The sequence below is a fragment of the Pseudomonas sp. NCIMB 10586 genome, assembly GCF_023127895.1.
GTDB classification, from domain to species: Bacteria; Pseudomonadota; Gammaproteobacteria; order Pseudomonadales; family Pseudomonadaceae; genus Aquipseudomonas; species Aquipseudomonas synxantha_A.
In genome coordinates this window covers 516,370-572,600 of the sequence record NZ_SPKQ01000018.1, presented here as the reverse complement: position 1 = coordinate 572,600, position 56,231 = coordinate 516,370, and the positions used below count along the sequence as shown (strand labels likewise).

Annotated in this window: 57 protein-coding genes and 2 tRNA genes (2 of these 59 only partly in view); 24 read left to right on the top strand and 35 right to left on the bottom strand. The window is 58.7% G+C overall.

Annotation, left to right across the window (positions count from 1 at the left end; all coding sequences use genetic code 11):
- Nucleotides 1-268: the 5' portion of a hypothetical protein gene (locus E4P01_RS10620; protein WP_032878051.1), read on the bottom strand. Its footprint begins 137 nt before the window's first position; 268 of the gene's 405 nt are visible here — the first part of the coding sequence; its start codon is at nt 266-268; its stop codon lies off the left edge, out of view.
- A 139-nt stretch (nt 269-407) separates the two neighbouring features.
- Between E4P01_RS10620 and can the strand changes: the two genes are divergently transcribed.
- A complete protein-coding gene (gene can, locus E4P01_RS10615; protein WP_005784518.1) occupies nt 408-1,052 on the top strand; it encodes a carbonate dehydratase in 645 nt (214 codons plus the stop codon).
- Here the strand turns inward: can and E4P01_RS10610 are convergent.
- The 3 genes from E4P01_RS10610 to acpA all read right to left on the bottom strand — a co-directional run bounded on the left by E4P01_RS10610 (nt 1,049) and on the right by acpA (nt 4,691).
- Entirely contained in the window at nt 1,049-1,564 is a 516-nt protein-coding gene (locus tag E4P01_RS10610; protein ID WP_216090701.1) for an SET domain-containing protein-lysine N-methyltransferase, read from the bottom strand. The genes can and E4P01_RS10610 overlap by 4 nt on opposite strands.
- A gap of 137 nt (nt 1,565-1,701) precedes the next feature.
- Nucleotides 1,702-2,871, bottom strand: a complete 1,170-nt coding sequence (locus E4P01_RS10605) for a hypothetical protein (protein WP_078820212.1) — start codon at nt 2,869-2,871, stop codon at nt 1,702-1,704.
- Between the two features lie 119 nt (nt 2,872-2,990).
- Nucleotides 2,991-4,691, bottom strand: a complete 1,701-nt coding sequence (gene acpA / locus E4P01_RS10600) for an acid phosphatase (RefSeq protein WP_216090702.1) — start codon at nt 4,689-4,691, stop codon at nt 2,991-2,993.
- 157 nt (nt 4,692-4,848) lie between these two features.
- Here acpA and E4P01_RS10595 point away from each other — a divergent pair, with 157 nt between their 5' ends.
- Complete coding sequence (locus tag E4P01_RS10595) at nt 4,849-5,139, top strand: nucleotidyltransferase family protein (RefSeq protein WP_078820214.1); 291 nt, start codon at nt 4,849-4,851, stop codon at nt 5,137-5,139.
- A complete protein-coding gene (locus tag E4P01_RS10590) occupies nt 5,136-5,477 on the top strand; it encodes a DUF86 domain-containing protein (RefSeq protein ID WP_103734685.1) in 342 nt (113 codons plus the stop codon). The genes E4P01_RS10595 and E4P01_RS10590 overlap by 4 nt, the downstream gene beginning before the upstream one ends.
- A 38-nt stretch (nt 5,478-5,515) precedes the next feature.
- On the opposite strand, the gene E4P01_RS10585 is transcribed toward E4P01_RS10590, so the two are convergent.
- Nucleotides 5,516-6,934 (bottom strand): TIGR00366 family protein, encoded by a 1,419-nt coding sequence (locus tag E4P01_RS10585; protein WP_032878044.1) that lies wholly within the window; start codon nt 6,932-6,934, stop codon nt 5,516-5,518.
- Between the two features lie 186 nt (nt 6,935-7,120).
- Here E4P01_RS10585 and E4P01_RS10580 point away from each other — a divergent pair, with 186 nt between their 5' ends.
- On the top strand, nt 7,121-8,410 hold the full coding sequence (locus E4P01_RS10580; RefSeq protein WP_216090703.1) for an MFS transporter: 1,290 nt from the start codon (nt 7,121-7,123) through the stop codon (nt 8,408-8,410).
- 108 nt (nt 8,411-8,518) lie between these two features.
- Here E4P01_RS10580 and E4P01_RS10575 read toward each other — a convergent pair whose 3' ends face one another.
- The gene (locus E4P01_RS10575) at nt 8,519-9,493 is read right to left on the bottom strand and encodes a DUF4917 family protein (RefSeq protein ID WP_216090704.1); all 975 of its coding nucleotides are present in this window, start codon (nt 9,491-9,493) and stop codon (nt 8,519-8,521) included.
- Between the two features lie 316 nt (nt 9,494-9,809).
- On the opposite strand from E4P01_RS10575, the gene E4P01_RS10570 reads away from it, so the two are divergent.
- The 4 genes from E4P01_RS10570 to E4P01_RS10555 all read left to right on the top strand — a co-directional run bounded on the left by E4P01_RS10570 (nt 9,810) and on the right by E4P01_RS10555 (nt 16,338).
- Nucleotides 9,810-10,715, top strand: a complete 906-nt coding sequence (locus tag E4P01_RS10570) for a cation diffusion facilitator family transporter (protein WP_216090705.1) — start codon at nt 9,810-9,812, stop codon at nt 10,713-10,715.
- A 109-nt stretch (nt 10,716-10,824) separates the two neighbouring features.
- Nucleotides 10,825-12,051 carry a TolC family protein gene (locus tag E4P01_RS10565; protein ID WP_078820218.1) on the top strand — a complete coding sequence of 409 codons (1,227 nt, stop codon included), beginning with the start codon at nt 10,825-10,827 and terminating at the stop codon, nt 12,049-12,051.
- Nucleotides 12,052-12,070: 19 nt separating this feature from the next.
- Nucleotides 12,071-13,177, top strand: a complete 1,107-nt coding sequence (locus E4P01_RS10560) for an efflux RND transporter periplasmic adaptor subunit (protein WP_078820219.1) — start codon at nt 12,071-12,073, stop codon at nt 13,175-13,177.
- Between the two features lie 17 nt (nt 13,178-13,194).
- Entirely contained in the window at nt 13,195-16,338 is a 3,144-nt protein-coding gene (locus E4P01_RS10555) for a CusA/CzcA family heavy metal efflux RND transporter (RefSeq protein ID WP_078820220.1), read from the top strand.
- A 59-nt stretch (nt 16,339-16,397) separates the two neighbouring features.
- Here E4P01_RS10555 and E4P01_RS10550 read toward each other — a convergent pair whose 3' ends face one another.
- From E4P01_RS10550 to E4P01_RS10540, 3 genes are all read right to left on the bottom strand, one after another.
- The gene (locus E4P01_RS10550) at nt 16,398-17,852 is read right to left on the bottom strand and encodes a heavy metal sensor histidine kinase (RefSeq protein WP_078820221.1); all 1,455 of its coding nucleotides are present in this window, start codon (nt 17,850-17,852) and stop codon (nt 16,398-16,400) included.
- Complete coding sequence (locus tag E4P01_RS10545; RefSeq protein WP_005784544.1) at nt 17,849-18,523, bottom strand: heavy metal response regulator transcription factor; 675 nt, start codon at nt 18,521-18,523, stop codon at nt 17,849-17,851. The genes E4P01_RS10550 and E4P01_RS10545 overlap by 4 nt, the downstream gene beginning before the upstream one ends.
- Before the next feature lie 335 nt (nt 18,524-18,858).
- The gene (locus E4P01_RS10540) at nt 18,859-20,178 is read right to left on the bottom strand and encodes an OprD family porin (RefSeq protein ID WP_216090706.1); all 1,320 of its coding nucleotides are present in this window, start codon (nt 20,176-20,178) and stop codon (nt 18,859-18,861) included.
- A gap of 226 nt (nt 20,179-20,404) precedes the next feature.
- Between E4P01_RS10540 and E4P01_RS10535 the strand changes: the two genes are divergently transcribed.
- Together E4P01_RS10535 and E4P01_RS10530 are read left to right on the top strand one after the other, a co-directional pair.
- The gene (locus E4P01_RS10535) at nt 20,405-20,737 is read left to right on the top strand and encodes a DUF2790 domain-containing protein (RefSeq protein WP_216090707.1); all 333 of its coding nucleotides are present in this window, start codon (nt 20,405-20,407) and stop codon (nt 20,735-20,737) included.
- A gap of 96 nt (nt 20,738-20,833) precedes the next feature.
- Nucleotides 20,834-22,150: a PAS domain-containing methyl-accepting chemotaxis protein gene (locus E4P01_RS10530; RefSeq protein ID WP_032878035.1), complete on the top strand. Its 1,317-nt coding sequence runs from the start codon at nt 20,834-20,836 to the stop codon at nt 22,148-22,150.
- Nucleotides 22,151-22,303: 153 nt separating this feature from the next.
- On the opposite strand, the gene E4P01_RS10525 is transcribed toward E4P01_RS10530, so the two are convergent.
- Both E4P01_RS10525 and E4P01_RS10520 read right to left on the bottom strand, forming a co-directional pair.
- Nucleotides 22,304-22,540, bottom strand: coding sequence for a hypothetical protein (locus tag E4P01_RS10525; protein WP_057701723.1), 237 nt, complete (start codon nt 22,538-22,540; stop codon nt 22,304-22,306).
- A gap of 455 nt (nt 22,541-22,995) precedes the next feature.
- Complete coding sequence (locus tag E4P01_RS10520) at nt 22,996-23,805, bottom strand: AraC family transcriptional regulator (protein ID WP_216090708.1); 810 nt, start codon at nt 23,803-23,805, stop codon at nt 22,996-22,998.
- A gap of 162 nt (nt 23,806-23,967) precedes the next feature.
- Here E4P01_RS10520 and ddlA point away from each other — a divergent pair, with 162 nt between their 5' ends.
- Nucleotides 23,968-25,062 (top strand): D-alanine--D-alanine ligase, encoded by a 1,095-nt coding sequence (gene ddlA, locus E4P01_RS10515; RefSeq protein ID WP_216090709.1) that lies wholly within the window; start codon nt 23,968-23,970, stop codon nt 25,060-25,062.
- An 80-nt stretch (nt 25,063-25,142) separates the two neighbouring features.
- On the opposite strand, the gene E4P01_RS10510 is transcribed toward ddlA, so the two are convergent.
- From E4P01_RS10510 to E4P01_RS10490, 5 genes are all read right to left on the bottom strand, one after another.
- The gene (locus E4P01_RS10510; RefSeq protein ID WP_216090710.1) at nt 25,143-25,859 is read right to left on the bottom strand and encodes a polyphenol oxidase family protein; all 717 of its coding nucleotides are present in this window, start codon (nt 25,857-25,859) and stop codon (nt 25,143-25,145) included.
- 27 nt (nt 25,860-25,886) lie between these two features.
- On the bottom strand, nt 25,887-27,716 hold the full coding sequence (gene ggt / locus E4P01_RS10505) for a gamma-glutamyltransferase (protein WP_216090711.1): 1,830 nt from the start codon (nt 27,714-27,716) through the stop codon (nt 25,887-25,889).
- A 36-nt stretch (nt 27,717-27,752) separates the two neighbouring features.
- Nucleotides 27,753-28,532, bottom strand: coding sequence for a PhzF family phenazine biosynthesis protein (locus E4P01_RS10500; protein WP_032878029.1), 780 nt, complete (start codon nt 28,530-28,532; stop codon nt 27,753-27,755).
- Between the two features lie 127 nt (nt 28,533-28,659).
- Nucleotides 28,660-28,736 (bottom strand) — tRNA-Met (locus E4P01_RS10495).
- Between the two features lie 239 nt (nt 28,737-28,975).
- On the bottom strand, nt 28,976-29,527 hold the full coding sequence (locus E4P01_RS10490; protein WP_078820225.1) for an RNA polymerase sigma factor: 552 nt from the start codon (nt 29,525-29,527) through the stop codon (nt 28,976-28,978).
- 263 nt (nt 29,528-29,790) lie between these two features.
- On the opposite strand from E4P01_RS10490, the gene E4P01_RS10485 reads away from it, so the two are divergent.
- From E4P01_RS10485 to sctU, 11 genes are read left to right on the top strand one after another with little or no spacing between them, the layout of a single operon-like run.
- Complete coding sequence (locus E4P01_RS10485; RefSeq protein WP_078820226.1) at nt 29,791-30,855, top strand: TyeA family type III secretion system gatekeeper subunit; 1,065 nt, start codon at nt 29,791-29,793, stop codon at nt 30,853-30,855.
- Nucleotides 30,852-32,945: a type III secretion system export apparatus subunit SctV gene (gene sctV, locus E4P01_RS10480; protein ID WP_032878025.1), complete on the top strand. Its 2,094-nt coding sequence runs from the start codon at nt 30,852-30,854 to the stop codon at nt 32,943-32,945. Before E4P01_RS10485 ends, sctV begins: the two co-directional genes overlap by 4 nt.
- Before the next feature lie 37 nt (nt 32,946-32,982).
- A complete protein-coding gene (locus E4P01_RS10475; protein WP_216092218.1) occupies nt 32,983-33,888 on the top strand; it encodes an FHA domain-containing protein in 906 nt (301 codons plus the stop codon).
- Nucleotides 33,885-35,243 (top strand): FliI/YscN family ATPase, encoded by a 1,359-nt coding sequence (locus tag E4P01_RS10470; RefSeq protein WP_290443038.1) that lies wholly within the window; start codon nt 33,885-33,887, stop codon nt 35,241-35,243. The genes E4P01_RS10475 and E4P01_RS10470 overlap by 4 nt, the downstream gene beginning before the upstream one ends.
- A complete protein-coding gene (locus E4P01_RS10465) occupies nt 35,230-35,658 on the top strand; it encodes a YscO family type III secretion system apparatus protein (RefSeq protein WP_032878023.1) in 429 nt (142 codons plus the stop codon). The genes E4P01_RS10470 and E4P01_RS10465 overlap by 14 nt, the downstream gene beginning before the upstream one ends.
- Nucleotides 35,655-36,113: a type III secretion system HrpP C-terminal domain-containing protein gene (locus E4P01_RS10460; RefSeq protein WP_078820228.1), complete on the top strand. Its 459-nt coding sequence runs from the start codon at nt 35,655-35,657 to the stop codon at nt 36,111-36,113. The genes E4P01_RS10465 and E4P01_RS10460 overlap by 4 nt, the downstream gene beginning before the upstream one ends.
- Nucleotides 36,110-37,123, top strand: a complete 1,014-nt coding sequence (locus E4P01_RS10455; RefSeq protein ID WP_216090712.1) for a FliM/FliN family flagellar motor switch protein — start codon at nt 36,110-36,112, stop codon at nt 37,121-37,123. Before E4P01_RS10460 ends, E4P01_RS10455 begins: the two co-directional genes overlap by 4 nt.
- Complete coding sequence (gene sctR / locus E4P01_RS10450; protein WP_078820229.1) at nt 37,120-37,773, top strand: type III secretion system export apparatus subunit SctR; 654 nt, start codon at nt 37,120-37,122, stop codon at nt 37,771-37,773. The genes E4P01_RS10455 and sctR overlap by 4 nt, the downstream gene beginning before the upstream one ends.
- 7 nt (nt 37,774-37,780) lie before the next feature.
- A complete protein-coding gene (gene sctS, locus E4P01_RS10445) occupies nt 37,781-38,044 on the top strand; it encodes a type III secretion system export apparatus subunit SctS (RefSeq protein ID WP_014716816.1) in 264 nt (87 codons plus the stop codon).
- A gap of 10 nt (nt 38,045-38,054) precedes the next feature.
- On the top strand, nt 38,055-38,843 hold the full coding sequence (sctT, locus tag E4P01_RS10440) for a type III secretion system export apparatus subunit SctT (RefSeq protein ID WP_216090713.1): 789 nt from the start codon (nt 38,055-38,057) through the stop codon (nt 38,841-38,843).
- Complete coding sequence (gene sctU, locus E4P01_RS10435) at nt 38,840-39,937, top strand: type III secretion system export apparatus subunit SctU (protein WP_032878016.1); 1,098 nt, start codon at nt 38,840-38,842, stop codon at nt 39,935-39,937. Before sctT ends, sctU begins: the two co-directional genes overlap by 4 nt.
- On the opposite strand, the gene E4P01_RS10430 is transcribed toward sctU, so the two are convergent.
- From E4P01_RS10430 to E4P01_RS10340, 19 genes are all read right to left on the bottom strand, one after another.
- Nucleotides 39,938-40,303, bottom strand: coding sequence for a hypothetical protein (locus tag E4P01_RS10430; RefSeq protein ID WP_032878015.1), 366 nt, complete (start codon nt 40,301-40,303; stop codon nt 39,938-39,940). It abuts the gene before it with no gap.
- Complete coding sequence (gene hrpT / locus E4P01_RS10425) at nt 40,300-40,503, bottom strand: HrpT family type III secretion system protein (protein WP_078820232.1); 204 nt, start codon at nt 40,501-40,503, stop codon at nt 40,300-40,302. The genes E4P01_RS10430 and hrpT overlap by 4 nt, the downstream gene beginning before the upstream one ends.
- The gene (gene sctC / locus E4P01_RS10420) at nt 40,500-42,626 is read right to left on the bottom strand and encodes a type III secretion system outer membrane ring subunit SctC (protein WP_216090714.1); all 2,127 of its coding nucleotides are present in this window, start codon (nt 42,624-42,626) and stop codon (nt 40,500-40,502) included. The genes hrpT and sctC overlap by 4 nt, the downstream gene beginning before the upstream one ends.
- Nucleotides 42,627-42,640: 14 nt before the next feature.
- On the bottom strand, nt 42,641-43,033 hold the full coding sequence (locus E4P01_RS10415; protein ID WP_032878013.1) for a hypothetical protein: 393 nt from the start codon (nt 43,031-43,033) through the stop codon (nt 42,641-42,643).
- The gene (locus E4P01_RS10410) at nt 43,034-43,249 is read right to left on the bottom strand and encodes a hypothetical protein (RefSeq protein WP_032878012.1); all 216 of its coding nucleotides are present in this window, start codon (nt 43,247-43,249) and stop codon (nt 43,034-43,036) included.
- 88 nt (nt 43,250-43,337) lie between these two features.
- Nucleotides 43,338-43,931: a type III secretion system stator protein SctL gene (sctL, locus tag E4P01_RS10405; RefSeq protein ID WP_032878011.1), complete on the bottom strand. Its 594-nt coding sequence runs from the start codon at nt 43,929-43,931 to the stop codon at nt 43,338-43,340.
- Entirely contained in the window at nt 43,909-44,490 is a 582-nt protein-coding gene (locus E4P01_RS10400) for a type III secretion protein (protein ID WP_228309320.1), read from the bottom strand. Before E4P01_RS10400 ends, sctL begins: the two co-directional genes overlap by 23 nt.
- Nucleotides 44,491-44,503: 13 nt before the next feature.
- The gene (sctJ, locus tag E4P01_RS10395) at nt 44,504-45,304 is read right to left on the bottom strand and encodes a type III secretion inner membrane ring lipoprotein SctJ (protein ID WP_032878009.1); all 801 of its coding nucleotides are present in this window, start codon (nt 45,302-45,304) and stop codon (nt 44,504-44,506) included.
- A 2-nt stretch (nt 45,305-45,306) separates the two neighbouring features.
- Entirely contained in the window at nt 45,307-45,678 is a 372-nt protein-coding gene (locus E4P01_RS10390) for a type III secretion protein (protein WP_078820234.1), read from the bottom strand.
- Between the two features lie 118 nt (nt 45,679-45,796).
- Nucleotides 45,797-45,994: a type III secretion protein gene (locus tag E4P01_RS10385; RefSeq protein ID WP_143508404.1), complete on the bottom strand. Its 198-nt coding sequence runs from the start codon at nt 45,992-45,994 to the stop codon at nt 45,797-45,799.
- Between the two features lie 240 nt (nt 45,995-46,234).
- Entirely contained in the window at nt 46,235-47,158 is a 924-nt protein-coding gene (locus E4P01_RS10380; protein WP_078820235.1) for a sigma 54-interacting transcriptional regulator, read from the bottom strand.
- A gap of 321 nt (nt 47,159-47,479) precedes the next feature.
- Entirely contained in the window at nt 47,480-48,580 is a 1,101-nt protein-coding gene (gene ychF / locus E4P01_RS10375) for a redox-regulated ATPase YchF (protein WP_216090715.1), read from the bottom strand.
- Between the two features lie 22 nt (nt 48,581-48,602).
- Nucleotides 48,603-49,187, bottom strand: coding sequence for an aminoacyl-tRNA hydrolase (gene pth, locus E4P01_RS10370; protein WP_005784610.1), 585 nt, complete (start codon nt 49,185-49,187; stop codon nt 48,603-48,605).
- 167 nt (nt 49,188-49,354) lie between these two features.
- Nucleotides 49,355-49,960, bottom strand: coding sequence for a 50S ribosomal protein L25/general stress protein Ctc (locus E4P01_RS10365; RefSeq protein WP_005784612.1), 606 nt, complete (start codon nt 49,958-49,960; stop codon nt 49,355-49,357).
- A gap of 138 nt (nt 49,961-50,098) precedes the next feature.
- Nucleotides 50,099-51,040, bottom strand: coding sequence for a ribose-phosphate pyrophosphokinase (locus tag E4P01_RS10360; RefSeq protein WP_003208392.1), 942 nt, complete (start codon nt 51,038-51,040; stop codon nt 50,099-50,101).
- A gap of 46 nt (nt 51,041-51,086) precedes the next feature.
- Nucleotides 51,087-51,161, bottom strand: a tRNA-Gln gene (locus E4P01_RS10355).
- A 37-nt stretch (nt 51,162-51,198) separates the two neighbouring features.
- Complete coding sequence (ispE, locus tag E4P01_RS10350; RefSeq protein WP_032878006.1) at nt 51,199-52,047, bottom strand: 4-(cytidine 5'-diphospho)-2-C-methyl-D-erythritol kinase; 849 nt, start codon at nt 52,045-52,047, stop codon at nt 51,199-51,201.
- Between the two features lies 1 nt (nt 52,048).
- The gene (gene lolB / locus E4P01_RS10345) at nt 52,049-52,666 is read right to left on the bottom strand and encodes a lipoprotein insertase outer membrane protein LolB (RefSeq protein WP_032878005.1); all 618 of its coding nucleotides are present in this window, start codon (nt 52,664-52,666) and stop codon (nt 52,049-52,051) included.
- 4 nt (nt 52,667-52,670) lie between these two features.
- On the bottom strand, nt 52,671-54,395 hold the full coding sequence (locus tag E4P01_RS10340; protein ID WP_032878004.1) for a tetratricopeptide repeat protein: 1,725 nt from the start codon (nt 54,393-54,395) through the stop codon (nt 52,671-52,673).
- Between the two features lie 182 nt (nt 54,396-54,577).
- Here E4P01_RS10340 and hemA point away from each other — a divergent pair, with 182 nt between their 5' ends.
- Together hemA and prfA are read left to right on the top strand one after the other, a co-directional pair.
- The gene (hemA, locus tag E4P01_RS10335; protein ID WP_032878003.1) at nt 54,578-55,867 is read left to right on the top strand and encodes a glutamyl-tRNA reductase; all 1,290 of its coding nucleotides are present in this window, start codon (nt 54,578-54,580) and stop codon (nt 55,865-55,867) included.
- Nucleotides 55,864-56,231 carry the 5' end (the start) of a peptide chain release factor 1 gene (gene prfA / locus E4P01_RS10330; protein WP_032878002.1) on the top strand. The gene runs 715 nt beyond the window's last position, so the window shows 368 of its 1,083 coding nt (coding positions 1-368); it begins with the start codon at nt 55,864-55,866; its stop codon lies off the right edge, out of view. The genes hemA and prfA overlap by 4 nt, the downstream gene beginning before the upstream one ends.

Genomic DNA, 56,231 nt, shown 5'->3' with positions numbered 1-56,231 from the left:
TGGCACCGTCCTCGTGAATCAGCGTTTCCGGGCTCATATCATCATCGGTTGATTCATGATCAGCGGTCGAGGCCCCGGTCATCCCGGCCTCTCGTACCCGTTCGTCGGGCATCAGCTGCTCGCGCTCGCCACGCGGGATTTCATCGCCGATTTCCGCTGTCTGGTCCTCTTCGTCAAAATCCAGCTCGCGCATCGAACCCATGCGGTCTTCGTTGTCGTCGATCGGTTCCGGCTGGGTTGCGCCGTAGGGACGTCGTGATTCAGTCATGGCCAATCCTCATGCTGTGGGGCTTATAGTGTGTGGACAGGCGCTGAGCCCCAAAGATTCAAGCTAATTTGCGCCAGGCGTGACCCGGACGAGGGGTTGTCAGTCACAAAACTGCGCATCATTCCTGAGGCTTTCCCTGATGAACGAACTACAAGACCTGCTTGATAACAACGAACGCTGGGCGGATGCGATCAAACAGGAAGATCCCGAATTCTTCGCCAAGCTCGCCCGCCAGCAAACCCCGGAATACCTGTGGATCGGTTGCTCCGACGCGCGGGTGCCGGCCAATGAGATCGTCGGCATGTTGCCCGGTGATCTGTTCGTGCACCGCAACGTGGCTAACGTGGTGCTGCACACCGACCTCAATTGCCTGTCGGTGATTCAGTACGCGGTGGACGTGCTCAAGGTCAAACACATCCTCGTCACGGGGCACTATGGTTGCGGCGGCGTGCGTGCGTCGATGCAGGACCGCCAGTTCGGCCTGATCGACGGCTGGCTGCGCACTATTCGTGATCTCTACTACGAGAACCGCGAACTGTTGGCTCAACTGCCAACTGAAGAAGAACGCGTTGACCGCATGTGTGAACTCAATGTGATCCAGCAGGTGGCCAATGTCGGTCACACCAGCATTGTGCAAAATGCCTGGCATCGTGGGCAGAGCCTGTCGATCCATGGCTGCATCTACGGCATCAAGGACGGTCGCTGGAAGAGCTTGAACACCACCATCAGTGGCTTCGAGCAACTGCCGCCGCAGTACCGCCTGCGTCCGTTGGGCGAAGCCTAGGACCTTTTGTTTTCGCGCCACCAGGCCAGGCCTTGGGCGTTCAACGGCTCTTTGCTGCCGGTGATCCAGCCCCGGCAGTTCAGCTCGCCGCAATGGCAAGCGAACTGCCGGTAAAGCGCGTCTTCAGTAATGGCGTAATCCAGGGTCAGCAGGCCGCCTGCGGTAATGGTGTTCAGGGTCCATAGTTCCATGTACGTGGTGTCCAGGAGCACGTTCGGCTTGCAGGAGTGCCGTATCAGGCCGCAGAACCATCTATCGTACAAGTGAATACGCGGCGACAGTTGCAGCGTATGCGCCCGGCGCTCGCTGACTGCGTAGCCTGAAACCAGAGCGATGCGTACTCGACTGTCAAAGTCGATGCGAGCCTTGATGCCACCCCGCTTGCCATTAGGGTATCGCACGACCTTGAATTGTGCGGTCGAGGGGTAACCCTGTTCCACCTGCAGCGTCTCAAAGGGGTAGAGGCAGTCATTCACTGCCGTTTTAGCCTTATCCATGGCTTGAGTCTTCATCACTCTCCTGAATTGGGCTGCATGGATCTGGGGTGTTCTGACTGCCAGTCTTGCAGCAAGTGGGCGCAAGCCAAGACTCGCCGAAGTTGAAGCCGGTTTCTACTGTCAGATCTGACAGTAGAAACCGCGGGTTCGCGTTAAAGCGCGGGAGAGGTAACAGTGGGGGGCGGCGCGGCGTTTTTCAGCTGCTTCAATTGCGCCTTGATAGGCGGTGTGGCGCACTTGGTATTGGCCTGCTCCGGGGTCAGGTTGCGCACCGAGGTGAAGAACAGCTCACAGGTCTGCTCCTTGCGTGTGACCTGCCAGGTATTCAAGCAGGCTTTGAGCAACACATTCGCATCGCTGGCGGGTTTCTGGCCCATGCCCGCTTGCCAGCAGGCCGCGCTTAAATCCTGCCCCATTACTTTCAATCCGGCCTCGTCGGCCTTTTGTTCATCTCCGTCATAGCTTGCCGGGTCCGCCGCGTACCAGATGTAGCTGGGGTGGTTGGCGCCCAGCACTGACACGCTCGTGCCTGGTGTCGGGCTGATCTGGGTCAGCTCCAGCACGCCGACGTTCTGACCGTATTGTTGCTTGAGCCAACTGCGCACCGGCGCGCCGAACGCCACCATCGGCAGTGAGCCGTTGGCGTGCAGGCTCAGTTCCTTGACCATGCGGGTCTGGTAGTCGGTGAAGTAGCTGTAGACGCTCTCGAGATCTTTGCCTGCGTTGGACGGTGCGGCGATGGGCGCGATATCGATGATGGTCTGGTAAGCCGGTGTCTCGCTGGCCGGGATGCCGTTGTCGGTAAGCAAGGCCGCCCAGCGGTCAGTGGTGGCCGACTCCAGGTAGTCCTGGGCCTGGGTGAGCGAGTAGTCCGGAGGAAAGTGCAGCAGTTCGATGCTCTTGCGGTTCTCCAGGGCCATGCCCAGCGGCAGGAACAGGTACCAGTTATAAGCCCACTTGCCATCGCTGTTGAGCCGGCTGGCACCCTGATAAGCGAGGTCGGCGGTATTGAGCAAGGTGGTCAGGGACTGGCCGTAGGTGTCCGGTACGCCGCTGAAATTCGCCCAGACCTGGCCATCGTGGGTTTTCACACTGACCCTGGCGCGGCTGTAGCCGTCACGCTGCAGGCTCTGGTTCAAGTAGTGCTCAGCGGTCTGCTCCAGCGTCCATGGCCGAAAGCAGATCACGTTGCAGTTATTGGGAAATGCGAATAACTGGGTGACGCGCTGCGTACTGCCCAGAGGCACCTCGATGTCGGCCTGTACGACCGCACTCACCAGCAGTGCGGCGAGGGTGAAGGACAGCCTGGTCGTTTTAAACATAGTTGGTTCCTTGTCAGCGACGCCCGTCTGCGCGGGATAAAAGCCCACCTGCACACAGTAGCGGCTGACCGGGAAAATCGCGTGTTAAATCGCCAGGCATGTCGTTATTGGATAAGCCTCTACGGGTGAAATTGCAAAGCGTTGGTCAGGTCGCCCATGGGCTTCTGGCCGCGGGCGATCATCGCGTCGTCACGCTGCTTGAGGCCGTCCAGAGTCTCCAATTGGAACACTCGGGTGATCAAACGCAGGATCGATGCAGTGTCGTACACCGTGTGGTCAACCGTGCCTTTGCGCGCAAACGGCGACACCACCAGGGCCGGCACCCGCGTGCCCGGGCCCCAGCGGTCACCCTTGGGCGGCGCGACGTGATCCCACCAGCCGCCGTTTTCATCGACGGTGACCACCACCACCATGTTTTTCCACTGCGGGCTCTCTTGCAGCACTTTCAGGGCGCGGGCGATATGGCGGTCGCCCGAGGCCACATCGGCATAACCGGCGTGCATGTTCAGGTTGCCCTGGGGTTTGTAGAAACTCACGGCCGGCAGCTTGCCGGCCTGGGCATCTGCGAAGAACTTGTTCGTGCTTGATTCATCCCCCAAGCCGCCGTCGCGCAGGCGTTTATCACGTTCCGCACGGTTTTGCGGACCTTGCTGCTTGAAGTAGTTGAACGGCTGGTGGTGGTACTGGAAGTTCGGGATCTTGGGGATCCCGCCCGAATCCTTGAACTGCTCCAGAGTGGCCTGCCACGCGCCGGCATACCAGGCCCAGTCAACGTTCTTTTTCGACAGCTTGTCGCCAATGTGCTCGTGGGTTTGCGGCACCAGCACATTGGGCAGGTCAGGCTTTGAGTAATCCGGGTTTTGCGGGTCGCGAATCCAGGTGGGCCAATACGGCGGGGCCAGGGTGTTTACGGCGTAACCGTCCGGGGTCAGCGCGCTGGGGCCGAACTGCGGCGGGCCGGTCATGGCGCTGGCCGGGGACGCGTCCAGCGGCTTGAGGCGCGTGTCGGTGGGGTCATCACTTTGCAGCGTGGCGATCTGCGCCTTGGCCACCGATTGCGCGGCATTGGGATAAACCGGCGCCGTGGCGCTGATCAGGTAGTGGTGGTTAAGAAACGAGCCGCCAAATGCGCCCTGGAAAAAGTTATCGCAGAGCACAAACTCCCTGGCAACGTCCCACAGGCGCAGAGAATAACGACTTTGGGCGTAATGGCCCATCACCAGGCCCCCGGCATCGCCCCAGGCGACAAAACCGTCGTTCTTGCCGCCGTTGATCTGCATCTGGTTTTGATAGAACACATGCCACAGGTCGCGGGTTACCAAGCTCAATGGCAGGTCTTCGGCGTTCGGGCCCTTGAGGGCAAACGGTGCGTTGGAAAGGTTTTCCTGGAATTGCACACCGCTGGGGTAGGTCACCCCGTCGACCGTTTGCGGGCCTACTTGCAACACACCGCCCCATGTGGGCGGCAGGCTGGCCAGCACACTACCGTCGCGGTCGCGCTGCCGGGTGTCAGTGGCGGATAACGCCGACAGTGGTTTTTCAAGCCCGGGGAAATCGGCAAACAGGTTGTTGAAGCTGCGGTTCTCGGCGTAGATCACCACCACGGTTTTAACCTGGTCGCTCAAGGCCTTGTCCAGCTCCTGGGGCGTGAGCGGCCTGGCTACCGGTGTGCTCGGCGCTTCGCTGGTATGGCCGCAGGCACTCAAGGTCGCGCCTACCCCCAACACCGCCGCACCGCCGAGGAAGCGCCGACGGCTGGTGTCGACCGGCGTTTTGGGGGCGCAGTCGTGGGTAGGGCGGTCGTTGTGCTCGTCACTCATTGCGGGGGGAGTCCTTGGCGAGATGTTGCAAGATATTTCGCAGGACGGTAGCAATGGAATGTGACGGAACGAAGACACACATGTGATGTGCGGGGCGTGTCTACACAGAGTAAGCGCTGCTAGACTGGGCTTCTAATGCACACCATCGAGGTGAGTCGTGAAACCTTCAACTGCACTTGATCTACAACGAGCAGCTGTCAGAGAAGTGATAGGACGTTTCCAAATATCAAACCCGAGAGTATTTGGGTCTGTATTAACGGGTACCGACCAAGAAGGCAGTGATCTTGATTTGTTGGTTGATGTGCCACCGGGGACAACTCTTTTTGATCTTGGCGGGTTGCAGGTCGAGCTTGAGGACTTGTTAGGCGTCAATGTCGACCTGTTGACGCCTGGCGACTTGCCTTTGAAATTTCGCGCCAAGGTGTTGGCTGAGGCCCGTCCTGTATGACAGAAAATCGCTTAGGGGATTATCTGGAGCACATAAGGCAAGCTGCCACTGACGCTATCACTTTTGTAGAGGGCTTGAGCAAAGAAGAGTTTTTGGAGGACCGGCGAACACAACAAGCTGTGGTCATGAGCCTGATCATCGTTGGTGAAGCGTCGACGAAAATCATGGATCAGCATCCGGACTTCGCGGCACGCCATTCACATATTCCTTGGCGCAATATGCGAGCGATGCGCAACCGAATCGCTCATGGTTACTTCGATATCAACTTGGATGTTGTTTGGGACACGATACAGAGTGCATTACCTGATCTATTGGCACGCCTTCCTGTAAATCCTTGACCGCAGCTGTTCTACCAACAGTTGCGGTCACCCGTTATTCAGGGCATCACAGGCGGCAAATACTTCAACGTCGTCCCCAGCGCCCACAACAAGAACAACACCAGCGGCGTGTGCACCAACAACTGCACAAACGAAAACCCGATCAAGTCCCGCGCCTTCAGCCCCAACACCCCCAGCAGCGGCAGCATATAGAACGGGTTGATCAAGTTCGGCAGTGCCTCGGCGGCGTTGTAGATCTGCACCGCCCAGCCCAGGTGGTATTGCAGGTCATTGGCCACTTGCATCACATAGGGCGCCTCGATAATCCACTTGCCGCCACCCGATGGGATGAAGAAGCCCAGCACCGCCGAATACACGCCCATCAGCAGCGCGTAGGTGTCGTGGGAGGCGATGGAGGTGAAGAACGTCGAGATATGGTGCGCCAGGGTCTGGCCGTCACCGCCCTTGACCACCGTCATCAGCGCGGCAATCGAGCCGTACAGCGGGAACTGGATCAGCACGCCGGTGGTGGTTGGCACCGCACGGGCCACGGCATCGAGGAAGCTGCGCGGGCGCCAGTGCAGCAGGGCGCCGACCATGATGAACAGGAAATTATAGGTGTTGAGCCCGGAGATGGCGCTGATCGCCGGCTTGGTTGAGAACTCATGGAACAGCCAGCCGGCTGCCAGCAATGCCAGCAATATCGTCAGCAACGGGCTGTGTTCCAGCCATTCGCCAGGACGCGTCGGCGGTTGTGGCTTGGGCAGGTTAAAGGCCGGGTCGACGCCGCAGGCCTTGGCATCCCGGGCACTGTTGGGGCCTGGCGCGGTGGCGTAGGCGATGATCAGCGACACCACGATCAGCGCCAGAAGCAGCACACCGGATTGCCACAGGAAGATCGTTTCGGTGAACGGGATCATCCCGGTGATCGACAGGATCGACGGCGGCAAGCTGGCCGGGTTGGCCTGCAACTGCGCGGCTGACGACGACAGCCCCAACGCCCACACGGCACCGAGGCCCAGGTATGCTGCAGCGCCGGCGGCGCGGTAGTCCATGCGCAAATCGGTACGACGGGCCAACGCCCGCACCAGCAAACCGCCGAACACCAGGGACAAGCCCCAGTTGAGCAACGATGCCACCATGGAAATCAACGCCACCCAGGCTACCGCCGAACGACCGTTCTTGGGGATGCGCGCCAAGCGGTCGATCAACTTCACCGCGGGCGGCGAGCTGGCGACTACATAACCGCCGATCACCACAAACGCCATCTGCATGGTGAACGGGATCAGGCTCCAGAACCCGTCGCCAAATGCTTTGGCCGCTTCGGCGGGCGCTGCGCCCATGCCCAGGGTCGCCACGGCGACGATAATCACCGCGAGGGCGGCAAACACCCAGGAGTCGGGAAACCAGCGCTCGGCAAAATTGGAACAACGCAGAGCAAATCGAGCGTAACGGCTTTCTTCGATAGCATCGGCCATGAAGCTTTCCTCTTGTATTTATTATGGGGTTTGGCAGTTTTACGGCATGTTCCTCTACCCCCATTGATTTGGGAATGTAGTTATCTTCAACGATCAATGAGTAAAACAAATATATCCGTCGTGATTGCCTTCAATGGGTTCAGCTCATAACCTGCACGCCATTTTGTTTGTCTGCCGAGCCTGCACATGACTGCCACCTTTTCCCCACGGGCGCAGCGTTTTTCCCGCTCCGACTACAAAACCCTGGGCCTGGCCGCCCTCGGTGGAGCCCTGGAAATCTACGACTTCATTATTTTTGTGTTTTTCGCGCTGACCCTCAGCCAATTATTTTTCCCCCCGGAAATGCCTGAGTGGCTGCGCCTGTTGCAAAGCTTCGGCATCTTCGTTACTGGCTACCTCGCCCGTCCGCTGGGCGGCATCCTGATGGCGCACTTTGCCGACCACCTGGGGCGCAAGCGCGTATTCAGCTTGAGCATCCTGATGATGGCCTTGCCCTGCCTGCTGATCGGCATCATGCCGACCTACGCGCAGATCGGCTATTTCGCACCCTTGATCCTGCTGGCGCTGCGCGTGCTGCAAGGTGCCGCAGTGGGCGGCGAAGTGCCCAGCGCCTGGACCTTCGTCGCCGAGCACGCGCCGCGCCAGCACCGTGGCTACGCCTTGGGCTTCCTGCAAGCCGGCCTGACCTTCGGTTACCTGCTGGGCGCATTGACTGCCACCTTGCTGGCGCAAGTCTTCACCCCGGCCGAAATCCTCGACTATGCCTGGCGCTTGCCCTTCCTGCTCGGCGGCGTATTCGGCGTGATCGGCGTATGGCTGCGTCGCTGGCTCAGCGAAACCCCGGTGTTCCTCCAAATGCAGGCGCGTCGCCAGGCCGCCGCCGAAATGCCATTGCGCACCGTGCTGCGCGAGCATCGCGCCGTGCTGTTGCCAGCCATGATCCTGACCTGCGTACTCACCTCAGCCGTGGTGGTGCTGGTGGTCATCACCCCGACCATGATGCAGAAAACCTTCGGCATGAGCCCCAGCCACACCTTCGCCCTGAGCGCGTTGGGCATCGTTTTCCTGAATATCGGCTGCGTCCTCGCCGGCTTGCTCGTGGACCGCATCGGCGCCTGGCGCGCGGTGCTGGTCTACAGCCTGTTGCTGCCGGTAGGGATTTTTATCCTGTATGCCAGCCTGATCAGCGGCGGTGTGTGGCTGGGCGCGGCGTACGCCGTGGCAGGCTTGAGCTGCGGGGTGGTGGGCGCGGTGCCGTCAGTGATGGTCGGCCTGTTCCCGGCGCAGGTGCGGGTGTCGGGGATTTCCTTCACCTACAACATTGCCTATGCGCTGTGGGCGAGTACTACGCCGCTGCTATTGATCGCGCTGATGCCGACCAGCCCGTGGGTCTGCGTGGGGTATTGCGTGGTGATGGGGGCGGTGGGGGTGGGAACCACGATCGTCTTTCGTAATTTAGGCTACGCGAACTACTAATGTTTTTTTGAGTGTCAATACTCAACCTGCCCCCCCTCCCATAGCCAAATTTCTGCTGATAGGAGGGGGAGATAGTTTTTAATCTTTTGCTTACGGAACTTTAACTTGTTATGGGCCCCAGATCGGTGTCGTTTCGGCCTGGAAGAATTCTATATCAAATCCGAAAAATTGATGTTTTGCTCTCATCATTGTCTGTTGATTTTCTTTGCTTTCAGCTTTTCCGTAGATACTAATGAAAATTTTCTCCACTTGAGCCTCCTTTATTTCTTCAAATATATGTCTGTCGTTGTCTGCTATAGAGTGGCCATAGATGAAGAGTGTGCCGTTTAAGTCTCTAAGCTTTCGTAGGCAATAATTTAAATAGGGGTTGTGTTCTATCCGTGCGCGTTTTTTTGCATGGGTCGGCTCCGCAACAAACAGGGGGAATTTCCCGTGCTCTAAGTTTTCTCTGACCTGGTCAATTATGGGGATTCCATCTTCCGTACATTTATGCTTTTTTATACCGGACACAGTATCATAAATGTGCAGTCCCCCATGAAGAAAGTGGACCTCCTGGTTAGTACCATGCCCTACCCAGGATGTTGGGTATCTGAAGCCGTCATCGGTGGAGTAGCGCTCTGGAGGTAGGTTGTTTTTATTTTTTGCCCAGTAAAGCAATAGGTCATAATTCAGTGTGAATATTTGGTTGAATGAACATAGAAACTTTCGTGCTGTGGTGTATTGTTCATCAGAAATATTGCTGGGTAGTGGAGGGTGAGTGTTGGAGATGGCGTTTATAAGTGCTGACTTCAGTACTTCTTGATCTCGCTTTACGGTTTCTATGAGTTCTGGGTTCGCTTCGTAAATTTCTAGTACAAGCTGTGTGGAAACCAGTCGTTTCATGACTTTTTCAAAGTCATAAGTGTTAAGTTGTTTAAATAGCTCTTTAAGTTGAAATTCTCGATCTCCGAAATTAGCAGCTTGAAGCAGATACTTGTAGTTGAAGATCTGGTGGTTCCACGCTTGAGAGAAACCGTTTGCGAGTAATACTGAGGGCTTTTGGCCCACGGGTACTGATTGCATCGCGTCGCTGTAGGTGATCACCTTCACGCTCCCTGTGAGTAATGTTTAAGGCACAATAATTTGCGTGATGACTATATGCCATTATTCGATCGCTGAGGCAAGACTATGTATTACGTGTGAGGTTTAAGAACTTTCTCCGACAATAGGCACCAGGATGGCAAGGTGCCAGAGCAAGCAAGTCGTACCTGATAGAACTGCCCCAGCGTGTCCATGAACGATTTTGGTGCGCTCAACGCTAACGACGTTCTGGCGTGCAGATGACAATTTTGCAAACCATGCCCGTGGATCTGGCCTATAGCTCTATGATCCGCTTCCTCCCAACCCACAAGGACATCCCATGAGCGCAGGACACAGCCACGCCCAAGTACGCGCCGGCCACGAACGCAAGTTATGGATCGCCCTGGGGCTGACCGCCAGCTTCATGCTGGCCGAAGTCATCGGCGCCTTTATCACCGGCAGCCTGGCACTGTTGTCGGACGCGGCGCACATGATGACCGACGCCCTGGCCCTGGCGATTTCCCTGGTGGCGATCCAGGTCGCCAAGCGCCCGGCAGATCGCAAGCGCACCTTCGGGTATGCGCGGTTCGAGATTCTGGCGGCTGCGTTCAATGCATTGCTGCTGTTCGCCGTGGCGTTCTACATCTTGTACGAGGCTTACCTGCGGCTGCAGACGCCCGCCGAGATCCAGTCCACCGGCATGTTGGTGATTGCGCTGCTGGGGCTGGTCGTCAACCTGATCTCCATGCGCCTGCTCAGCGCGGCCAGCGGCGAGAGCCTTAACGTCAAGGGTGCCTATCTGGAAGTCTGGAGCGACATGCTCGGCTCCGTCGGCGTGATCATTGCCGCGCTGGTGATCATGTTCACCGGCTGGGGGTGGGTCGATTCCGTGGTCGCGGCCGCCATCGGCTTTTGGGTATTGCCGCGCACCTGGACCCTCCTCAAGGCGAGCATGAACATCCTGCTGCAAGGTGTGCCGGAAGGCGTCGATATCGAGCAGGTGGAGCAGGCCATCCGCAGCGTGCCTGGGGTCAGGGACGTGCACGACCTGCACATCTGGGCCCTCACCAGTGGCAAGAATGTGCTGAGTACGCATTTGGTCGCGGATGCGTCCCAGGGCACTGAGCAGCAGATCCTCAGCCGAGTGACGGAGTTACTGCACGAGCAATTCGATATTTCCCATGCCACGATCCAGGTTGAGGGCGAGGGTTTTCAGCATGACGATCACGACGACGTGCATGCCTGAGCCTGGCTAACGGATTTGTAATCTTTCACCCACGGCCCTGATAAGTACCGACAGCTACATTGCCCCCGCTGGGACACCTCAGCGACTTCATGGGCGTGGAACTCTCGTTATGGCAATTTCCGTTAGAACACTGTTGGGGGCGGCAGCATTGGCATTGTGGATATCCGCAAACGCCGCCCAGGCACAACCCCTCACCCTCGATGCAGCGCTGCAAACCGCCTTCGCCAACAACCCGGACCTGGCGGCCGCACAATGGGAAATCGACATCGCCCAGGGCGGCCGCCAGCAGGCCGGCTTGATCCCCAACCCTGTGGCCTCCTGGGATGCCGAAGACACCCGCCGCAACAGCCGCACCACCAGTATCAAACTCAGCCAGACCCTGGAACTGGGCGGCAAGCGCGGTGCGCGCATCGAGGTGGCCACCCGCGCCCAGGACGCCGCCGCGCTGACCCTGGAGCAGCGCCGTAACCTGTTGCGCGCCGAGGTCATCGACAGCTACTACGGCGCCCTGCGCGCCCAGGAGCGCCTCGACCTGGCGCAACGCTCCATGACGCTTGCCGAGCGCGGCCTGGTGGTCGCCAACGGGCGTGTCACCGCCGGCAAGTCGTCACCGGTGGAAGCTACCCGCGCCCAGGTGCAGGTGTCGGAAATCCGCCTGGAATTGAACCGCGCACAGATTGGCCTCACTGATGCCTACCGTCGCCTGGCCACCAGCACCGGCAGTGCGGCCACCGACTTCCAGGCCGTCGCCACGCCAAACACCTCCGCGCCGGCGTTACCCGCCGCCGCGCCTTTGCTGGCACGTCTTGAGCAAACCGCCGAACTGCGCCTGGCCGAACTCAATATTGTGCAGAACGAAGCCAGCGTGGGCCTGGAAAAAGCCCAGCGCATTCCGGACCTGGATGTGTCCATTGGCAGCCAGTACGACGCCAGCGTGCGCGAGCGGGTCAACCTGGTGGGCGTGTCGATGCCGATCCCGCTGTTCAACCGCAACCAGGGCAACATCCTCGCGGCCACTCGACGCGCCGACCAGGCCCGCGACCTGCGCAACGCCGCCGAGCTGCGCCTGCGCACCGAAACCCGCCAGGCCCTGGACCTGTGGCAAACGGCGAACACCGAAGTGCGTGCGTTCAACCAACAGATCCTGCCTGCCGCACAGAGCGCGGTAGACAGCGCCACCCGTGGTTTCGAGATGGGCAAGTTCAACTTTCTCGACGTGCTCGACGCCCAGCGTACCTTGATCGCGGCCCGCACCCAGTACCTCGCGGCGACGGCCCAGGCCACCGACGCCTGGGTGCGTATCGAACGAATTTACGGCGACCTCGCCCGGTTTTGATTTTTCCTGGAGTCCCCTGATGAACAAAAAACATGGCATGGCGCTCGCCGTCGCCTTGGGCCTGCTGCTATCGGGCTTGGCCCACGCCGAGGAAGAAGAAGGCAAACTTGAACTCACCGAGCAGCAGATCCAGGCCGCCGGTATTCAACTGGCCCAAGCGCAACCGCGCTCGATCAGCACGGTGCTGACGCTGCCCGGCGAGGTGCGTTTTGATGAAGACCGTACCTCCCACATCGTGCCCCGTGCTGCGGGCGTGGTGGAAGCGGTGAACGTCAATCTGGGCCAGTCGGTAAAAAAAGGCGAACTGTTGGCGGTGATCGCCAGCCAGCAGATTTCCGACCAGCGCAGTGAGTTGGCGGCCAGCCAGCGCCGGGTCGAACTGGCGCGTACCACCTTTGAGCGCGAGCGCCAGTTGTGGCAGGACAAAATCTCCGCCGAGCAGGATTACCTGCTGGCGCGGCAAACCCTGCAAGAGGCCGAAATCGCCCTGAACAATGCGCGGCAGAAGATGACCGCCCTCAGCGGCAGCGCAGTTCTGGCCGGTGGCAATCGCTATGAACTGCGGGCGCCGTTCGCCGGGGTGGTGGTGGAAAAACACCTGGGCGTGGGCGAGGTGGTCAGTGAAACCAGCAACGCATTCACGCTCTCGGACCTGTCTCAGGTGTGGGTCACCTTCGGTGTCTTTCCCAAGGACTTGAACAAGGTCCGTGTAGGCAAACCAGTAAAAGTCAGCTCGACGGAAATGGGCACCGAAGTGCTGGGCACCGTGGCGTATGTCGGCAACTTGCTCGGCGAGCAAACGCGTACCGCCACCGTGCGTGTGACGGTGCCCAACCCCGACGACGCCTGGCGTCCTGGTTTATTCGTGGCCGTGCAAGTCGCCACCGATACCTACCAGGCCAAGGTCACCGTACCGCAAGCCGCCATCCAGACCGTCGAGGACAAGCCCTCGGTGTTCGTGCGCACTGCAGAAGGCTTTATCACCCGCCATCTTGAACTGGGCGTCAGTGAAAACGGCTACGTCGAAGTGCGTCAGGGCCTGGAGGCCGGTGCGCAAGTGGCGACGGCTGGCAGCTTCATCCTCAAGTCCGAACTGGGCAAAGGCTCGGCCGAACACGCCCATTGATCTGCGAGTGACTCCCCATGTTTGAGCGCCTTATCCAATTCGCCATCGAGCAGCGCATTATCGTGTTGCTGGCGGTGCTGTTGATGGCCGGTGTCGGCATCGCCAGCTATCAGAAACTGCCCATCGACGCGGTGCCCGATATCACCAACGTGCAGGTGCAGATCAACTCGGCGGCCGCCGGTTTTTCGCCGCTGGAAACCGAGCAGCGCATCACCTTTCCCATCGAAACCGCCATGGCCGGCCTGCCGGGCTTGCAGCAGACGCGTTCGCTGTCGCGTTCCGGTTTGTCCCAGGTCACGGTGATTTTCAAGGACGGCACCGACCTGTTTTTTGCCCGCCAACTGGTCAACGAGCGTCTGCAAGTGGCCCGCGGGCAATTGCCCGATGGCATCGAAACCGCGATGGGGCCGATTTCCACCGGGCTTGGGGAAATTTTCCTGTGGACCGTGGAAGCTGAGGACGGTGCGCGCAAAGAGGACGGTACGCCTTACACCCCCACCGACCTGCGGGTGATCCAGGACTGGATCATCAAACCGCAGCTGCGCAATGTGCCGGGCGTGGCCGAGATCAATACCATCGGGGGCTTCGCCAAGGAGTATCAGATTGCGCCGGACCCCAAGCGCCTGGCCGCCTACAACCTGACGCTCAACGATCTGGTGACCGCTCTGGAGCGCAACAACGCCAATGTCGGCGCCGGTTATATCGAGCGCAGCGGCGAACAGTTGTTGATCCGCGCGCCGGGGCAAGTGGCGTCTATCGATGACATCGCCAACATTGTCATCACCACCTCGGACGGCACCCCGATTCGTGTGCGTAACGTGGCCCAGGTCGACATTGGCCGCGAGCTGCGCACCGGCGCCGCCACCGAAAACGGCCGCGAAGTAGTACTGGGCACCGTGTTCATGTTGATCGGTGAGAACAGCCGCAGCGTGTCCCAGGCAGTGGCGAAAAAGCTCGAGGAGATCAACCGTTCACTGCCCGAAGGCGTGGTGGCGGTCACCGTCTACGACCGCACCAACCTGGTGGAAAAAGCCATCGCCACCGTGAAGAAGAACCTCTTCGAAGGTGCGTTGCTGGTGGTGGCGGTGTTGTTCCTGTTCCTGGGCAATATCCGTGCGGCGCTGATCACGGCGATGGTGATTCCGCTGGCGATGCTGTTCACCTTCACCGGCATGTTCACCAACAAAGTCAGCGCCAACCTGATGAGCCTCGGTGCGCTGGACTTCGGCATTATCGTCGACGGTGCGGTGGTGATCGTCGAGAACGCCATCCGTCGTCTGGCCCATGCGCAGCAGCGTCACGGCCGCCTGCTGACCCGCAGTGAGCGCCTGCACGAAGTGTTCGCTGCTGCCAAAGAGGCGCGACGGGCGCTGATCTTCGGGCAACTGATCATCATGGTGGTGTACCTGCCGATCTTCGCTCTTACCGGGGTGGCCGGGAAGATGTTCCACCCGATGGCGTTCACGGTGGTGATTGCCTTGCTCGGCGCGATGATTCTGTCGGTGACCTTCGTACCGGCGGCGATTGCGTTGTTCGTCACCGGCAAGGTCAAGGAAGAAGAAAACTTCGTCATGCGCAGCGCACGCCGGGTGTATGACCCAGTGCTCAATTGGGTGATGACGCGCCGCCCCTTGGTATTTGGCCTGGCGCTGCTGACCATCGTCGTATCGGGCCTGGTCGCCAGCCGTATGGGCAGCGAATTTATCCCCAGCCTCAGCGAGGGCGACTTCGCCCAGCAGGCGCTGCGCGTACCTGGCACCAGCCTGACGCAATCGGTGCAGATGCAGCAGCAATTGGAAAAAACCTTGCTGGCCGAAGTGCCGGAAATCGAGCGGGTATTTGCGCGCACCGGTACGGCGGAAATCGCCTCCGACCCGATGCCGCCGAACATCTCCGACAGCTACGTGATGCTCAAACCCAAGGACCAATGGCCGGACCCGAGCAAGTCACGCGAGGCGATCATTGCCGACATCCAACGCGCCAGCGCGATTGTGCCGGGCAGCGTGTATGAGCTGTCGCAACCGATCCAGCTGCGTTTCAACGAGCTGATTTCCGGGGTGCGCAGCGATGTGGCGGTGAAGGTGTTTGGCGATGATATGGCCGTGCTCAACACCACTGCCGGGGAAATCGCCGAGACCTTGCAAAAGCTCAACGGCGCCTCGGAAGTGAAGGTGGAACAGACCTCCGGCCTGCCGGTGCTGACCATCAATATCGACCGCGATAAGGCCGCTCGCTTTGGCCTGAATGTGGGCGATGTGCAGGACACCATCGCTGTCGCCGTCGGTGGGCGTCAGGCCGGTACGTTGTACGAAGGTGATCGGCGTTTCGACATGGTCGTGCGCTTGTCCGACGCACTGCGCACAGACATCGAAGGCTTGTCACGGTTATTGATTCCGGTGCCGGCGCTGGCCGGTAGTACCTCGGGACAACTGGGCTTTATCGCCTTGTCCCAGGTCGCCAGCCTCGACCTGGTGCTGGGCCCCAACCAGATCAGTCGCGAGAATGGCAAGCGCCTGGTGATCGTCAGCGCCAACGTGCGTGGGCGTGATATCGGCTCGTTTGTCGAGGAAGCCGAAGCGGCCATTGCCACTCAGGTGAAAGTGCCCGCCGGTTACTGGACCACCTGGGGCGGGCAATTCGAGCAGTTGAAAGAAGCCTCCGAGCGCCTGCGTATCGTGGTGCCGGTGGCGTTGCTGCTGGTGTTCGGCCTGCTGTTCATGATGTTCAACAACCTCAAGGATGGCTTGCTGGTGTTCACCGGGATTCCGTTCGCGTTGACTGGTGGAATCATGGCGCTGTGGCTGCGGGATATTCCGCTATCGATTTCGGCAGGGGTGGGCTTTATCGCCTTGTCCGGTGTGGCGGTGCTGAACGGCCTGGTGATGATCGCCTTTATCCGCAACCTGCGCGAAGAAGGGCGCTCGTTAGCGGTGGCGATCCACGAAGGCGCGCTGACCCGCTTGCGCCCGGTGTTGATGACTGCGCTGGTGGCGTCCCTCGGGTTTATCCCCATGGCACTCGCCACCGGCACCGGCGCCGAAGTACAACGCCCGTTGGCGACGGTGGTGATTGGCGGGATTATTTCATCGACATTGCTGACGCTGCTGGTGTTGCCGGCGTTGTATCAGTGGGCTCATCGCCGCGAGGAAGAGACCGCCTGACAACCTTGAATGCACCACAAAACCAATGTGGGAGGGGGCTTGCTCCCGATGGCAGTGGGTCAGTTGATACATGTATTGGCTGACACACTGCCATCGGGAGCAAGCCCCCTCCCACATTGGACCGGTGTTGGCTTCAGGGGAAAGGCCAGGCTGAACCGCGTGAAACGCCCGAGCTGGCTGGTCACATGAGCGTGCCCCTGGTGCAGGTGCATGATCGACTTGACGATAGCCAGCCCCAACCCGGTGCCACCCTCGGCGCGGGTTCGACTGCTGTCGGCGCGGTAGAAACGTTCGAACAGGTGCGGCAGGTGGTGCGCGTCGATGCCTCGGCCGGGGTTGCCCACCGACAGCGACACGCTCTGGCCATAGGTTTCCACCAACAGCAGGATGCTCGAACCTTCTGGCGTATGGCGTATGGCATTGGAGAGCAAATTGGAAATCGCCCGCTGGATCATCAGACGATCCCCCGTCACCCAGGCCTCGCCGCGCAGGCTCAGGGTGACTTGCTTGTCTTCGGCACTCAGGGCAAACAGCTCCATCACTCGCTCGGCCTCTTGCCCCAGGGATACGTCGGTGAATGACGCCCGCGCCGCCGGATGGCTGACCTGGGCAAGGAACAGCATGTCGCTGACAATACGCCCCAGGCGCTCAAGCTCTTCGGTGCTGGATTCCAGCACCGCCTTGTATTCCTCCGGCGGGCGCTGGCGCGACAGGGTCAGTTGAGCCTTGCCCATCAGGTTGGTCAGCGGGGCGCGCAGTTCGTGGGCCAGGTCATCGGAGAATTGCGAGAGTTGCTGTACGCCCGCATCCAGGCGGTCGAGCATCACGTTGAAGCCTTGGGCCAGTTCCCCCAGTTCGTGGGGCAAATTGTCGACGGACAAACGGTGTGTCAGGTCCTGGGTGGTGACCTTCGCCGCCACCTGGCTGAATTGCTTCAACGGCGCCAAGCCGCGTTGTACCAACCACCAGGCACCCATGCCGATCAGTATCAACAGCAGCGGCAGCGCAATCAGCGTGGCGCGCAGATAGGCGCTGAGCAGTGCCTGGTCGTCTCTGCGGTCCAGGGACAGCAGCACCCGCACGCGTTCACCGCTGGCCAGGCGCATCAGGCTGGAGGCGCTGAGCACCTGGTTGCCGTCGCTGTCGGTCCAGTTCAGGTAGCCGAGGGTTTCCCGCGGTTTGAAGTCGGTGAGCAACGGCGATTGGGGCTTGGCGCCGATGTTCAGTAACACGCGGGTGTCGGGCGCGGTGCCGACGATAGTCAGGTAGAAATTGTCGTGGCCGATGACCAGGTCCAGCAGCGCATGGGGACGAGCGCGAATGGCCTGGGCGTCGAGCCCCAGGGACAGGCTGTGCTGGAGCTGCTCCATCTTGCTTTCCAGGCCCTTGCGCGCCAGTTTTTCCAGTTCATGGGTGAGGGCCAGGTAGGCCAGGGTGGCCAGCAGCAAGACCAGGCCCGCGCCCATCAGGCTGACGGTCAAGCCCAGGCGCATCGACAGGCTGCCGGTTTTCATGGGCGCGCCTCCAGCACGTAGCCGACGCCGCGAATGGTGTGGATCAGCTTGACCTCGCTCTGGTCGTCGACCTTGGCGCGCAGGCGGCTGATGGAGACTTCCACCACGTTGGTGTCGCAGTCGAAATTCATATCCCACACCAGCGAAATAATCTGCGTGCGGGTCAGCACTTCACCGCTCTGGCGCATCAGCACCTGCAGCAGCGCGAACTCCTTGGTGGTCAGGTCGATGCGCCGAGTGCCGCGATAGGCGCGGTGGCGACGCGGGTCCAGTTCCAGGTCCGAGACGCGGAACACTTCCGGCTGGGGGATGTGTTCGCTGCGCCGCAACAGGGTGCGCACCCGCGCCAGCAGCTCGGGGAACTCGAACGGCTTGACCAGGTAATCGTCGGCGCCCATGTCCAGGCCCTTGATCTTGTCCGCCAGCCTGCCGCGGGCCGTGAGCATCATCACCCGCTGGTTGCCGTTGCGGCGCAGTTGTTCCAGCACTTGCCAGCCATCCTTGCCCGGCAGGTTGACGTCCAGAATCACCAACTCGTAGGCATGCTGCTCGGCCAGGTGCAGGCCATCAATGCCATTGGCGGCGCAGTCGGCCACGTAGCCGCTTTCGTTCAAACCCTGTCGCAAATAGTCAGCGGTTTTTTGCTCGTCCTCAATCACAAGGATACGCATGGGGGTTACCTCTTGAATGATGGAGAGAAGGCGCCCATGTCCTTATGGCGGCTGTTATCAAAGTGGGAAAAGTCTGAAGGCTAAAGTAGCTTTAGGGTCAACTGCGACCATCGGTCGCATAGCCCGGCGCACAAAAAAAACGCCCCAAGCGGGGCGTTAAAAATTCATCTCTTTCCAAAGGAGCTACACAAAAGCTTCAGAGATGAACGTGCTCGGTAAATAAGTTGGCGCGAGTATAGAAAGTTGAAACTAACGAGAAGCTGAGGCCAATATTACAATTTTGATAACCGGCTATTTGTGAACAGATGTTAGTTAATCGCGAGCGAATGTAAGTGTCACAAAATGGCCAGTGGATATTCGGCGATCAAGCGAACTTCTTCCAGATCGGACTCAAAGGCGCTGGAGCGCACGGTGGCCTGGCGCAAGCGCAGGGACAAATCCTTGAAACGCCCACTTTGCACCACGTACTTGGCCTCGATATCCCGTTCCCAACGGCGTTGATCGGTCAGCGGGTTACCCGCCGCATCGCGACGCATGTACACGGCGTTGGCGTTGCTGTAGTCGGCGCCGGTGCCCTTGCCGTAGCGGGTCATGAACGACAGGCCCGGGATGCCGAACGCCTGCATGTCCAGGTCGTAGCGCACCATCCATGAGCGCTCCTTGGGCGAATTGAAGTCGCTGTACTGGATCGAGTTGTTGAGGAAGATCGAATCAGACTGGCGCAGGTAGTCGAAGTCATCGTCGCCATTGTTGCGCTGGTGCGACACGGCCACGCTATGGGCGCCGACCTTGACCCCAAGCCTGGCGCTCCAGATGTTGTTGTCGAATTCGCCGAGCCGTTTGCGGCCTTCGTCCACGGCCTTGTAGTAGTTGAAATCGCCGAACAGTGACACGTCGTCGGTCAATGCGTAATTGGCATTGCTGCCGAAGTAGTACTGGTCCCAGGCGTCCTTCAAGCGGCTGCTGTACAGGCTAAAGCCCAGATGGCTGTTGAGCTGGTAGTCACCACCGAAGTAGGCGATCCAGGGCGAGTCGACCTTGCCTGCATAGAAGGTGGCAAAGCCTTTGTTCATGCCGCTTTCACTGGGCTGGCTCATGCCGCTCAGGCGCCCGCCTTGCAGGCTCAAGCCTTCCAGGCTGGTGTTTTGCAGGGTGACGCCGCGAAAGCTCTCGGGCAACAGGCGAGAGTCGCCGTAGGCCACCACCGGGGTGAGTGGGAACACGTCGCCGGCCTTGATCACCGTGTCCAGCACGCGCAGTTTTGCCGCGCCGCCGATTTTGCTGTAGCTGTTTTCCGGCTGGTTGTCGCTGTTCACCGGCAGCACGCCGAACGAGCCTTTGCCGCCGCTGCGGCCGCTGCCCGAGTCAAGCGTAAGGCCGTACATGGCGAACGCGTCCAGACCAAAACCCACGGTGCCCTGGGTAAAACCGGATTCGAATTTGCCTATAAAACCTTGGGCCCAGGCTTCGGAGTAACCATTGCCAGTGGGGCTGGACTGGCCTTTGCGGTCATCGCGGTTGAAGTAGAAATTGCGTGCCAGCACGTTGATGCGGCTGCCCTCGATAAAACCCTCGGGTGTGTCTTGCACCGCCACAGCGGTCAGGGGCAACGCGGCCATCAATGAAAAGGGAAGGGTGTAATGACGAATGCTCATGATGCGCTCCTCGGTGATGGCAGTTATCAGCTTCTTATAGAGGCGGGCGTTCTTATTGATCTGGCCCTGGCTGATAGTTGCAAACGGCGTATAACAGGCGCATTGCATGAAGATTACGATTCTGGAAACTAATGGCCATCTAACAAATAAGTAATGTTCTGGTGAACCTGGCGTCAGGGTGGGTTGGTTAATCTCGACACTGAACTTTTCAGTCGAGGAAACTGCGATGAGCTTTTATAAAGTAGGTTTAGGGGTATTAACGGCTGTGTTGTCATTTGGCGCACTGGCCGAAGGTGGCGGGGATCGCACCTTTGCCCTGATGATGGAGCGCAATGAGAAAGCCATGGCCGCCTACGCCATAAAAAAAGGCAAGCCGGTGCCCGAGGTCCAGGCTTACCGCTACGGCATGGACTTGGACATCGCCAAGGTCGTCAACGTGACGCCGCCGATCCGCTCATGCAACGTCGTGCCGTCGCGCATGACCTATGAAGACTCCAGCGGCAAGCTCAATACCCTGGAATATCAGGTCATGGGCGTATGCCGTAACAATGGCAGTTGAAAATATAGTTCGGCTCAGGGCTCAAGCGCTCTTCAGAAAACCCCGGCAGCGCCGATGCAAGTGAGAACACCCACCTCACTTGCCTAACGGTGCCCCATGTTCAATACCCGCCTGAAGCAGGAGCTGACCGCTCTGCGCGAAGAATTGTCGAGCTTGCTACAGGTGAAAGAGAGCCTGGAAAGCGAAATGCTCGTCCTGACGCTGGACGCCGAGGGCCGGGTGGAGTGGGCGAATGCCAACTTCCTGCAGGAACTGGCTTATTCATTGAGTGAGATTGTGGGGCGTGCAATCGAAGACCTGGTACCGGCCCATGTGCGCCAGGATGAGTTTCAGTTGCGCTTCAAGCACGCCCTGGCCCGCGGCGAACACTTCGCCGGCGCCGTGCGCCTTATGCGTGGCAATGGCAAGGAAGCGTGGTTGCGCTCGATCGTGCAGCCGGTGCGCAGTTCACAGGGGCATATCAAGCATTTTTCGATGTTCTCCAGCGACCTCACCCGCACCATCGAGAGTTCGCGTGAGCATGAAAACCTGATCACCGCGCTGATGCGTTCCACCGCGTTGATCGAGTTCGACCTGGACGGAAACGTGCTCACCGCCAATGACCGCTTCCTCAGCAGCATGGGGTACAGCCTGGCGCAGATCCAGGGTAAACATCACCGTATGTTCTGCGAACCGCAGGAATACAACAGCGCCGAGTACCAGCAGTTCTGGAAGCGCTTGAACGCCGGTGAGTTCGTGGCGGCGCGCTTCAAGCGCGTGGACAGCCACGGTCGCCTGGTGTGGTTGGAAGCCACCTATAACCCTGTGCTGGACGCCAACGAACGGCTGTACAAAGTGGTCAAGTTCGCCACGGTGATCACCGACCAGGTTAACCGCGAGCAAGCGGTGGCCGAGGCCGCCAACATTGCCTACAGCACCTCCTTGCAAACTGACGACAGCGCCCAGCGCGGCACCACCGTGGTCACCCAGGCGGTGGACGTGATGCGCGACCTGGCCCAACACATGCAACAGGCCGGCGAAGGTATCGAGGCGCTGAACGCTCAGTCCCAGGTGATCGGCAGCATCGTCAAGACCATCAGTGGCATTGCCGAGCAGACCAACCTGCTGGCGCTCAACGCCGCCATCGAAGCCGCGCGTGCCGGTGAGCAGGGGCGTGGCTTTGCGGTGGTGGCCGATGAAGTGCGGCAACTGGCTTCACGCACCAGCAAAGCCACCGAGGAAATCGTCGGCGTAGTGCGCCAGAACCAGGACATGGCCCGCGATGCGGTTGCGCTGATGGCCGACGGTCGCCTGCAAGCCGAGCAAGGCCTGGCCCTGGCAGCCGAGGCGGGTACGGTGATTGTGGAAATTCAGGACGGTGCGCAAAAAGTGGTGAGTGCGGTCGGGCAGTTTGCCAATCAGTTGTCGAGCTAAAGAGCACGTTCGGACACCAAACTCGATTTTGGCGACAACAGAACCCAAATGTGGGAGCTGGCTTGCCTGCGATAGCATCACCTCGGTGTACCTGATGTACCGAGGTGTTTGCATCGCAGGCAAGCCAGCTCCCACATGAGTTTTGTCGTGTTTTCAGGTGCGCGGCATGCACTCGATAGTGCGGTTTACCACGGTCTTGGCCATCTCCAGCAAATGCCACGCGGCATGGATTCTGGCGCGGTCGTGGGGTTGCAGGTGATCGCAACAGTCCCACACGGTGGCAGAGGCGCTGTTGATCAGGTGTGAGATATAGAGTTGAGCGTCTTCGAAGCTGAGGTCTTCGTTGACGACGAGGCAGTCCATGGGTGGATCGGGAAGTGCTTTGGTCATGGTGTAACTCCTATTAACTCAAAGGAGCCGACCCGTCGCGACTAAACGTTGGGTGGCGGCTGTACGCAGGTTAGTCGACCGGCAAATAGGCAAAGTCCGGCGCACCCGAGGGCGCCCTGCGCACAGCCACCATAAAACCTCATGGAGGACCATGCGCCTATTAAATCCGAGCGACTAAACCCGATCACTGAAAAGGCAGTGACGGACCGAAGACTAGCCATCGATTCCAACAGGCACAAGGCGGCAGGGATTGTCTCGGAAACGTCCTGCAATTTAAAGGGACACAGCTTGCTGGCCCTTTACAAACCATGACCAAATGCCAGCAACACCACTACATTCAAAATGTGGGAGGGGGCTTGCTCCCGATAATGGTGTGTCAGTCAATATATTTGTCGCTGATACACCGCTATCGGGAGCAAGCCCCCTCCCACATTGAATGCATTCCAAGTCTTGGATCAGCGTCCGAGCATCTTTACCCAACGCGACGGCGGCATGCCGTAGGTGCTGCGAAATTGCCGGGTCATGTGGCTTTGGTCGGTGAAGCCGGCGGTCATTGCGGCATCCACCAGAGATTGGCCCTGGGCCAACAAGTGACGCACCAGGTCCAGCCTGCGCATGGTCAGGTAGCGGTAGGGGCTGGTGCCGAACAACAAGCGAAAATCCCGCGATAACGCCCAGCGGTCGCGGTCGGCATGGTCGGCTATTTCATCCAGGGTGATGCTGCGGCCCAGGGCGCTGTGGATAAATTCACGGGCGCGTTCGGTGGCCACGTAGTCGAAGGATTTACGGCTGACGACGGCACCGGATGCCTCGCTCAGGGCCTGGGCCAGGTCGAACATGGCGTCTTGCTCTTGCATCGGGTCAATCGGGCAATCCAAGCTTTGCAGCAGCACTTCGCTGGCGCGGTGCAGCCGAGGGTCGGTGGACAGGCCGCCGGGAATGAAAGGCAAGGGTTTGCCGCCGAGGATCTGCTGGATTAGCGCCGGCTCCACATAAATCATCCGGTACTTGAAGCCTTCATCGCTGCCGGCACGGCCGTCGTGGGTTTCGTCCGGGTGAATCACCATGGTGGTGCCGGGCATGCTGTGGGTCATGCCACCGCGATAATGAAAACTCTGCACGCCGAACAACGTGCGCCCGATGGCGTAGGTGTCATGGCGATGGGGGTCGAATGCGAAACCGGCAAAGTACGCCTCGATACGGTCCAGGCCACTGGCGTGCGGCGCGCGGTGCAGCCAGTCGAGGGAGTGGGTGGGTTTGCCCATGGTGACTTGTCACAGAAGGAGGTGGGAACACGTTAACCGAGTCTGCCGCGGTTGTCTGCCTGGGGTCTTGTACGATTGTGCAGGCGTCGGGTGGTGCAGATTGCTAGCGGATCGCTGACCGCCCGTGTTAAGAAGCCTTACTTTCAACAGTGAGGCCGGGTCATGAGCAAGGTGCGGGTAGGTATTATTTTTGGTGGCCGTTCGGCTGAGCATGAGGTCTCGCTGCAATCGGCGCGTAACATCGTCGATGCCCTCGACCGTTCGCGCTACGAACCCATCCTGATCGGTATCGACAAGGCCGGCCACTGGCACCTCAACGACACATCGAACTTCCTGATCAACCAGGAAAACCCGGCCCTGATCGCCCTCAACCAATCCAACCGCGAATTGGCGGTGGTGCCCGGCAAGGCCAGCCAGCAGGTGGTGGAAACCTCCGGGCAGGGCCTGCTGGAACATATTGATGTGATCTTCCCGATTGTCCACGGCACCCTTGGCGAAGACGGTTGCCTGCAAGGTTTGCTGCGTATGGCCGACTTGCCTTTCGTCGGCTCCGACGTGCTCGGCTCGGCCGTGTGCATGGACAAAGACATCAGCAAGCGCCTGCTGCGTGACGCCGGTATTGCCGTCACGCCGTTCATCACCCTCACCCGTGGCAACGCGGCGCGCACTTCCTTTGAAGCGGCGGCGAACAAGCTCGGCGTGCCGATGTTCGTCAAGCCCGCTAACCAGGGTTCCTCTGTGGGCGTGAGCAAAGTCGGCAACGAAGCCGAGTACCTCGCCGCAGTTGAGCTGGCGTTGGGTTTTGATGAAAAAGTGCTGGTGGAGTCCGCCGTTCTAGGCCGTGAAATCGAATGCGCCGTGTTGGGCAATGACCACCCAATCGCCAGCAGTTGTGGCGAGATCGTGGTGAGCAACGGCTTTTATTCCTACGACAGCAAATACATCGACGATCAGGCCGCACAAGTGGTGGTGCCTGCGGCTATCAGCCGTGAAGCCAGCGAGCGAATTCGCAGCTTGGCCATTGAAGCCTTTGAGGTGTTGGGTTGCGCAGGGCTGGCGCGGGTGGATGTGTTCCTGACGAATGAGGGCGAAGTCCTGATCAACGAGATCAACTCACTGCCTGGTTTTACCCGCATCAGCATGTACCCCAAGCTGTGGCAGGCGGCGGGCATGAGCTACAGCGAGTTGGTGAGCCGGTTGATCGAATTGGCGCTGGAGCGACATGCGGGGCGCAAGGGGTTGAAGATCAGCCGCTGATTGCTGGTGGCTCGCGGTTCAAGGGCTGCTTCGCAGCCCAGCGGGAGCAACCTCCCTCTCCACAAGGTACGGTATGTCCGTCAGGTCGTACGAGCAATCCACGAATAGATCAATGTCTTCGGCTCCTCCAAGTGATGCGTCCTCCTGCGATAGCTGGCAAACGTCGGTGACGTGCAATAAGTGCACACGTCACTCACCTCGATCTGCTCGCGCTTGACCCCCGCCGCTTGCAGCAACAGCAGCCCATACCCGCTCAAGTCAAACCAGGCACTTCCCGCTTGCCTGGCGTGGGGCGGTGTAATGTGCGGAGCTTGTAGCGGTGTCGGTTGCTCAATGCTCCAGGGCGCCTGGCTGTCCTCCCATAGGTGGCCTTGATCCGCTTGGAACTGGGCAATGAACGTTTCACTCACCTCATAGCAGCAAGGCTTGATCGACGGCCCAATTGCCACCCGCAACTGGGCCGCGCTAATGCCTTCATCGATAAAACGCTGCACGGCATTGCCGATAATCCCGCGTTGCAGGCCCTTCCAGCCGCCATGAATGGCGGCCACTAAATCACCGCCTGCGATCAGGATGGGCAAACAGTCGGCCGTAATGACCGCAATTGGCTGCCGGCTCCGGGTGAACACCCCGTCAGCCTCAATCGTGTTGGCCGGCTGACCCGGCTGCCACTCGATCACTGACGCGCTGTGCACCTGTTTGCAAATAAACACGTCATCAGGGCGCAGCGGATCGTCAATCGAGCAAAAACCGTGATCCACGCCGGGGAGGGCATTGAGGTTACGGGCTTTGTTCACCGTGCATTCTCCTTTGATCAAAACACCCTAGTCGCCCAACGCCTCGCCTTCACGCCGAGGGTCGGCGCCGCCGCTCAGCGACACCTTGCCCTGGGCATCCCGCGTGCGCACGATGGCCTGTACGCCGCTGGTCATATCGATCTCGCTCAGGGCATGGCCCTTGTCCTTGAGCGCTTGTTTGAGCGCAGGGCTGAACAGGCCGGTTTCCAACTCAGTTGCGCCATTGCGGCTGCCGAAATTCGGCAGGCTGATGGCCGCTTGCGGGTCGAGCTTCCAGTCGAGCATGGCCACCAGGGATTTGCTCACGTACTCGATGATCTGCGAACCGCCCGGGGAGCCCACGGTGGCCAGCAACTCACCACTGTTGCGATCGAACACCAGGGTTGGAGCCATGGCCGAGCGCGGGCGCTTGCCGGGTTGCACGCGGTTGGCCACAGGCTGGCCGTTTTCTTCGGGGATGAACGAGAAATCGGTCATCTGGTTGTTGAGCAAAAAGCCCTGGACCATCACGTGGGAGCCGAACGCCGCTTCCACGGTGGTGGTCATCGACACCGCGCCACCCTGGTCGTCCACCGCCACCACTTGCGAGGTGGAGATGCGCAGCGGCGAGCGATCCGGTGCATACGCCACTTGAACGCCCTCCGGTTGGCCAGGCTTGGCGACCCCCATGCTGCGCTCGCCGATCAGCGCGGCGCGCCGGGCCAGGTAGTTGGGTGCAACAAGGCCGGCAACCGGCACGGGGGTGAAGTCTGCATCGGCCACATACAGGGCGCGATCGGCAAAGGCCAGGCGCCCGGCTTCGGCGATCAGGTGCACGGCCTCGGGTGTCGGTTCAAGCCCGGCCGGCGAAGTACTCTTGTTCGGGGTCATCGGCGCGATCGCCAGGCGCGGGTCGCGGGTCTGCAGCGCCTGCAAGGTGCCAAGGATCTGCGCCACGGCAATCCCGCCAGAGGAGGGCGGCGGCATCCCGCAGATTTTCCATTGTTTGTAGTCGGTGCACAGTGGGGCGCGCTCCTTGGCGCTGTAGCCCTTGAGGTCGGCTACGGACAAGCTGCCGGCATTGTGATTGCCCTGCACCTTGCGTGCGATCTCATCGGCAATCGCCCCGTGGTACAGCGCATCCGGCCCTTCCTTGGCGATGCGCTTGAATACCGCGGCCAGCGCCGGGTTTTTCAACAGCGTGCCGGTGGCTTTGGGCGAGCCATCGGCATTCAGGAAGTACGCCGCCATCTCGGGCGATTGCACAATAAAGCGATCCGCCGCGATCAAGCTATGCAAGCGCGGTGAAATGGCAAAGCCCTGCTCCGACAGGCGGATCGCCGGCTCGAACAGCTTGGCCCATTGCAGATGGCCGCTCTTCTTGTGCGCCATTTCCAGTGCGCGTAATACACCCGGCGTGCCGACAGAGCGCCCGCCAATTTGCGCATCGGTGAACGCCATCGGCGTGCCGTCGGCCTTCAGGAACAAGCGCTCGGTCGCCCCCGCCGGTGCGGTCTCGCGGCCATCGTAGGCCTGCACGTTTTTGCCATCCCATAGCATGATGAACGCACCGCCACCAATGCCGGAAGACTGTGGCTCTACCAGGGTCAGCACCGCTTGCATCGCAATCGCCGCGTCGATGGCCGAACCGCCTTGGCGCAACATCTCGCGTCCGGCTTCGGCAGCCAACGGGTTGGCAGCGGCGGCCATATGGTGCTCGGCGTGGCGGGTACTCAGGTCAGTGCGATAGCCCGAACCCAACTCCGGTGCCGGTGGTTGTTCGGTGACAGACGTGTGGCAGGCCGCAAGGGCCAGGGCTGCTGCGATGACCGTCAACTGACGGCGGGAAGTCAAAAGCACGCGCTGAACTCCGTTCATTTTGAGAATGATCTGTTGTCCTTCGGGAATTGCGTTTTACAGATAAATCGTGCCTTGCATATACAGCACCGCCTTGCCGGAGATAATCACGCGGTCGCCCTTGAGTTCACAGCGCAACTGGCCCTTGCGCTGGCCGCCTTGCTCGGCGGTCATCTGCAACTTGCCCAGGCGCTCGGCCCAGAACGTTGCCAGCGAGGTGTGCGCCGAGCCGGTGACCGGGTCTTCATTGACCCCCACATTCGGGCCGAACCAGCGTGAGACAAAATCAAACTGTGTGCTTTTGGCGGTGACTGCAATCCCACGTTTGGGCAGGCCCTTGAGCCGTGCGAAATCCGGTGTCAGTGCCGCCACCTGCGCTTCATTTTCCACCAGCACGATGTAGTCATCGGTGCCAAACACCTCAGCAGTTTCAATGCCCAGTGCGCTCAACATTCCGGCCGGTGGCTCGCAGCGTTGCGGCTGTTTGGCCGGGAAATCCATCGCCAGTTCATCGCCATTGCGCGTCACCCGCAACTCGCCGCTACGCGTTGCAAAGCGCAGCACTTGCGGCGCATCGGCCAGCATATGAATCAATACCCAGGCCGCCGCCAAGGTGGCATGGCCGCACAGGTCTACCTCGACTTCGGGGGTGAGCCAGCGCAGCTCGTAGAACTCGCCACGGGGTACAAAAAACGCGGTTTCCGAGAGGTTGTTTTCAGCCGCGATACTCTGCAGTTGCTCGTCGGGCAACCATTCGGTGAGCGGGCACACCGCCGCCGGGTTGCCGCCGAAGGGGTGTTGGCTGAAAGCGTCGACTTGGTAGATGTCCAGTTTCATCGGGGCACTCCGCATTTTAGGGAGGCTGGACACTAACAGTGGGGGTGGGGGGCGTCAAAATACAGTTGGGGAGTTTTTTACGCGCACAAAAAAACGGCCTACCTTTCGGTAAGCCGTTTTTAGTACTTGGTGGCTACACAGGGACTTGAACCCCGGACCCCAGCATTATGAATGCTATGCTCTAACCAACTGAGCTATGTAGCCAAGTGGCGCGCATTATTCGCTCGGAACGGCAATGCGTCAAGTCTTTTTGTTGAGTTTTTTTTCTACGCTTTCAACCGTTTAACCGAAAACGCTGCTTTGGGTGACAGGCGGCAGGGAGGCTAGCTGGCGGATGCGCTCTGTAGCGGGGGGCAGATGCAGAGCATTGGCGTCTATCAGGCCAAGTCTGACAGTGTTGGGCAGATATCCCTGTCGCCCAACGCTTGCCCGGCTAATTCAGCTTAGCGATGCAGGGGGGTGTGGGTCACGCGCTTGAGCTGTTCGCGTGCCCGTGACAGGCGCGAGCGCACGGTGCCGATAGGGATGTCCAGTACGTCGGCGGTGTCCTGATAGCTACCGTCGGTTTCCAGTGAAGCGTACAGCGTCTTGCGCATCTCTGTCGGCAAGTGATCGATAGCGCTCAGGGTATTTTCCAGGCGCCGGTTGATCTCAAACTCCCAATCCAGACTGTGGGTGTCTTCCTGGCCATGCCACAGCGACTCATCGAATTCGCAATGTGCGGGTTTGGCATACAGGCGCCGAAAGTGATTGCGGATCAGGTTCTGCGCGATGCCACACATCCAGGTGCTGAGCGTTGCGGTGCCGCTGAAACGTTCGCGATTACGCCAGGCTTCCAGGTAGGTCAATTGCAAAAGATCATCCGCATCTTCCGGGTTAAGCACGCGTTTATGAATAAAGCGGCGAAGCTTTTTCTGTTGATCGTCTGTCAGATGAAGCATGAATTGAGGCGAATTGCCACCAAGGTGAACTAAGGCTTCAATAGGAATATTCATGATTTTTTCCTTAAGGTAGACGCAGTCGAAACGTATCGACAGGAACCCGATTGCACTGCTTGTGCCAAACAGAAAAAATCACGTAACTACTTAATTTATATATATAAATATCTTGAATTGATGCTTTTTTACGCAGGCTTTTGCACGTGAGGATTAGAGGTCCGTGCAAGTATTTTCAAACGTGCCGTCGTCTCGAATTTCAATGGAACCGTATGGGGAGGCTTTGCCACACAGAGACACACTCTTCCTGAACTGGCCTGTCCATGAAAGTCGAATCGCGCAACGATGTGCCAACGGTCCAACGCCTGGATCAACCTGTTATCAGCAATACTGCCGTGCCTGCGCCTGCGAAGGGTGTTGATGAACTGGCCCAACTGTTCAATCAGGAAGTAGAGCTCAATAAACTTCCGCTGGCCCAGCGGCAGATGGCCCAGCGCGTGCCTGCTGCGGAACAACTGGTGCAGCTTTATGACCAGTTGGGGCATCCGGCCCAGGCGAGCATGGCCTCGGTTTCTCGCCGCATCAGAATGCAGTTACTGCAAAACGCCAGCGTCGACAAATTGCTCGACCTCACAGGCGGCGACCCGGCGCGTGCGTTCGTGGTCCTCAAGCACGTGGCAGGCCAGGCGGACGCTGAACTGCGTAAATCCGAGGCTGCCTTGGCCCGCGCAGCCATTGCCAAATTCGAGGCGCGTTTCAAGGGAGAAATCCAGGCTGGCCTGAACATTGCCGTAGCATTGCAAGCAGCCGGCGCGGACCCGCAGGAACGCCAGGCGCTCCGCGCGCTCTACTATGCCAGCGTGGTCACGCGCCAATCGCTGGCGACCATGATGCAAGCCCTGCTGGGCGTATACGGCGGCGAGCGCTTCTATGAAGGGCTCAATGTGATGCGTAAAGCCTTGGCAGACGATATCGCGGCCCGGGTGTCATCGATGCCCACCCCACTGTTGCGTTCTGTGCTGCTGGGCCTGCGAAGTTGCGGGCAGTTGGGCACCGTATTGGCCGATTGCCTGGCGTTCAACCTGCGACTGGGCATCGATCATGACGCCGTTTCCCTGCTGCAGCGCCTGCTTGGATACGCCGATAGCGGCATCGCCGCCGATGAAATCCTGCGGTTGGGGAATGAGATGGGGAGTGGTTCGCCCTCCAGGCAACTGGCAGCTCTCAACGCGCTTTACCCTCTTATCCGGCAGTTACCGTTGGCCTTATGGTCTGACAGTAGAGTCCGCGAGGAAACCTTGTTCAGGTTTGTAGCGGTGATGGACGAGCTGAACCGGATCGACGGTGGTACCCAGCGTTTTCCTGAGTTGGCCGGGGTTATGACGTGACCCTGCTGTCGACCATCAACGGCTTGCTGCTCAAAGTGGCACAGCGCGCAGAAGTGCTGGGCGCCGTGGTGGTCATGGCCATTGTCTTTATCTTTATCGTGCCACTGCCGACCTGGCTGGTAGATATTCTGATTGCGCTCAATATCTGCATATCTTGCCTGTTGATCGTACTGGCGCTTTATCTACCAGGCCCTCTGGCGTTCTCATCGTTCCCATCGATCCTGTTGCTGACCACCATGTTTCGTTTGGCGCTGTCGATTGCGACCACGCGCTTGATCCTGCTGGAACAGGACGCCGGTGACATCGTCGAGGCCTTCGGCAATTTCGTGGTGGGGGGAAACCTGGCGGTAGGGATGGTGATCTTTCTGATCCTGACCCTGGTCAACTTCCTGGTGATCACCAAGGGCTCGGAGCGGGTCGCCGAGGTGGCGGCGCGGTTCAGCCTGGATGCGATGCCGGGCAAACAGATGTCTATCGATAGCGATCTGCGTGCAGGGCTGATTGACGGCATGCAAGCGAGGGACAAGCGTGAGCAGTTGTCGCGTGAGAGCCAACTGTTCGGGGCCATGGATGGGGCCATGAAGTTCGTCAAGGGCGACGCTATCGCCGGCTTGATCATCGTCGTGGTCAACCTGTTGGGCGGCTTCTCCACAGGAATGTTCCAGCACGGCTTGAGCGCAGGCGATTCGATGGCGTTGTATTCGGTACTGACGATCGGCGATGGCCTGATTGCACAGATTCCGGCGCTGCTGATCTCTTTGACTGCGGGCATGATCATCACCCGTGTTGCGCCGGATGGACGCAAAGGCGTCAGTAACATGGGCGTCGAAATTGCCCGGCAAATGACCAGCGAGCCCAAGAGTTGGGTGATAGCCTCGGTGGGAATGCTTGCGTTTGCCGCGGTCCCTGGCATGCCTACCCTGGTATTTATCCTGATCGCGCTGATCACCGGCAGCGTGGGTTACTACCTGGTGCGCCAGCGTCAACACCAGGCAGGGCCTTCCAACGAGGCCGCCGAAGTCGTTCGCCCTGAAGAGAACGGTAAAGAGGACTTGCGCGGCTTTGACCCGTCGCGCCCTTACCTGTTGCAGTTTTCCCCTGTTCTGCGTGGCACGCCTGAAGTGACGAATCTGATTCACGGGATTCGCCAGGCGCGAAATTCGCTGGTCGCCAATATTGGCCTGACATTGCCGCCGTTCGAAGTCGAGCTCGATGACTCCCTGGCCCCCGATGAGATGCGCTTTTGTGTGCATGAAGTCCCCATGGTCAGGGCGTCAGTGGTCAATCATATGGCCGTTGAGCGCATGGCGCTTGAGGTTGAGCCAGAGCACGCCATCGCCGGGTTGGCTGAGCGCGATGAGCAGGATTGGCTCTGGTTGGCCCCTGACGATCCGCTGCTTGATGATCCGCAACTGGAGCGCTTCACCGCCACGAGCCTGATCCTGGAGCGTATGCGCAAGGCGATGATGCTCAGCGGGCCACAGTTCCTGGGGATTCAGGAGAGCAAGTCGATCCTGAGTTGGCTTGAGCATAATCAGCCGGAACTGGTGCAGGAACTGCAGCGCATCATGCCGCTGTCGCGTTTTTCTGCGGTGTTGCAGCGCCTGGCCAGTGAAGGTGTCCCCCTGCGGGCGGTGCGCCTGATTGTCGAATCGCTGATCGAGTACGGACAGCATGAGCGTGAGCCGGAAGCCCTGGCCGACTATGCACGCATTGCTCTCAAGGCGCAGATCTATCACCAGTACAGCGAGGCCGACGGCCTGCACGCCTGGCTGTTGTCTGCGCAAAGCGAAAACATCCTGCGCGAAGCCCTGCGCCAAACCCAGACCGGGGTGTTCTTTGCGTTGGACCAGGATCACAGCGCGGCGTTTATCAACCTGCTCAATCAGGCCTTTACCTTGAGGGCCAAGAGCAAAAGCGTGATGTTGGTGGCGCAGGACTTGCGCAGCCCCTTGCGGACTCTATTGCTCGAAGAGTTCAACCATGTACCGGTGCTGTCTTTCGCTGAGTTGGGGAGCGCATCCAAGGTCAAGGTGTTGGGGCGCATTGACCTCGGTCAGGAAGCATTGATGCGTGGCGCAGCGGCATGATTTCGCAGCCATGGACAGTACGAAGGAGGGCTCGATGATGTATGAGTTACGCGTGCTTGATGGGCTGCGCCAGGGCGCTGCGTTGCCGTTGTTCGGCGAGCGATGGAGCATCGGTGCCCAGCCGGACGCTGACCTGGTGCTGAGCGATCCAGGGGTCGCCGAGCATCATGCCCTGCTGCAGTTTTGCGACGTTAACTGGTCGGTGCAGGCCCAGGCGCAGTTGGTGTACGGGACTGATGGCCAGGCCCTGGCGCAGATCCCGAGCCTGGCGTTGAACGTGCCCTTTCTGGTGGGTAGCGTGAGATTGTGCGTCGCCTTGGCAGATCATCCATGGCCTGAGCCTGTGCCTGAGGCCCCGGTATCTGCGGCATTGCCATCACCGGAACAACCTGTGCAGACACTGCCGTTATCGTCGATATCACCCTCGCAGCAAAAGCGGTTGATCAGCCTGATGCTGGTGGTGGCGGTAGTCATCGCAGTGGTGGGCATGGTTTCGACAGGGGAGCATGACGCGCAGGCTTCCCTGATGCCATCGGTGATTGGCAAACACGAATTGGGCTCACCGTTTGATGTGCGTCAGCAGTTGTTGAAAATGCTCGGCGAGCGTGAGCTGAGCCAACGGATCGACCTGCAAGTCATCAACGGTCAAGTCGTGCTCAACGGCGATGTTTCCCAGGACGATGTGGAGCTGGTGTCGCGGATGCTCAGCCGCTTTGGTGAGCAATTCGACAGTATGGTGCCGGTGATCAGTCGTGTACGTGTGCGAGATGACGCCTTGCCGTTCAGGATCGTGCAAATTGTCGGCGGACCTAACGGTCATGTGGTTCTGGAAGAGGGTAGCCGGCTCTTTTTGGGGGATCAGGTGGACGGCTTGCGCCTGGTGCTGATCGACAACAGCAAAGTGGTTTTTGATGGCGCACAGCGTTACGAGGTGCACTGGTGAGTACCTCCGAGCAAGCGCGTCTGGACGCCTGGCAGCAACGCCAGGCCCAGGCGCTCGGCAGCTTTGCGCCGGTGTCCATGCGCGGGCGAATCCAGCGCGTCAACGGCATGCTGCTGCAGTGCCGGCTGCCTCAGGCGCGTATCGGTGATTTGTGCCAGGTGGAAAAAGGTCCGGGTGACTGCATGCTCGCTGAAATCATTGGTTTTGATCAGCAGGATGCGGTGCTCAGTGCCCTTGGGAACCTGGAAGGCGTGCGCGTGGGGGCGCCTGTCGAGCGCCTGGGCGTGTCGCATAGAGTGCAAGTCAGCGAGGCGCTCCTGGGCCAGGTTCTGGACGGTTTCGGAAGGCCGATTACGGGCCAGGGTGCCAGCGCATTTGTCGAATCCGAACTGCCGGATACCAGCCCGGTGTTATGTGAAGCGCCCTTGCCCACCGAGCGGCCGCGTATCAACCGTGCGCTGGCCACCGGGGTGCGGTCCATCGATGGATTGATGACGCTCGGTGAAGGCCAGCGTGTCGGTCTGTTCGCCGGGGCCGGTTGTGGCAAAACCACCTTGTTGGCCGAGATCGCCCGTAACGTCGAATGCGATGTCATCGTGTTCGGCTTGATCGGCGAGCGGGGGCGCGAGCTGCGTGAGTTTCTCGACCATGAACTCGATGAGCAACTGCGCTCTAAAGCGGTACTGGTGTGTGCCACGTCTGATCGCTCCAGCATGGAGCGTGCCCGCGCCGCTTTTACCGCCACGGCACTGGCTGAAGGTTTTCGGCGCAAGGGCCAGCGGGTGTTGCTGCTGATCGATTCCCTGACCCGTTTCGCCAGGGCCCAGCGTGAAATCGGCCTGGCTGCCGGCGAACCCCTGGGGCGCGGAGGCCTGCCGCCTTCGGTGTACAGCTTGCTGCCGCGCTTGGTGGAGCGCGCCGGGTTGACCCGTGACGGCGTGATCACAGCGATCTACACAGTGCTGATTGAGCAGGACTCCATGAACGATCCGGTGGCCGATGAAGTACGTTCATTGCTCGACGGCCATATCGTGCTGTCGCGCAAATTGGCTGAGCGTGGGCACTATCCGGCGGTGGATGTGTTGGCGAGCCTTTCACGAATATTGAGCAACGTTGCGAAGCCAGAGGATATTCAGGCGGGCACGGCGTTGCGACGGTTGTTATCGGCGTACCAGCAGATCGAGTTGATGCTCAAGCTGGGCGAGTACCAGCCTGGCAGCGATGCGTTGACGGACCTGGCCGTGAACAGTCGCCAGGCGGTGGACGGTTTCCTGCGCCAGGATTTGCGTGAGCCGACACCGATGGCCGTCACGCTGGAGCAACTCAAGGAGCTGACGACCTATGTCCCCTTCTGATGTGCTGCACGGTGAAGTGCAGATGCTGCGTTGCCTACGCAGGCACAGGGCTGATCGTGCCGAACGTGCCCTGCGTGAGGCCAAGCGTGCGCAGCAGGCCCTGCTCGCGCATATCCAGCAGGCCCAGGATGCACTTGAACACACTCGGCAGGAGCAAGCCCGGCAAAGTGCTGAGTTGCTCAGTCAGCACCAGGGCCAGCTCTTGACCTTGGCGGGCCTGAAATCCTGGAACGCACAGGAGCGCTCCTTATCCGCCAGTACCCAGCGCGAAGAGGGGCAGCTTGAGGCGCTGCGCAACCAACGGCAAGAAAAGGAACACCACGTTGGCAGTGCCCAGAGGCAAGCCACCGAATGCCTGCGGCAGGTGGAAAAGTTACAGGAGCTATCACTTTTGCTTGCACAGGAGCCGACATGACCCAGGTTGCGAATAAACCCACCGAACGACCCCCCCTGCGTGAGCCCCGCGAAGAGCGTGACTCGGGAGCAGCGGGCATGGTTGCGTGGGAACAAGGGCGACTGTTTACGCGGTTGTTTGCGGGTGATGGGGAGGGCGCAGGGACGAGCGCCTCCTTGTCGCGAAAAAAATCTGCGGCCGGTATTGCCATGATCGAGGCGCTGGCCGAACAACTGACGCCTCGTGTGTTGGCCGGTTCGCAGTGGCCGTTGCAGGCAGTGTTGTACTTGCCACGCCTGGGACGGATCAACGCCAGCGTGCGCCGAGAGCAGAGCGGCTGGGCCATTGAATTGGAAGCGGAACACGACGCCACGGCCCGCTGGCTCAGCGGCGTACGGCAACAGTGTGAGGACCGTTTTACGCAAGCGCTGGGTCTGCCGGTCAGCCTGCTTCTGCCAAGCGTCGGCAACCCATGATCGTACCGCTACTGACATTACCTTCGATCAAGAGCGACGGGGTTGCCGCGCGCCGCCAGCTGGGCCGCGGCCTGTACCTGCCGTTCCATGTTGCGGGTCAGGCCGGTGAATTGCGGCTTGAGCCTGGACGTGCGCCTGTTGGCGGTGACGTGGTGTGCTTCGACACGCAGTGCGGTGTGCTGGCGCTCGCTAAGGCGGGGCCGTTGCTTAGCCTGCTGGGTGAATGTCCGGTGACCCTTGCAGGGGCCGACAACGAACCGGATTCCTGGTTCTGGACGTTGTTTCAGTATTACCTGAGCCCCGAAGTGCGAGCGCTGTTGGGTTATGTGCGATTGCTACACACCGCGCGACCAAAAGGCTTTGGCTGTCGCCTCACCGTGACCCTGGGGGCATCGTGGGTTGAGGGTTATGTGTGGTTGAGCCCCGAAAACTTTTTGGCGTTGTACGAGGCGGGGGCCTGGCGGGCCACGGCTGCGCCGCTGCCGTTGTCGTTTCAACTGGCAATTGCCGTGACCCTTGGGCGGTTGCGGTTACCGATTGTACAGGCCGGCAGTCTGCGAGCTGGCGATGTGCTGGTGCTTGAACAGACCTTTTTCCAGGCCCGGGGCAGCGGCTATGTGTCGGTCGGCAGAGAGCGCCTGCATGGCGGCATTGACGATGACACCGGGTGGTTACGTTTCACTCTTACTTCTATCGAGGACGTGTCTGTGGACGAAGATTTAGATGTACCTCATCACTCGGGGCATGAAGACGATGAACCCGTAATGGACGTATTCGGCCCCGAGCCGTTCGATGAATTGAGCATGACGCTGAGCGTACGCTGCGGAACACTGAACCTGACCCTGGGGGAGTTGCGTAACCTCGTGCCCGGCTCGGTACTGGGCATTACCGGCTTTGCCCCAGGCATGGCGGGTCTGTTTTATGGTGATCGGCCCATCGGCCAGGGGCAGTTGGTGGAAGTTGACGGGCGCCTTGGGTTGCAGTTGTCCCGAGTGGTGTTCGGTCGATGATACTTCAAGGGCTGGACCCGATCGTCCTGGCGATATTTCTGGGCGCGCTGTCGTTGATGCCCATGCTGTTGGTGGTCTGCACAGCCTTCTTGAAAATCGTGATTGTGCTGATGATTACCCGCAATGCCATCGGCGTACAGCAAGTACCTCCGAGCATGGCCATCAACGGAATCGCTCTGGCGGCTACCTTGTTCATCATGGCGCCGGTGGGGTACGAAATCGCCGAGAATATCAAGGCGTCGCCTCTGGACATGAGCAACGTGCAAACGTTTCTGCATACCGGCAATGAGGCCATCAACCCCTTGCGTGCATTCATGTTGCGTAATGTGGACCCGGATGTGCTGACCCATCTGCTGGACAATACCGCACGTCTGTGGCCTGCGAAAATGGCTCAGGAGGTACAGCGTGAGGATCTTATCCTGCTGATCCCGGCCTTTGTGCTTTCGCAATTGCAGGCGGGGTTCGAGATCGGTTTCCTGATCTACATTCCCTTCATTGTGATCGACCTTATTGTTTCCAACCTGTTGCTGGCGTTGGGTATGCAGATGGTCTCGCCGATGACCATTTCCCTGCCGCTCAAGCTGCTGCTGTTTGTGCTGGTGTCTGGCTGGTCGCGGTTGCTCGACAGTCTGTTCCTTTCCTATCTCTGAGTGGCGTATGGAACCTATCGTGCTGTTCAAGCAGGGCATGTTGCTGGTGGTTGTACTGTCTGCACCGCCGCTGATCGTGGCGGTGGTGGTGGGGGTGCTGACCTCTTTGGTACAAGCGCTGATGCAGATCCAGGACCAGACATTACCCTTTGGTATCAAACTAGTGGCGGTGGGTGTCACATTGATCCTCACGGGCCGATGGATTGGCGTGGAGTTGATCCAGCTGATCAACCTGACGTTTGAAATGATCGGCCGTTCGGCCCTGAACTAAGGCGTTGCCTGTGCTGCTTTATCTTGAGTATCTCCCCAGCCTGTTGATCGGCATGGCGCGTATCTACCCCTGTGGCATCCTGGTAGCGGCGTTTTGTTTTCAACATGTGCGCGGCCTGCCCCGGCACACCATCGTGATGGTCATGGCGTTGTTGCCCGCTCCAGGTATTCATGCTGCTTTGGCAGGGCAGGACTATTCAGCATTGATGCTCGGTGCGCTGATGCTCAAGGAGGTAGCGTTGGGGTTGCTGCTGGGGGGGTTGTTGGCGATGCCGTTCTGGATGTTCGAGTCGGTGGGAGCGCTGCTGGACAACCAGCGTGGAGCCTTGGCCGGTGGCCAACTTAACCCGTCACTGGGGCCGGACGCGACGCCGATCGGGCACATGTTCAAGCAACTGGCGATTTACTTGCTGATGGCCATCCTGGGGTTGGGCGCGCTCACCCAGGTAATCTGGGACAGTTACCTGATCTGGCCACCCACCGTGTGGTTTCCGCTTCCAGCAGCTAATGGCATGAGCGTATTTGTTGGGCTGCTCAGTGACACATTCATGCACATGATGCTTTATGCCGCGCCCTTTATTGCCGTGCTGTTGCTGTTGGAGTTCGGTATCGCGTTACTGGGGGTCTACAGCCAGCAATTGCAAGTGAGTACCTTGGCTCCGCCGGTCAAGTGCCTGGCGGGAATCGGTATTTTGTTGCTGTACTTCGCACTGTTACAGGATCTTATTGTCGGGCGTATGAGCCAGCTGGGTGACCTTAAGCACTACCTGGGGCTTTTGTTCAAGGTCTCGGCGCCGTGAGTGATTCGGGGGAAAAAAAGCATCCGGCGTCCGCCAAGAAGCTGCGTGACCAACGTAAGAAAGGTCAGGTTGCGCAGAGCCAGGATGTGAGCAAGCTGCTGGCGCTGACGGCTATCAGTGAGGTCGCTTTGTTCACTGCCGAAACCAGCTTGCAACGCTTTCAGCAACTGCTGGTGTTGCCGATATCACGCTTGGGCCAGCCGTTTGCGCGGGTGCTGGAAGAAGTGCTGGTGGAGGGCCTGGTGATGTTTTTCTCGTTCTCTCTGTTGATGGCCGGGCTTGCGATTGCCGCGAAGCTGATTGCCAGTTGGATGCAGTTCGGCCTGCTGTTCGCGCCGGACACGCTGAAGATGGATTTCAATCGCCTCAACCCTATCAGCCAGATCAAGCAGATGTTCTCTGCCCAGTCGTTAATGAATCTGCTGATGAGCATCGCCAAGGCGTTCCTACTGGGCCTGATTGTGTACGTGGTGGTCTGGCCCGCGTTGGGGGCGTTGATTAACCTTGCCAACAGCGACCTGCAGAGTTATCTGCTGGCGCTGATCGCGTTGTTCCGTCACCTGCTGCATGCCTGCCTGGGGCTGTTGCTAGTGTTGGCGCTGATCGATCTGACTTTGCAAAAGCACTTCTTCGCCAAGCGTATGCGCATGACACAGGTTGAGGTCGTCAAAGAGTACAAGGACATGGAGGGCGACCCGCATGTGAAAGGCCAGCGCCGTCAGTTGGCGCAGGAATTGGCGCAAGAGGAGCCGAAGGTCAAGCTGCCCAAGCTGGAAGAAGCCGACATGTTGGTGGTCAACCCGACGCACTTTGCAGTCGCGCTGTACTACCGCCCAGGCGAGACGCCTTTGCCCCTGCTGATCAGCAAGGGCACGGACGACGAAGCGCGAAAACTGATCGCGCGCGCAAAGGTCGCCGAGGTCCCGGTGATTCAATGTGTGTGGCTGGCCCGCACGATCTATACCAAGCAGCTGGGTGCAAGCATTCCTCGCGAGACCTTGCAGGCCGTAGCGTTGATCTACCGCACCTTGCGCGAGCTGGATGACGAAGCCAAGCGCGAAACGCTGGAATTGCCTGAGCTTGATCAGCGCTGATCAGCGACTGGAGCCTGGGTCCAGAGCGCTGAGATTGGCCAGCGAGAGCATCCTGCTGAGGATCCTGCCCGGATTGCAGTGGGAGGAGGGCAATGCGTGCCAGATCACCAAGGCGCCCTGGGTATCGAGATAGATAAAACAGCCATCAAACACCTGTGCCTGCTCAAAGCGGCGCTGCAATACGCGTTGTAGTTGCCCGGCTTGCAACGCTTCGCGAATGATGTGCAAGGCCAGTCCAGGGTGATTACCCGCGTTGAGCGCGCGCACCTCGATGCCGCGAGTGAGAACCTGGTGAGTGGCAGCGCCGCTCACCAGGTTCTCCAGAAATACCTGGCGTGGTTCGTCGGGTATTTCCTTGATGCTCATCGTTCCAGCGATATCGTCTGGTAATCCGCTCGCTCCCCGGAAGGGCCGGGCTCGACGCGCATGTGAGATGGCCACCAGATCACCATCTTTTGTGCGGTCGATTGCGGGCGTGAGCAGGAGTCGCCTTTGCACGTTGGGGTGCAAGCGCTGACAAGCAGCGCCGCACCGATCAGAGTGACGCACAACAATTGATGTTTCATGGGCGGACCTTTTGAGATGGCGTAATCAGGGTGGGGCGCGGTACGCTGAGGTGTTCATCCTTCACCACCGGACGCATGGCAATAAATACCTCGGCCTCCTCTCCCGGTTTCAACCAGGCGTGTGGCCACACGGTGACGGCAAGCGTTTGCGAGTTGCTGCATTCTTTTTCATCGATGCGCACATTGCGGTTGAACTGGTTGCGTAGTACTACGACTGCAACGTTGTACTCAGGGCCTGCATACCATTGGCTGCGCTCGGTACTCAGTGCGAGCAGGTCGCGGGTGCTGCACAGCGTGTTCAACCCCAGAGGCATTGGCGCCAACTTGAAGGCCTTGGGCACTTGCCCAGTCACCAGGTGCGCCAGGGTACTGATCACGTCGCTACGCTTGATCACCGGCTGGTGAGGGGCGTTACGCCTGGCCAGCGGTGCCAGCGCCGCCTGCAATTGGGCCTGATCTGCCTGGGGTAAATAGCGAGACGGATCGGCCTGGTCGCCGATGACGCGCGGCGTGATGATAAAAAGGCGTTCACGCCGATTGTTCTGCCTTTCGCTGGAAGAGAACAGCGCCTTGCCCAGCAACGGGATATCACCCAGCAGTGGCACCTTGCTTTGCCTGTCGGTGCTTTCCGTGACGTGGAAGCCGCCTACAACCATAGAGCGCTTTTCCGCCATGACGGCCTGGGTGCTGACGTTACCGCGGCGAACATCCAGGTCCCTGAGGTTACGGTTGGGGTTGGATTCGTCGAACGTGCCGTCCTCGATATCCACGACCAAGTGAATCTGATGGCTGCCGCGGCTGGTGATGACGCGGGGTATGACCTGAACGCTGGTCCCCACGGTGACCGGCAAGATGGTTGCGTTCTGCCGACCTGGTGTCAGGTATTGAGTGCGGTTGAAGTCGATCACCGCCGGCTGGTTTTCCAGGGTGAGCACGGACGGGTTGGAAACCATAGTCGCCAGCCCCTTGGCTTCCAGGGCGCGTATGTCGGCATAGAACCGTTCGCGATTCTCAAGCGACAACTGTTGGGATGACGAACCTGCACGGAACCGGCTGTTCTGAAACCCCCAGTTCACGCCGAACTCATCCAACTGCGTACGCTCGATATCCAGAATGATCGTGTCGATCTCCACCAGTTTGCGCGCCACATCGAGTTGTGCGATCAACTCGCGGTACATGGCCTGGCGCTCTGGCAGGTCATAGATCAGGACTGCGTTATTGCGAATGTCGGCTTCGACGCGAATCCGGCTGCTGGGTATCGGTGCACGCGGGGGGAGTGTGGCGCCAATATCCAATGGCATGGTGTTGCTGTTTGTACCGAGTATCTGCCCCAGCATGGGATTGCTCAAGCGGGGAACATTCGGCGCAATAGGCGAGGGCTGTGAGGAAGGGCGCTGGCTCAGCACCGAGGAGATCGGATTTGAACGGGGCTCCAGCAGCCCTTGCACAATGCTGGAAACACCGGCAATGGTCAGCTTCTGGCCGCGGTAATCCACTTGACGATCAGCGGCATTGGCGAACTTCAGCGGGAAGCTCAGCACCGTCTGTTTTTCATCCACGGTGCGGCGTTGGCTGCTGAACTGCTTGATTTGTTCGATATAGCGCCGAGGTCCGGAGACGAGCACGACGCCATCCTCGGGCAACTCACCCCAGCCGAAGCGACTATCGAGCAGGCCAATATCAGTGAGCGCCTGCTTGAGGTCGGCAATGGTCTCAGAGGAAACCTCCAGGCGCGCGGACTCTTGCTGGTCCAGGGTGCTGATGTAGAGTGTGTTGTTGTACAGATACCATTGGAAGCGATGTTCTACTCCCAGCCGGTCGAGCAAGGATTGTGGGGTATTGGCGCGTATCTTGCCGTTGACGGTGCCCTCCAGCAGGCCCTCTATTTGCAGTTGCGTACCGAAGGTTTGGGCGAAGTCGTCGAGCACGTCCCGAACTGGCTTATGCTCGGCTTCATAAGCGTAGGCGGTGTTCTTCCATTCGGCGGGGATCGCCGCCACCGCGCTTTGAGTTGAAACCAGCAGCCAGGAAAACAGGAACACATTCCGCCAATGGGCTCTTTTGAATGAAGCATCAGGCGAGTCAAGGCACAAGCGGCCGCCCTTATGGGTCTTGTTAGGCATAGACAGTTCTCTGATTAGTACGCGCGTGAACGTAGCGGGGTGGGTTTGAGGTTTTGGGCTGGACGAGCAAGACGCGCAACGATGGCGCGCCATGTGTCACGTTGATTCAGCAGGGTCTCGAGGCAATTCAGTACGTGGGCTTCACCACGGTCGGTGCGCAGACGTTGAATCAGCCATAGCGCACCTGTGTCAGCTTTTTGAGCCAATGCACCCTGAAAATGGTTCAAACTGGCAGCACCCAGGCGCAGCCAGCCTTGCAAGGCTGAGTTATCTGTCACCGCTGAGGTCAGTTGAACACTCAATAAAACGGCGTCGCCCTGACGTCGCAAGGTGACTTCGTCGTCACCTTCAAATATGGCGATTTTTTCCTCCCTGCCGCTCAACCAGTCACCCACGAGCGCTTTCATTTACTGAAAACTTTCAATGGTTGTTTTGAGCATCTGATTGACCGTTTTACCGTGCTCACTATAAAGCGCAAAGGTGACCTCTCTGCGCGTTACTAAATTGTGAAACCGCTCGCTGTCTTCGGCCGCCAGGCTTTCTTCAAAACCGGACTTGAACTCTTTGTATGTAGAAGTTTTATTTCTGGCAATCGAATGAGTCAGCTCTTTGAAAAAATCCATGATTTCCCTCTGATAGCTATGTTGATGGGTGAATTTAAACAGTTAGTTCTGAGTGGAGAATATAAATAAAGTCTCTGTGCTCGTAGGATTAGATCTCGATCGAGTACTCTTTGCCCTGGTTGAAAAAAGTGTCGAGCATGGCATTCCAGCTGATACGGAAGTCCCCCTCATCTGTTTTCAATACGAGTGTTTGAGGATGAACCGTGTCGTCGGCGTTTAACTTCCAGAATCTGCTCTTGTGACGGGCAAGGCCCTGCCTTATCTCCTCAAGATCATGGGGATGACAGAGCAACGTCGCACTGACTTCCTGAACTTGGCTATCCAGCAATTGTTTCAACAGCGCTGCGAGCCGTTGCGGGGCAGTTGTCTCGTCGAGCAGACAGCGAATGGCTTGGTTGGTGATGGCGGTCGCGTAGTGTTCAAGGTTGTCGCACATTGATTGACGGTCACGTTCCCATTGTTTGAGTTGAGCGTCGGCGCGTTGCCAGATTTCCAGTGAGGCTTGTTCAAGCATGGCCTCGCATTTTTTTTCGGTCATACGTATCAATTCGTCGGCCTGGGCATTGGCGTGGCTCAAGAGATGGTTGGCCTGTTCCCAATTGGCTAGCTCTTCGCGCGGGATAAGGTTGGCTCGCGTGCCGGATGCGTCCTTGCGTAACTCAATAGTATGTCGGCATAACATCGCTGCTTTCCTCATCCTTGCGAGACAGGGGCATGTTGTCGCTCGCCATGCTTGCGACGCGCCAGACGACGGCCTGCCAGAGGGTGTTCAATCGGCTGCTCGCACTTTCGAGTGGGGCGTCTGCTGTTTCAGCCTCGCTCACACGTGTACGGGGGAAACGCAATCGAAGGCGCTGCCAGGTAGCGGGCTCAACCCAGCTATGAAGTAGTCGCAGCGGATCGGAATGTGGGGGCAGCATGGAAGGGTGCAGCGCCATGGAGAGGCGCATGCACCACTCATGATGATCTTCACTCAAGGGTGATGCTGCCTGAGGATTGAACGTGTGGTTGGCCAATGCCAGCGCCAGGTTGAGTTGGTCCGTGGAGGCCAGGGCCAACCGAAGCACAGTGGCATGAGGTGCAGCCGGCAAGCAGGCGACAAAACCCGTAAGGTCTTCTGGCGCTGACCGACCGCTATAAAAAAGCCTTTCAATCGCACGATACTTGTCGCCTCTCCAGTCTTCGTGGGCCTGTTTCCAGGGAAAAGCCCACCATTGAGCCCAGGCCAGTTGTTCACGCATCAGATGATCGGGTCTAGGTGCCATGCGTTGGCCCCGTTGAGTTTCCTGTAAGCGCGGGCTCCAGATGAGGACGCTTGCGCCGCGCTTGCAGGAAGATCATGGCTGCCACGGCCGAAGCCAGACCGAGCAGCAAGATCATGATGCTGGATCGCCAGAATCCGAGATCGTCGCCGGGCACCAGGAAGGGGCCGAAATACACCAGGCGTTGTTGTTCCTGATAAGTGGAGGCCGGTACAAACACCACCGTGAGTTTTTGCGGGTTATCCACTGCGGTGGTCATCCCCGGGATACTGCTCGCCACCATTCTGCGGACCCGGGCGCGAATGTTGTCGGGGTCCAGGCGTGGATCATGCTTGATGAATACGGAAGCGGATGCGGGTTGGACCGGCTCTCCTGGCGCTATGCGTTCAGGCAATACCACATGCACACGTGCGACGATCACGCCGTCGATCTTGGATAACGTGGTTTCAAGCTCTTGAGATAAGGCATAAATGTAGCGGGCACGCTCTTCCAGAGGGGTGGAAATTACCCCTTCCTTGCGAAAGGTATCCCCCATAGTGGTCCGGGCGAGCCGGGGAAGGCCGGCGGCTTCCAAGGTACGTACGGCGCGCCCGATGTCGCTTGTATTAACCGTTACGACGACCCCGTCTTTGGCCGGTACCTTTTGCGCGCGAATATGTTTATCAGCCAATTCGGCTACAACCTCATTGGCTTCTTGTTCGGACAGTTGGCGATGCAGTTCTACCCGGTCACCACATCCGCTCAATATAAAAGTCATACTCAAAACTAAAGCGACAAGCAGAGAGTTATTCATGCTCAAGACTGCATGTTGCTGATCTTGTCAATGCACTGCGTTGTCTTGGCAAGACATTTCACCATCAGTTGTGTTGTAAGTTGTGCGTTATGTAACTCGCGTGGGTAATTTCCTATGGCCTCAACATCAATCCCCTTTTTGGTTGAGCGGATTATTTTTGCGAAGCCATCTCTTGAGTTGCTCAGGTGCTTTGATGCTTCTGTCAAAAGAAGTGAGCCTTCAGGCTTGGCAGAGATTGTGCTTGTGGGATGGGAGCCTTCGAACAGTGACGTGAAAAAACTGACGTCCGTACCGCCTGCCGATTGTTCCGGTGGCTTACGGTCGTGTTCGGTATTGCTGCTTTTCTGTGAAAAGCGGTCGTTTACTATTTGCATGGAGTGTCTACTCATTCAGGGTGGATAGCGGCTCTAGAGCACTAAAATGCTCTGTCGGGCCGGTTGGATGATTACCTTTCGGGCTGCAAAGCCTGAAAGGTAATCGATCACCTCGCGATTATTGGCCTGAGCCCGACCGGATCAATGCTTGAATATTTTTTACTTCAGCACTCTTCCAGCCATTTTTTATTGCATCAGCCTTCATTTTCTCGAAGATAGCTTCGGCTGAGCCCTCGTTCGCGCCTCCAGCTCCAACCATATTCCCTGAAGATGTCTGCGGTATAGAGCCTGTACCACTTCCTGCGCCAACAATCATATAGAAATCCTACTATGGGTTTTTGGGGTCTTTATTTTTCCATCGGTCAAATCACGGAACATCTACGTGTTACAGAGATTTGCTTCTGGCAACAACTGTGTGGCCCGTATTAGTAATGCGTTCCAGATGTTTCCAGGTCGCGATGTAACTAATTGTTTTCTTGAGTGGTTGTTTGATCAGGTCTTTGGCGATACAGGGTTTTTATGGCCTACTTATTAGCTGTGAGAGGAATGATTGAGCTTATGCCAGTGATATATTCAAGTGTTTCATCCTGTAATACAGCGTGCGCTTAGCGACCCCCAGTTCAATTGCTACGGTATCTACACAGTGGTGGTGGCGGTACATGGATTCTTCAATCAATGCTTTTTCAATTTGTTGGAGGCGTGTCTTCAGGTCCGTCTGAAGTGGTTGCTGTCTGCAGGCGGGAGTTGAGAGCGGCGGGAGGCCCAAGACGAACCGTTTCGCCGTCGAACGTAGTTCGCGCACATTACCCAGCCAGGAGTGACAGAGCAGTTGATGCAGCAGGCTGTCAGGAGGCGATGGGGCACTGCATTTGAACTGCTCCGCTTCTTCCTGAACCATTTCCAGAAACAACGGGATGATGCGTTCGCGCCGATATCGCAGGGCGGGGAGCTCGATGTTGACCACATTCAAACGAAAGTAGAGGTCACGCCTGAAGGCGCCTTGTTCGACCATGATTTGCAGCGACTGCTGGGCTGATGCGATGACGCGCATGTCCACGGAGATCAGCCGAGTCGAGCCCAGGCGTTCCACCCCACGGCACTCCAGCACGCGCAGGAGCTTGGCTTGCAGGTTCAGGGGCATGCTGTCGATCTCATCCAGGTATAGGGTACCCAGGTGGGCTGCTTCGACGAATCCAGCCCTTGATTGTATTGCCCCGGTATAAGCCCCGCTGTTGACACCGAACAACTGGCTTTCCGCGAGGCTTTCTGGGATTGCCGCACAGTTCACGGCAACAAAATTACCGCGTCGCCCCGATAAACGATGAATCCGCTGTGCAAGAGTGTCTTTTCCGGTGCCGGTTTCTCCCAGCAACAGAATGTCAACGTTGAGCGCGGCAGTGTTGTTAAGCGTGGTTTCAATTTCCGGACCTTCGATGAGTGAAACGTCTGTTTTATTATCCTTCTGGACGTAGGTCGACATGAATTGATACTCCCTGTTCGCTATTACTTCACTGTTGCAAATACGGTGTGCAAGCGCCATTTCAGTAGAGCGTAGATTATAAAAGTTGTCACTCGGTGTAGAGAGGTTTAAGCGGAGGAGTGATGTAGGAAAATGATGGTAAGTTAAGGCTTGTTGGTCGCAGGAATAAGTGCGGGGTTAATCGGTTGTTTGGTAAGTAGGAATATTCTGAGAATCTATTTTTTTTGGATATAAGTCTTTTTTCATAAGCGCTCGCCCACAAAAAAGCCGATGCAATGCATCGGCTTTTTCTGGTCCCGCAGTCAATACCGCGGGTTGTACTTACACGTTAAAACGGAAGTGCATTACATCGCCATCCTTGACGACGTATTCCTTGCCTTCCAGGCGCCATTTACCGGCTTCCTTGGTGCCGGCTTCACCCTTGTACTGAATGAAGTCGTTGTAGGCGATCACTTCGGCGCGGATGAAGCCCTTTTCGAAGTCGGTGTGGATCACGCCGGCAGCTTGTGGCGCGGTAGCACCAACCTTGACGGTCCAGGCGCGAACTTCTTCGACACCGGCGGTGAAGTAGGTCTGCAGGTTGAGCATCTCGTAGCCGGCGCGGATCACACGGTTCAGGCCAGGCTCTTCAAGGCCCAGGGCCTCAAGAAACATATCTTTTTCTTCGCCGTCATCGAGCTCGGCGATTTCAGCTTCGATCTTGTTGCATACCGGAACAACAATGGCGCCTTCTTCCTCGGCAATGGCCTTGACCACGTCGAGCAGCGGGTTGTTCTCGAAGCCGTCTTCGGCGACGTTGGCGATGTACATCACAGGCTTGGTGGTCAGCAGGTGGAAGCCCTTGATCACAACCTTCTCATCGGTGCCCATGTTCTTCATCAGGCTGCGTGCCGGCTTGCCTTCAGTGAAGTGCGCGATCAACTGCTCCAGCAGGCCTTTCTGGACCACTGCGTCCTTGTCTCCGCCTTTGGCGTTACGCGCGACTTTCTGCAGTTGCTTTTCGCAGCTGTCGAGGTCGGCGAAGATCAGTTCCAGGTCGATGATTTCGATGTCGCGCTTGGGGTCGACGCTGTTGGAGACGTGGATCACGTTCTCGTCTTCAAAGCAGCGGACCACATGGGCAATGGCATCGGTTTCACGGATGTTGGCCAGGAACTTGTTGCCCAGGCCTTCGCCTTTTGATGCGCCAGCGACCAGGCCCGCGATGTCGACGAATTCCATGGTGGTCGGCAGGATGCGCTTGGGGTTGACGATCGCTGCCAGTGCCTCCAGGCGTGGGTCCGGCATCGGCACGATGCCGCTGTTGGGTTCGATGGTGCAGAAGGGGAAGTTCTCCGCCGCAATACCGGACTTGGTCAGGGCGTTGAACAGGGTGGATTTGCCGACGTTGGGCAGGCCGACGATGCCGCAATTGAATCCCATGGTGTTTCCCCTCGGGTAAAAGTCAGGCCTTCTGGCTGTGCAGGTTTTTCATCGCGCGGTTCCATTCACCGGCGAAGATATCCGGCAGCACGCCGAGGGCAAAATCGATGCTGGCATCGAGTTTTTCCTGTTCGGCGCGTGGCGCACGACCCAGGACGAAATTTGAAACCATACTGGCAACGCCTGGGTGGCCAATGCCGAGCCGCAGACGGTAAAAGGTATTCTGATTGCCCAGCTGCGCGATGATGTCGCGCAGGCCATTGTGCCCGCCGTGTCCGCCGCCTTGCTTGAGCTTGGCAACGCCGGGTGGCAGGTCCAGTTCGTCATGGGCCACCAGGATTTCTTCGGGTTTGATCCGGAAGAAGCCCGCAAGCGCCGCGACAGCCTGGCCGCTGCGGTTCATGTAGGTGGTGGGAATCAGTAGACGAATATCCTGACCCTGGTGCGAAAAGCGCCCGGTCAGGCCGAAATATTTGCGATCGGCCACAAGGTTGATGCCTTGGGCGTGGGCGATGCGCTCAACAAAAAGGGCCCCCGCGTTATGCCGGGTCTGTTCGTATTCGGCGCCTGGATTTCCCAGGCCAACGATCAGTTTAATGGCAGTCACGACAGGGGCCCTTCCTTTGGAGTTGTGGATAACATCGCTACACCAGTGTGCGGCGAAAGTGGACGACAGGAGCTCACTTATCCAGAGATAAACTTCGCGTTGTTGCCCGCTTTCTCGCTACGTTTCGGTCCGCGATGTTCCCTCAAGCTCCTTCGTTGCAGAGTGGATTACTCGGCAGCGGTTTCGCCGGCTTCATCTTCTGCTACAACACGTGGCGCGTGGACGTTGGCAACAGCCTTGTCGTCGTTGTGAGCCAGTGCAACGAACTCAACGCCTTTAGGGGCCTTGAGGTCGGACAGGTGGATGATGGTGCCGATTTCAGCAGCCGACAGGTCGACTTCGATGAACTCAGGCAGGTCTTTCGGCAGGCAGCTTACTTCCAGCTCGGTAGTGGTGTGAGAAACAACGCCACCTTTCTTGACTGGAGCTTCTTCGCCAACAAAGTGCACAGGCACGATAGCGGTCAGTTTCTGACCGGCTACGACGCGTACGAAGTCAGCGTGCAGTACGTGGCCCTTGGAAGGGTGGCGCTGCAGGGCCTTGATGATAACGTTCTGCTTTTTGCCGCCAACGTTCAGTTCGATAACGTGGCTGTAGGCAGCGTCGTTTTCGAGCAGTTTGGCAACTTCTTTGGCCAGCATGCTGATGGATTCAGGGGCTTTGTCGCCACCGTAAACTACAGCTGGAACCAGGCTTGCGAGACGACGCAGGCGGCGGCTCGCACCTTTCCCCAGGTCGGAACGCACTTCAGCATTCAGAGTAAAATCGTTCATGTTGTATCTCCAAAATAACCACATTCGCCCCAGCGTTTGCGACCAGCGCTAAAGGCGATATGGGCAAAAAAGCCCCGCCCCAACAGTATGTTGGGGCGGGGCGCTTTTCGTCAGTGAGGTGCTCCGAAGGTTTGACCCTTAACGGAACATCGCGCTGATCGATTCTTCATTGCTGATGCGGCGAACCGCTTCGGCAACTACCGGTGCGATATCCAGTTGACGGATACGCGAACAGGCTTGAGCAGCAGCGGACAACGGGATGGTGTTAGTCACCACCAGTTCGTCCAGCATGGAGTTCTCGATGTTCTCGATCGCTCGGCCCGACAGCACAGGGTGTGTGCAGTAGGCGAAGACTTTTGCAGCACCGTGCTCTTTCAGGGCTTTCGCCGCGTGGCACAGGGTGCCGGCGGTGTCGACCATGTCATCAACCAGAATACAGGTACGCCCTTCGACATCACCGATGATATGCATCACTTCAGAGTGATTGGCTTTTTCACGGCGTTTATCGATGATCCCGAGGTCCACGCCCAGGGATTTGGCAACGGCCCGTGCACGCACGACGCCACCAATGTCCGGGGACACGATCATCAGGTTTTCAAAGCGCTGGTCTTCGATGTCATCCACCAGAACGGGGGAGCCGTAGATGTTATCTACCGGAATATCGAAGAAACCCTGGATTTGGTCAGCGTGCAGGTCAACCGTGAGAACACGGTCGATGCCTACCACGGTCAGCATGTCAGCAACGACTTTCGCGCTGATAGCCACACGTGCGGAACGCGGACGGCGATCCTGACGGGCATAACCAAAGTAAGGGATTACAGCTGTGATTCGAGTCGCTGAGGAGCGGCGGAAGGCATCAGCCATCACGACGAGTTCCATCAGGTTATCGTTGGTCGGAGCGCAGGTCGGCTGAATAATGAAGACGTCTTTACCGCGGACATTTTCATTGATCTCGGCTGTAATTTCGCCGTCGGAAAACTTACCGACAGAGATGTCACCGAGAGGGATATGCAGCTGACGTACGACACGTCGAGCCAGATCGGGGTTGGCATTCCCCGTAAAGACCATCATCTTGGACACGCGCAGTACCTAGAGGCTGAGGGTAACCTGGATGAGTATTAGAAAATGGCAGGGGCGGCTGGATTCGAACCAACGCATGGCAGGATCAAAACCTGCTGCCTTACCGCTTGGCGACGCCCCTGTATCTGTTGCAACGAGTGCCTAACACTCGATTCCTTTTAGAGCAGACTTTGCAGCTTGCGATGCAACATCGAAACGTTGCTTCCCTTTGCTACAAACCCTGTAAGGGTCTCTGTAAGAAGGGCCGAGACTTTATCAGCTTCAGCTTTGCTTGGGAAGCCCCCAAACACACAACTTCCAGTTCCGGTTAATTTTGCTTCGGTAAATTTACCTAACAAATTCAAAGCGTTACGTACCTCTGGATAACGCCTTGCTACAACCGGTAAGCAGTCATTTCGACTGTTTCCCTTGGGAACGGGGCGCACTTTAATGGGAGAAGAGTTACGTGTCAACAACGGATCTGAAAAAATTTCTGCTGTACTTACAGATACTTGCGGCACAAGCACGACATACCAAGGTTCTTCGGGCTCTACAGGGGTAAGTTTCTCCCCTACGCCCTCAGCAAACGCGGCGTGGCCGCGCACGAAAACCGGGACGTCCGCGCCCAGCGTCAGGCCCAGCACAGCCAGGCGATCGTGGTCCCAGCCCAGTTGCCACAAGTGGTTCAGCCCCAGCAACGTCGTTGCAGCATTCGAGCTCCCGCCCCCGATACCTCCGCCCATGGGCAGGATTTTGTCGATCCAGATATCTATCCCGAGCGGGCAGCCGGATTGTTGCTGAAGTTTTTTCGCCGCCTTCACGATCAGATTGCTGTCGTGGGGCACGCCTTCGAATTCGGTGTGCAGCTGGATCACGCCATCGTCGCGTACGGCGAAGGTCAGCTCATCGCCATAGTCGAGGAACTGAAAGAGGGTCTGCAGCTCGTGATAGCCATCTTCACGGCGACCAAGAATATGCAGCATCAGATTGAGTTTCGCAGGCGAGGGCAGGGTCAGGCGTTCTGTCACGTTATTGCCCCAACTTGCGCGGTTGCCAGTCCTTGATCACCAGCGTGACATCAAGGTCGGTGCCGTGCAGCTTGATGCGCTCGGGCAGCCAATAGCCGTTCTGTTGCACGTAGCTCAGGTACTCCACCTGCCAGCCGTCCTGCTCCAGGGAGGCAAGGCGACTGTCGCCATTGAGGCTCAGGCGACTTTTGCTCTCGGGCGCCGGAAGACCGCGCACCCACCAGACCAAATGCGAGACAGGCAGCTTCCAGCCGATCTGCTGCTCCAGCAGTTCCTCCGGGGAGGTCGCTTCATAGCGGCCCTGGTTGGCCACTTCCAGGCTCACCTGCCCCGGCCGGCCCGTCAGGCGAGCCGCCCCCCGGCCCAGCGGGCCCGAGAGGCGAATGTCGTAATAATCCTGGCGTTGCAGCCAGAACAGGGTGCCGCTGCCGGAATCTTTCGGCGCGCGAACCCCGACCTTGCCCTCGATCTGCCAGCCGTCGATGCTGCTGAGCTGATCCTTGTGTTGTTGCCATTGCGCCGGGTTGCCCTGGCCTTCAACGGATTCACGGGTGCCTACGCCCGCGCAACCGGCGAGCAGGGCGATAAAACTGAAAACGATAATGTGGCGCAAGAACATAAGCTTAAAGGGTCTCGGATCCGGTCAGGCGCTTGATGGTGCCGCGCAGGATTGGGCTTTCGGGTTGTTCCTTGAGGAATTTTTCCCAGATTTGTCGTGCTTCGCGTTGCTTGCCCTTGGCCCAGAGCACTTCGCCCAGGTGCGCGGCAACTTCTTGATCGGGAAAGCGCTCCAGTGCCTGGCGCAGCAAGCGCTCGGCCTCGTCGAGGTTGCCCAGGCGGTAATTCACCCAACCCAGGCTGTCGAGTACAGCCGGGTCTTCAGGGTTGAGCGCATGGGCCTGTTCGATCAGTACCTTGGCTTCGGCGTAACGCGTGGTGCGGTCGGACAAGGTGTAACCCAGGGCGTTGAGTGCCATGGCGTTATCCGGGTCGCGCTTGATGATCAGGCGCAGGTCCTTTTCCAGTTGGGCCAGGTCATCGCGTTTTTCTGCCTGCATGGCGCGGGTGTACAGCAGGTTCAAATCGTCGGGATATTGCAACAAAGCTTGTTGCAGCAGCTTCCAGGCGCGTTCGCCCTGCTTGTTGGCCGATAAGGTCTCGGCCTGGATCAAGTACAGTTGGATGGCGTAGTCCGGCTCGGCATCGCGGGCCGCCGCCAGGCGTTTTTCCGCTTCGTCGGTACGGCCATTGCTCATCAGGATGTCGGCCTGGCGCAACTGGGCGGGCAGGTAGTCATTGCCGGGGCCGACCTGGGCGTACTCGAGCAGGGCGGCCTGCGGGTCGTTGCGTTCTTCAGCGATGCGGCCCAGGTTCAGGTGCGCCGAGTCGACATGGCTGTCACGTTCAATCAACTGTTCCAGGTAGCCCTTGGCCTCATCCCAGGCTTTGGCTTCCAGGCACACCAGGGCCAGCGAATAGCGCAGTTCGTCGTCGTCGGGGTATTGCTGGACCAGGTTGGCGAACTGCACTTTGGCGTCTTCCATGCGGTCCTGCTCAACCAGCATTCGCGCATAAGTCAGGCGCAGGCGCTTGTCGTCCGGGTATTTCTTGATGCTTTTTTCCAGCAGAGGAATCGCTTCCTTGCCGCGGTTGAGGTTCTGCAGCAGGCGTGCTCGCAGCAGGATCGGCGCGATCTCGCCGTCTTCCGGCGGGTTCTGCTCAAGCAATTTGAGTGCGGCGTCGGCTTCGTCATCCTGTTGCAACAGCAAGGCTTTGCCGAAAATCAACTGGCTGTTCTTCGGATGCTTTTGCAGCAGGCGGTCGAAGCTCTTCATCAGGCCATTGCGGGTGTCCTGATCGGTGTCGGCGGCCGACAGTGCCAGGAAGTCGAAATGCGTATCGCCCTTGCCCTGCAGGACTTTCTCCATATAGACCATAGAGTCGTCATAGCGGCCCGCGCGCGCCAGTTGCACGGCGGCGGCGCGCTGGGCTTCCAGATCATCGGGGGCATTTTTTGCCCAGATCAGCGACGTATCCAGCGCAGCCTGGTCGGCGCCCAGGTATTCGGCGATGCGAAACGCACGCTCGGAAATGCCCGGATCCTGGGTGTTGATGGCCTGGGTCACGTAATTATCCAGCGCAATATCGAAACGATTACGCTGGCCGGCCAGTTCCGCGGTCAGCAGGCTGTAGATCGTTTCTTCACTGAACGAGGAATAAACCTTGGGCTTTTCAGGGGCGGGGGAGGTGTCTTCTACCGGCGGCGTAGCCTCCGGCGACACGGGTGCCATGGCCTGGCAGCCGCTGAGAAAGACAAAAGCAAGGAGCAACGCGGAAGATCTATTCATATAGGAAGAGGACGACTAACCTGCGGTCGGATCATCATGACACAAGCCTTCGGCCAAACATAACCGAGTCTCAGTGGAGGCCTTTATAGGCATAACGCATTAGGACAATAGACGACGGTGGTTGTTCTGGATCTTTCGAAGTAGGACAATTGTCGGCTTCCCGACATCATCAGCGATATTGAATGGCCTTCCTCGCACTCGGTATTAACCACAAGACTGCCTCCGTAGACGTGCGCGAGCGCGTGGCGTTTACGCCAGAGCAGTTGGTTGAGGCCTTGCAGCAGCTCTGCCGGCTCACCGACAGCCGCGAAGCTGCGATCCTTTCGACCTGCAATCGCAGCGAGCTCTATATAGAGCAGGAACATCTTTCAGCGGATGTGGTACTGCGCTGGCTGGCCGATTATCACCATTTGAGCCTCGATGACCTGCGCGCCAGTGCCTATGTGCATGAAGAGGATGCGGCAGTTCGTCACATGATGCGTGTGGCGGCCGGTCTCGACTCGCTGGTGTTGGGCGAACCGCAAATTCTTGGCCAGATGAAGTCTGCCTATGCCGTAGCGCGTGAGGCCGGCACGGTCGGCCCGCTGCTGGGGCGCCTGTTCCAGGCCACCTTCAATTCGGCCAAGCAGGTGCGTACCGACACGGCTATCGGCGAAAACCCGGTGTCGGTGGCCTTTGCCGCTGTCAGCCTGGCCAAGCAGATTTTCAGCGACTTGCAGCGCAGCCAGGCGCTGCTGATAGGTGCCGGTGAAACCATTACCCTGGTAGCCCGGCACCTGCACGATTTAGGCGTGAAGCGCATCGTTGTCGCCAACCGCACGCTCGAACGGGCGAGTATCCTCGCCGAACAGTTCGGTGCCCATGCCGTGCTGTTGTCAGACATTCCGGCTGAACTGGTACGCAGTGATATCGTTATCAGCTCCACCGCCAGTCAGTTGCCGATCCTCGGCAAAGGTGCGGTCGAGAGCGCGTTGAAACTGCGCAAGCACAAGCCGATCTTCATGGTGGATATCGCCGTTCCCCGGGATATCGAACCCGAAGTCGGCGAGTTGGACGACGTTTACCTCTATAGCGTCGACGATCTGCATGAAGTGGTCGCCGAGAACCTCAAGAGCCGCCAGGGTGCCGCCCAGGCCGCTGAGGAGATGGTCAGCACCGGTGCTGAAGATTTCATGGTGCGCCTGCGTGAATTGGCGGCGGTGGATGTGCTCAAGGCGTATCGTCAGCAGGGCGAACGCCTGCGTGATGAAGAGTTGCTCAAGGCCCAGCGTCTGCTCGCCAACGGCAGCAGCGCCGAAGAGGTGCTGATGCAATTGGCCCGTGGCCTGACCAACAAACTGCTCCATGCACCCAGCGTTCAGTTGAAAAAGCTTACCGCCGAAGGCCGCCTCGATGCGCTGGCCATGGCTCAGGAACTCTTTGCCCTCGGTGAGGGCGCGTCAGACAGCTCTTCGGATAAAAAACCGCAATGAAAGCGTCACTGCTCAATAAACTGGACGTGCTCCAGGACCGTTTCGAAGAACTGACCGCCTTGCTCGGCGACGGCGAGGTCATTTCTGATCAGGCCAAGTTTCGCGCTTATTCCAAGGAGTACGCCGAAGTTGAGCCGATTGTAGCCACCTACAAACATCTCACCAAAGTGCAGGCCGACCTCGAAGGCGCTCAGGCGCTGCTCAAGGACAATGACCCGGACATGCGTGAAATGGCCGTGGAAGAAGTCCGCGAGGCCAAGGAAAAACTCGCCGAACTGGAAGGCGACCTGCAACGCATGTTGCTGCCCAAGGACCCCAACGACGGGCGCAACGTGTTCCTCGAAATCCGCGCCGGTACCGGTGG

Coding starts and splice junctions, on each gene's coding strand:
- can (WP_005784518.1), top strand. CDS start 408: ATGAACGAACTACAAGACCTGCTTGATAACAACGAACGCTGGGCGGAT.
- E4P01_RS10610 (WP_216090701.1), bottom strand. CDS start 1,564: ATGAAGACTCAAGCCATGGATAAGGCTAAAACGGCAGTGAATGACTGC.
- E4P01_RS10605 (WP_078820212.1), bottom strand. CDS start 2,871: ATGTTTAAAACGACCAGGCTGTCCTTCACCCTCGCCGCACTGCTGGTG.
- acpA (WP_216090702.1), bottom strand. CDS start 4,691: ATGAGTGACGAGCACAACGACCGCCCTACCCACGACTGCGCCCCCAAA.
- E4P01_RS10590 (WP_103734685.1), top strand. CDS start 5,136: ATGACAGAAAATCGCTTAGGGGATTATCTGGAGCACATAAGGCAAGCT.
- E4P01_RS10585 (WP_032878044.1), bottom strand. CDS start 6,934: ATGGCCGATGCTATCGAAGAAAGCCGTTACGCTCGATTTGCTCTGCGT.
- E4P01_RS10580 (WP_216090703.1), top strand. CDS start 7,121: ATGACTGCCACCTTTTCCCCACGGGCGCAGCGTTTTTCCCGCTCCGAC.
- E4P01_RS10570 (WP_216090705.1), top strand. CDS start 9,810: ATGAGCGCAGGACACAGCCACGCCCAAGTACGCGCCGGCCACGAACGC.
- E4P01_RS10565 (WP_078820218.1), top strand. CDS start 10,825: ATGGCAATTTCCGTTAGAACACTGTTGGGGGCGGCAGCATTGGCATTG.
- E4P01_RS10560 (WP_078820219.1), top strand. CDS start 12,071: ATGAACAAAAAACATGGCATGGCGCTCGCCGTCGCCTTGGGCCTGCTG.
- E4P01_RS10555 (WP_078820220.1), top strand. CDS start 13,195: ATGTTTGAGCGCCTTATCCAATTCGCCATCGAGCAGCGCATTATCGTG.
- E4P01_RS10550 (WP_078820221.1), bottom strand. CDS start 17,852: ATGAAAACCGGCAGCCTGTCGATGCGCCTGGGCTTGACCGTCAGCCTG.
- E4P01_RS10545 (WP_005784544.1), bottom strand. CDS start 18,523: ATGCGTATCCTTGTGATTGAGGACGAGCAAAAAACCGCTGACTATTTG.
- E4P01_RS10540 (WP_216090706.1), bottom strand. CDS start 20,178: ATGAGCATTCGTCATTACACCCTTCCCTTTTCATTGATGGCCGCGTTG.
- E4P01_RS10535 (WP_216090707.1), top strand. CDS start 20,405: ATGAGCTTTTATAAAGTAGGTTTAGGGGTATTAACGGCTGTGTTGTCA.
- E4P01_RS10530 (WP_032878035.1), top strand. CDS start 20,834: ATGTTCAATACCCGCCTGAAGCAGGAGCTGACCGCTCTGCGCGAAGAA.
- E4P01_RS10525 (WP_057701723.1), bottom strand. CDS start 22,540: ATGACCAAAGCACTTCCCGATCCACCCATGGACTGCCTCGTCGTCAAC.
- E4P01_RS10520 (WP_216090708.1), bottom strand. CDS start 23,805: ATGGGCAAACCCACCCACTCCCTCGACTGGCTGCACCGCGCGCCGCAC.
- ddlA (WP_216090709.1), top strand. CDS start 23,968: ATGAGCAAGGTGCGGGTAGGTATTATTTTTGGTGGCCGTTCGGCTGAG.
- ggt (WP_216090711.1), bottom strand. CDS start 27,716: ATGAACGGAGTTCAGCGCGTGCTTTTGACTTCCCGCCGTCAGTTGACG.
- E4P01_RS10500 (WP_032878029.1), bottom strand. CDS start 28,532: ATGAAACTGGACATCTACCAAGTCGACGCTTTCAGCCAACACCCCTTC.
- E4P01_RS10490 (WP_078820225.1), bottom strand. CDS start 29,527: ATGAATATTCCTATTGAAGCCTTAGTTCACCTTGGTGGCAATTCGCCT.
- E4P01_RS10485 (WP_078820226.1), top strand. CDS start 29,791: ATGAAAGTCGAATCGCGCAACGATGTGCCAACGGTCCAACGCCTGGAT.
- E4P01_RS10475 (WP_216092218.1), top strand. CDS start 32,983: ATGTATGAGTTACGCGTGCTTGATGGGCTGCGCCAGGGCGCTGCGTTG.
- E4P01_RS10465 (WP_032878023.1), top strand. CDS start 35,230: ATGTCCCCTTCTGATGTGCTGCACGGTGAAGTGCAGATGCTGCGTTGC.
- E4P01_RS10460 (WP_078820228.1), top strand. CDS start 35,655: ATGACCCAGGTTGCGAATAAACCCACCGAACGACCCCCCCTGCGTGAG.
- E4P01_RS10455 (WP_216090712.1), top strand. CDS start 36,110: ATGATCGTACCGCTACTGACATTACCTTCGATCAAGAGCGACGGGGTT.
- sctR (WP_078820229.1), top strand. CDS start 37,120: ATGATACTTCAAGGGCTGGACCCGATCGTCCTGGCGATATTTCTGGGC.
- sctS (WP_014716816.1), top strand. CDS start 37,781: ATGGAACCTATCGTGCTGTTCAAGCAGGGCATGTTGCTGGTGGTTGTA.
- E4P01_RS10430 (WP_032878015.1), bottom strand. CDS start 40,303: ATGAGCATCAAGGAAATACCCGACGAACCACGCCAGGTATTTCTGGAG.
- hrpT (WP_078820232.1), bottom strand. CDS start 40,503: ATGAAACATCAATTGTTGTGCGTCACTCTGATCGGTGCGGCGCTGCTT.
- sctC (WP_216090714.1), bottom strand. CDS start 42,626: ATGCCTAACAAGACCCATAAGGGCGGCCGCTTGTGCCTTGACTCGCCT.
- E4P01_RS10415 (WP_032878013.1), bottom strand. CDS start 43,033: ATGAAAGCGCTCGTGGGTGACTGGTTGAGCGGCAGGGAGGAAAAAATC.
- E4P01_RS10410 (WP_032878012.1), bottom strand. CDS start 43,249: ATGGATTTTTTCAAAGAGCTGACTCATTCGATTGCCAGAAATAAAACT.
- sctL (WP_032878011.1), bottom strand. CDS start 43,931: ATGTTATGCCGACATACTATTGAGTTACGCAAGGACGCATCCGGCACG.
- E4P01_RS10400 (WP_228309320.1), bottom strand. CDS start 44,490: ATGCGTGAACAACTGGCCTGGGCTCAATGGTGGGCTTTTCCCTGGAAA.
- sctJ (WP_032878009.1), bottom strand. CDS start 45,304: ATGAATAACTCTCTGCTTGTCGCTTTAGTTTTGAGTATGACTTTTATA.
- E4P01_RS10390 (WP_078820234.1), bottom strand. CDS start 45,678: ATGCAAATAGTAAACGACCGCTTTTCACAGAAAAGCAGCAATACCGAA.
- E4P01_RS10385 (WP_143508404.1), bottom strand. CDS start 45,994: ATGATTGTTGGCGCAGGAAGTGGTACAGGCTCTATACCGCAGACATCT.
- E4P01_RS10380 (WP_078820235.1), bottom strand. CDS start 47,158: ATGTCGACCTACGTCCAGAAGGATAATAAAACAGACGTTTCACTCATC.
- ychF (WP_216090715.1), bottom strand. CDS start 48,580: ATGGGATTCAATTGCGGCATCGTCGGCCTGCCCAACGTCGGCAAATCC.
- E4P01_RS10365 (WP_005784612.1), bottom strand. CDS start 49,960: ATGAACGATTTTACTCTGAATGCTGAAGTGCGTTCCGACCTGGGGAAA.
- lolB (WP_032878005.1), bottom strand. CDS start 52,666: ATGTTCTTGCGCCACATTATCGTTTTCAGTTTTATCGCCCTGCTCGCC.
- E4P01_RS10340 (WP_032878004.1), bottom strand. CDS start 54,395: ATGAATAGATCTTCCGCGTTGCTCCTTGCTTTTGTCTTTCTCAGCGGC.
- hemA (WP_032878003.1), top strand. CDS start 54,578: ATGGCCTTCCTCGCACTCGGTATTAACCACAAGACTGCCTCCGTAGAC.